General features: G+C 70.2%; 52 protein-coding genes. 31 read left to right on the top strand and 21 right to left on the bottom strand.

The features are described from left to right. Positions 1–64: 64 nt before the first annotated feature. The 6 genes from AB0C27_RS44030 to AB0C27_RS44055 all read left to right on the top strand — a co-directional run bounded on the left by AB0C27_RS44030 (position 65) and on the right by AB0C27_RS44055 (position 7,423). Positions 65–688: a metalloregulator ArsR/SmtB family transcription factor gene (locus AB0C27_RS44030; protein ID WP_346104652.1), complete on the top strand. Its 624-nt coding sequence runs from the start codon at positions 65–67 to the stop codon at positions 686–688. 1,121 nt (positions 689–1,809) lie between these two features. Continuing rightward, positions 1,810–2,781, top strand: a complete 972-nt coding sequence (rpsB, locus tag AB0C27_RS44035) for a 30S ribosomal protein S2 (RefSeq protein WP_357857937.1) — start codon at positions 1,810–1,812, stop codon at positions 2,779–2,781. A gap of 1,385 nt (positions 2,782–4,166) precedes the next feature. Next, complete coding sequence (gene tsf / locus AB0C27_RS44040) at positions 4,167–5,000, top strand: translation elongation factor Ts (protein ID WP_357857941.1); 834 nt, start codon at positions 4,167–4,169, stop codon at positions 4,998–5,000. A 145-nt stretch (positions 5,001–5,145) separates the two neighbouring features. Next, positions 5,146–5,844, top strand: a complete 699-nt coding sequence (gene pyrH, locus AB0C27_RS44045) for a UMP kinase (protein WP_357858112.1) — start codon at positions 5,146–5,148, stop codon at positions 5,842–5,844. Between the two features lie 43 nt (positions 5,845–5,887). Beyond that, complete coding sequence (gene frr, locus AB0C27_RS44050) at positions 5,888–6,445, top strand: ribosome recycling factor (RefSeq protein WP_357857944.1); 558 nt, start codon at positions 5,888–5,890, stop codon at positions 6,443–6,445. A 138-nt stretch (positions 6,446–6,583) separates the two neighbouring features. Further along, complete coding sequence (locus AB0C27_RS44055) at positions 6,584–7,423, top strand: phosphatidate cytidylyltransferase (protein ID WP_357857947.1); 840 nt, start codon at positions 6,584–6,586, stop codon at positions 7,421–7,423. A gap of 189 nt (positions 7,424–7,612) precedes the next feature. Here the strand turns inward: AB0C27_RS44055 and AB0C27_RS44060 are convergent, their stop codons facing one another. Further along, positions 7,613–8,632: a suppressor of fused domain protein gene (locus tag AB0C27_RS44060; protein ID WP_357857950.1), complete on the bottom strand. Its 1,020-nt coding sequence runs from the start codon at positions 8,630–8,632 to the stop codon at positions 7,613–7,615. A gap of 120 nt (positions 8,633–8,752) precedes the next feature. Here AB0C27_RS44060 and rlmN point away from each other — a divergent pair, with 120 nt between their 5' ends. Then, positions 8,753–9,853 carry a 23S rRNA (adenine(2503)-C(2))-methyltransferase RlmN gene (rlmN, locus tag AB0C27_RS44065; protein ID WP_357857953.1) on the top strand — a complete coding sequence of 367 codons (1,101 nt, stop codon included), beginning with the start codon at positions 8,753–8,755 and terminating at the stop codon, positions 9,851–9,853. A gap of 135 nt (positions 9,854–9,988) precedes the next feature. Here rlmN and AB0C27_RS44070 read toward each other — a convergent pair whose 3' ends face one another. Together AB0C27_RS44070 and AB0C27_RS44075 are read right to left on the bottom strand one after the other, a co-directional pair. Further along, complete coding sequence (locus AB0C27_RS44070) at positions 9,989–10,657, bottom strand: hypothetical protein (protein ID WP_357857956.1); 669 nt, start codon at positions 10,655–10,657, stop codon at positions 9,989–9,991. Further along, positions 10,654–11,382, bottom strand: a complete 729-nt coding sequence (locus AB0C27_RS44075) for an ATP-binding cassette domain-containing protein (protein WP_357857959.1) — start codon at positions 11,380–11,382, stop codon at positions 10,654–10,656. The genes AB0C27_RS44070 and AB0C27_RS44075 overlap by 4 nt, the downstream gene beginning before the upstream one ends. Positions 11,383–11,476: 94 nt before the next feature. Between AB0C27_RS44075 and AB0C27_RS44080 the strand changes: the two genes are divergently transcribed. Beyond that, positions 11,477–12,028, top strand: a complete 552-nt coding sequence (locus tag AB0C27_RS44080) for a DivIVA domain-containing protein (RefSeq protein ID WP_346115395.1) — start codon at positions 11,477–11,479, stop codon at positions 12,026–12,028. A gap of 88 nt (positions 12,029–12,116) precedes the next feature. On the opposite strand, the gene AB0C27_RS44085 is transcribed toward AB0C27_RS44080, so the two are convergent. From AB0C27_RS44085 to iolC, 6 genes are all read right to left on the bottom strand, one after another. Then, positions 12,117–12,773 carry an HAD family hydrolase gene (locus tag AB0C27_RS44085; protein ID WP_357857962.1) on the bottom strand — a complete coding sequence of 219 codons (657 nt, stop codon included), beginning with the start codon at positions 12,771–12,773 and terminating at the stop codon, positions 12,117–12,119. 17 nt (positions 12,774–12,790) lie between these two features. Continuing rightward, entirely contained in the window at positions 12,791–13,825 is a 1,035-nt protein-coding gene (locus tag AB0C27_RS44090) for an AI-2E family transporter (RefSeq protein WP_357857965.1), read from the bottom strand. Positions 13,826–13,886: 61 nt separating this feature from the next. Further along, positions 13,887–15,731 (bottom strand): 3D-(3,5/4)-trihydroxycyclohexane-1,2-dione acylhydrolase (decyclizing), encoded by a 1,845-nt coding sequence (gene iolD / locus AB0C27_RS44095; protein ID WP_357858115.1) that lies wholly within the window; start codon positions 15,729–15,731, stop codon positions 13,887–13,889. Next, positions 15,731–16,570 (bottom strand): 5-deoxy-glucuronate isomerase, encoded by an 840-nt coding sequence (iolB, locus tag AB0C27_RS44100; protein WP_357857968.1) that lies wholly within the window; start codon positions 16,568–16,570, stop codon positions 15,731–15,733. The genes iolD and iolB overlap by 1 nt, the downstream gene beginning before the upstream one ends. Continuing rightward, the gene (locus AB0C27_RS44105) at positions 16,567–17,475 is read right to left on the bottom strand and encodes a deoxyribose-phosphate aldolase (protein ID WP_357857971.1); all 909 of its coding nucleotides are present in this window, start codon (positions 17,473–17,475) and stop codon (positions 16,567–16,569) included. Before AB0C27_RS44105 ends, iolB begins: the two co-directional genes overlap by 4 nt. Before the next feature lie 5 nt (positions 17,476–17,480). Further along, positions 17,481–18,419 carry a 5-dehydro-2-deoxygluconokinase gene (gene iolC / locus AB0C27_RS44110; protein ID WP_357857974.1) on the bottom strand — a complete coding sequence of 313 codons (939 nt, stop codon included), beginning with the start codon at positions 18,417–18,419 and terminating at the stop codon, positions 17,481–17,483. Between the two features lie 186 nt (positions 18,420–18,605). Between iolC and AB0C27_RS44115 the strand changes: the two genes are divergently transcribed. From AB0C27_RS44115 to AB0C27_RS44160, 10 genes are all read left to right on the top strand, one after another. Beyond that, the gene (locus AB0C27_RS44115; protein WP_357857977.1) at positions 18,606–20,000 is read left to right on the top strand and encodes an extracellular solute-binding protein; all 1,395 of its coding nucleotides are present in this window, start codon (positions 18,606–18,608) and stop codon (positions 19,998–20,000) included. Beyond that, complete coding sequence (locus AB0C27_RS44120; RefSeq protein ID WP_357857980.1) at positions 19,975–20,907, top strand: sugar ABC transporter permease; 933 nt, start codon at positions 19,975–19,977, stop codon at positions 20,905–20,907. Before AB0C27_RS44115 ends, AB0C27_RS44120 begins: the two co-directional genes overlap by 26 nt. Next, positions 20,904–21,722, top strand: coding sequence for a carbohydrate ABC transporter permease (locus AB0C27_RS44125; RefSeq protein WP_346114413.1), 819 nt, complete (start codon positions 20,904–20,906; stop codon positions 21,720–21,722). The genes AB0C27_RS44120 and AB0C27_RS44125 overlap by 4 nt, the downstream gene beginning before the upstream one ends. After that, positions 21,722–22,786, top strand: a complete 1,065-nt coding sequence (locus tag AB0C27_RS44130) for an ABC transporter ATP-binding protein (protein WP_357857983.1) — start codon at positions 21,722–21,724, stop codon at positions 22,784–22,786. The genes AB0C27_RS44125 and AB0C27_RS44130 overlap by 1 nt, the downstream gene beginning before the upstream one ends. Further along, positions 22,783–23,961 (top strand): CehA/McbA family metallohydrolase, encoded by a 1,179-nt coding sequence (locus tag AB0C27_RS44135; RefSeq protein WP_357857986.1) that lies wholly within the window; start codon positions 22,783–22,785, stop codon positions 23,959–23,961. The genes AB0C27_RS44130 and AB0C27_RS44135 overlap by 4 nt, the downstream gene beginning before the upstream one ends. Continuing rightward, entirely contained in the window at positions 23,952–24,845 is an 894-nt protein-coding gene (locus AB0C27_RS44140; RefSeq protein WP_357857988.1) for a TIM barrel protein, read from the top strand. The genes AB0C27_RS44135 and AB0C27_RS44140 overlap by 10 nt, the downstream gene beginning before the upstream one ends. Continuing rightward, on the top strand, positions 24,842–25,921 hold the full coding sequence (locus AB0C27_RS44145; RefSeq protein WP_357857991.1) for a Gfo/Idh/MocA family oxidoreductase: 1,080 nt from the start codon (positions 24,842–24,844) through the stop codon (positions 25,919–25,921). Before AB0C27_RS44140 ends, AB0C27_RS44145 begins: the two co-directional genes overlap by 4 nt. Next, the gene (locus tag AB0C27_RS44150; RefSeq protein WP_357857994.1) at positions 25,918–28,662 is read left to right on the top strand and encodes a glycoside hydrolase family 38 C-terminal domain-containing protein; all 2,745 of its coding nucleotides are present in this window, start codon (positions 25,918–25,920) and stop codon (positions 28,660–28,662) included. The genes AB0C27_RS44145 and AB0C27_RS44150 overlap by 4 nt, the downstream gene beginning before the upstream one ends. 354 nt (positions 28,663–29,016) lie before the next feature. Continuing rightward, positions 29,017–29,463 (top strand): hypothetical protein, encoded by a 447-nt coding sequence (locus tag AB0C27_RS44155; protein ID WP_357857996.1) that lies wholly within the window; start codon positions 29,017–29,019, stop codon positions 29,461–29,463. Beyond that, entirely contained in the window at positions 29,460–29,738 is a 279-nt protein-coding gene (locus AB0C27_RS44160) for a hypothetical protein (protein WP_357857999.1), read from the top strand. Before AB0C27_RS44155 ends, AB0C27_RS44160 begins: the two co-directional genes overlap by 4 nt. 67 nt (positions 29,739–29,805) lie before the next feature. Here AB0C27_RS44160 and AB0C27_RS44165 read toward each other — a convergent pair whose 3' ends face one another. After that, the gene (locus tag AB0C27_RS44165) at positions 29,806–30,297 is read right to left on the bottom strand and encodes an Lrp/AsnC family transcriptional regulator (protein ID WP_106252021.1); all 492 of its coding nucleotides are present in this window, start codon (positions 30,295–30,297) and stop codon (positions 29,806–29,808) included. Between the two features lie 198 nt (positions 30,298–30,495). Between AB0C27_RS44165 and AB0C27_RS44170 the strand changes: the two genes are divergently transcribed. The 8 genes from AB0C27_RS44170 (at position 30,496) to AB0C27_RS44205 (ending at position 39,235) form a co-directional block, all read left to right on the top strand. Continuing rightward, the gene (locus AB0C27_RS44170) at positions 30,496–31,929 is read left to right on the top strand and encodes a gamma-aminobutyraldehyde dehydrogenase (protein ID WP_357858003.1); all 1,434 of its coding nucleotides are present in this window, start codon (positions 30,496–30,498) and stop codon (positions 31,927–31,929) included. A gap of 16 nt (positions 31,930–31,945) precedes the next feature. After that, a complete protein-coding gene (locus AB0C27_RS44175) occupies positions 31,946–33,013 on the top strand; it encodes an ABC transporter ATP-binding protein (protein ID WP_357858006.1) in 1,068 nt (355 codons plus the stop codon). A gap of 21 nt (positions 33,014–33,034) precedes the next feature. After that, complete coding sequence (locus AB0C27_RS44180; RefSeq protein ID WP_357858008.1) at positions 33,035–34,237, top strand: spermidine/putrescine ABC transporter substrate-binding protein; 1,203 nt, start codon at positions 33,035–33,037, stop codon at positions 34,235–34,237. A gap of 4 nt (positions 34,238–34,241) precedes the next feature. Further along, entirely contained in the window at positions 34,242–35,093 is an 852-nt protein-coding gene (locus AB0C27_RS44185) for an ABC transporter permease (RefSeq protein ID WP_357858011.1), read from the top strand. After that, positions 35,090–35,875 carry an ABC transporter permease gene (locus AB0C27_RS44190; protein WP_357858015.1) on the top strand — a complete coding sequence of 262 codons (786 nt, stop codon included), beginning with the start codon at positions 35,090–35,092 and terminating at the stop codon, positions 35,873–35,875. Before AB0C27_RS44185 ends, AB0C27_RS44190 begins: the two co-directional genes overlap by 4 nt. Positions 35,876–35,896: 21 nt before the next feature. Continuing rightward, positions 35,897–37,291: an FAD-dependent oxidoreductase gene (locus tag AB0C27_RS44195; RefSeq protein ID WP_357858018.1), complete on the top strand. Its 1,395-nt coding sequence runs from the start codon at positions 35,897–35,899 to the stop codon at positions 37,289–37,291. Positions 37,292–37,304: 13 nt separating this feature from the next. Continuing rightward, positions 37,305–38,177, top strand: coding sequence for an alpha/beta hydrolase (locus tag AB0C27_RS44200; RefSeq protein WP_357858021.1), 873 nt, complete (start codon positions 37,305–37,307; stop codon positions 38,175–38,177). A 263-nt stretch (positions 38,178–38,440) separates the two neighbouring features. After that, positions 38,441–39,235 carry a serine hydrolase gene (locus AB0C27_RS44205; protein WP_357858024.1) on the top strand — a complete coding sequence of 265 codons (795 nt, stop codon included), beginning with the start codon at positions 38,441–38,443 and terminating at the stop codon, positions 39,233–39,235. A 66-nt stretch (positions 39,236–39,301) separates the two neighbouring features. Here AB0C27_RS44205 and AB0C27_RS44210 read toward each other — a convergent pair whose 3' ends face one another. The 8 genes from AB0C27_RS44210 to AB0C27_RS44245 form a co-directional block, all read right to left on the bottom strand. Continuing rightward, positions 39,302–40,816, bottom strand: coding sequence for an MFS transporter (locus tag AB0C27_RS44210; protein WP_357858027.1), 1,515 nt, complete (start codon positions 40,814–40,816; stop codon positions 39,302–39,304). Between the two features lie 35 nt (positions 40,817–40,851). Beyond that, on the bottom strand, positions 40,852–43,755 hold the full coding sequence (locus tag AB0C27_RS44215) for a BTAD domain-containing putative transcriptional regulator (protein ID WP_357858030.1): 2,904 nt from the start codon (positions 43,753–43,755) through the stop codon (positions 40,852–40,854). A 7-nt stretch (positions 43,756–43,762) separates the two neighbouring features. After that, a complete protein-coding gene (locus AB0C27_RS44220) occupies positions 43,763–44,503 on the bottom strand; it encodes an isocitrate lyase/phosphoenolpyruvate mutase family protein (protein WP_357858033.1) in 741 nt (246 codons plus the stop codon). Further along, positions 44,500–45,216, bottom strand: coding sequence for a hypothetical protein (locus AB0C27_RS44225; RefSeq protein ID WP_357858036.1), 717 nt, complete (start codon positions 45,214–45,216; stop codon positions 44,500–44,502). The genes AB0C27_RS44220 and AB0C27_RS44225 overlap by 4 nt, the downstream gene beginning before the upstream one ends. Positions 45,217–45,351: 135 nt before the next feature. After that, on the bottom strand, positions 45,352–46,056 hold the full coding sequence (locus AB0C27_RS44230; RefSeq protein ID WP_357858038.1) for a DUF998 domain-containing protein: 705 nt from the start codon (positions 46,054–46,056) through the stop codon (positions 45,352–45,354). Continuing rightward, positions 46,053–47,258 (bottom strand): glycosyltransferase, encoded by a 1,206-nt coding sequence (locus AB0C27_RS44235; RefSeq protein WP_357858118.1) that lies wholly within the window; start codon positions 47,256–47,258, stop codon positions 46,053–46,055. The genes AB0C27_RS44230 and AB0C27_RS44235 overlap by 4 nt, the downstream gene beginning before the upstream one ends. A 62-nt stretch (positions 47,259–47,320) precedes the next feature. After that, positions 47,321–48,151: a DMT family transporter gene (locus AB0C27_RS44240; RefSeq protein WP_357858041.1), complete on the bottom strand. Its 831-nt coding sequence runs from the start codon at positions 48,149–48,151 to the stop codon at positions 47,321–47,323. A gap of 36 nt (positions 48,152–48,187) precedes the next feature. Further along, on the bottom strand, positions 48,188–48,808 hold the full coding sequence (locus AB0C27_RS44245; RefSeq protein ID WP_357858043.1) for a DedA family protein: 621 nt from the start codon (positions 48,806–48,808) through the stop codon (positions 48,188–48,190). A gap of 391 nt (positions 48,809–49,199) precedes the next feature. Between AB0C27_RS44245 and AB0C27_RS44250 the strand changes: the two genes are divergently transcribed. Both AB0C27_RS44250 and AB0C27_RS44255 read left to right on the top strand, forming a co-directional pair. Continuing rightward, positions 49,200–50,474, top strand: coding sequence for a histidine kinase (locus AB0C27_RS44250; RefSeq protein WP_357858046.1), 1,275 nt, complete (start codon positions 49,200–49,202; stop codon positions 50,472–50,474). A gap of 34 nt (positions 50,475–50,508) precedes the next feature. Further along, positions 50,509–51,567 (top strand): hypothetical protein, encoded by a 1,059-nt coding sequence (locus tag AB0C27_RS44255; protein ID WP_357858049.1) that lies wholly within the window; start codon positions 50,509–50,511, stop codon positions 51,565–51,567. Here the strand turns inward: AB0C27_RS44255 and AB0C27_RS44260 are convergent. Together AB0C27_RS44260 and leuE are read right to left on the bottom strand one after the other, a co-directional pair. Then, positions 51,475–52,116: a VC0807 family protein gene (locus AB0C27_RS44260; RefSeq protein WP_346115108.1), complete on the bottom strand. Its 642-nt coding sequence runs from the start codon at positions 52,114–52,116 to the stop codon at positions 51,475–51,477. The genes AB0C27_RS44255 and AB0C27_RS44260 overlap by 93 nt on opposite strands. Positions 52,117–52,329: 213 nt before the next feature. Then, the gene (gene leuE / locus AB0C27_RS44265) at positions 52,330–53,064 is read right to left on the bottom strand and encodes a leucine efflux protein LeuE (RefSeq protein WP_357858052.1); all 735 of its coding nucleotides are present in this window, start codon (positions 53,062–53,064) and stop codon (positions 52,330–52,332) included. Positions 53,065–53,173: 109 nt separating this feature from the next. Here leuE and AB0C27_RS44270 point away from each other — a divergent pair, with 109 nt between their 5' ends. After that, entirely contained in the window at positions 53,174–54,040 is an 867-nt protein-coding gene (locus tag AB0C27_RS44270) for a TIGR03619 family F420-dependent LLM class oxidoreductase (RefSeq protein ID WP_357858055.1), read from the top strand. 459 nt (positions 54,041–54,499) lie between these two features. Here AB0C27_RS44270 and AB0C27_RS44275 read toward each other — a convergent pair whose 3' ends face one another. Continuing rightward, the gene (locus AB0C27_RS44275; protein WP_357858058.1) at positions 54,500–55,366 is read right to left on the bottom strand and encodes a hypothetical protein; all 867 of its coding nucleotides are present in this window, start codon (positions 55,364–55,366) and stop codon (positions 54,500–54,502) included. Between the two features lie 150 nt (positions 55,367–55,516). Between AB0C27_RS44275 and AB0C27_RS44280 the strand changes: the two genes are divergently transcribed. Beyond that, positions 55,517–56,434 carry an AfsR/SARP family transcriptional regulator gene (locus AB0C27_RS44280; protein WP_357858061.1) on the top strand — a complete coding sequence of 306 codons (918 nt, stop codon included), beginning with the start codon at positions 55,517–55,519 and terminating at the stop codon, positions 56,432–56,434. A gap of 390 nt (positions 56,435–56,824) precedes the next feature. Beyond that, complete coding sequence (locus tag AB0C27_RS44285) at positions 56,825–57,220, top strand: hypothetical protein (protein WP_357858064.1); 396 nt, start codon at positions 56,825–56,827, stop codon at positions 57,218–57,220. The last annotated feature ends 36 nt before the right edge of the window (positions 57,221–57,256 follow it).

The raw sequence follows: 57,256 nt of genomic DNA on the forward strand, positions 1-57,256 counted from the left end.
TGAAGGTATCCTTTCATAGTTATGAAGGCAATGCTTCACGCCTGTGATTGAGTACCGTTGGCACATGACGCGGCACGGCGAAGGGCTCAGTGATCCCAAGGCGATGCGGGCGCTGGCCCATCCGGCGAGGTTGATGATCCTCAACAGGCTCAATGTGGAAGGCAGCGCCACCGCCACCGAAGTGGCGGAGATCGCGGGGATCACTCCCAGCGCTGCCAGTTATCACCTGCGGATGCTGGCCAAGTACGGGTTCGTGGAGGATGCGCCGCCCAGGGGAGATGGCAGGGAGCGACTGTGGAAGGCGGTGGGCAAGCCGGTCAGCGTGGGGGTGCTGCCTGATGATCAGCCCGACGTCCGGGAGGCCAAGGTCACGTTGATCACGGCGTTCCGCCGGGAGGCCAATGAGGAGGCCGAACGGGCGCTGGCGAATGTCGATCGGGAGCCCGAGGAGTGGCGGGATGCGACCCGGTTCGGTCGGTACCGGATCAGGGTCGATGCCGAGGAGCTTGCCCGGTTGAACCGGGAGATCGAGAAGTTGATCGAGCCGTTTGTGCTGCAGCGTCGAGGCGAAGGGGTCGCGCCGGAGGGGGCCAGGGTGGCTGAGGCTCAGATCAATCTGTTCCCGGTGGCGGCGAGGGCGGTTCCGGGGCTGCCTACCGAAGATCATGGTGTGGCTGAGCGTAAGTGAGGTATGCGGCCCTGCGGAGGTGTGTGCTTGGGATTCGGCAGGGATGTGGGGCTCAGGCGGTGCGGGGTGGGGGTGGGGCTGGGTTGGTTGGCGAGTTAGGTCGGGCAGGACGGGGGTTCGGCGGGGCGGAGTTGGGCAGGCCTGGTTCGGTGGAACCGGGGTTGGCTGACGTGGGACAGAAGGGCCGGGCAGGGGCGGGGCGGGGTTGAGTAGGGCATGGTCGGCAGGCGGGGGTTGGTGGGTTAGGTCAGGCAGGGAGGGGTTCGGCAGGGCGGGGGGTTGAATCGGTTAGGTCAGGCGGGGCTGGGGTTCGGCAGCGCTGGGTTGGGCGGGTTGGGTTGGGCGGGGCTGGGTCGGGCGGCGCTGGCGTTGGGCGGGCTGGATCGGGCGGTGCTCGGGTTGGGCGGATTGGGTTGGGCGGCGCTGGGGTTGGGTCGGGCGGGGCCAGCGTCGGGTGGGGGCTGGGTTTGGCGCCGGGGTCGGTGGGGCTGGGGTTGGGTGGGTGCGGGTTTGGCAGGGGGCGGCACATCGGCGAGAACGGCTACGAGCGGGCCACCCATCCGCGGCATCGCCGACACCGCCAGCGTCTCGCCGGGCCGTCGGGTGGAGCAGGAGGGCGGGGCTGAGTGTGGTCAAGGTGGTGTCGGCGACGGCCGGTGTTCACCCGTCGTCGACAGGTGGTTGCGGCGTGAGTGGGGTGGGGGTTATAGCGGGCTGGAAAAGAGGGCGGCTGGGTGGGGCGTAGGTGGTGATGGTTGAGGGGGTGCTTGAACGGCTTTGGTTTGGGTGGGGGGCTGGGCTTGTGAGCAGGGATGACTGTTCGTGCGGAGTACGGGGGCTTTGGGAGGGCGGTGTGGGGTTGGTGCGTGGTGGTGTGGCAGAGGGGTGGAATGTCTGGTTGACCGCAGACGGTCAGCCTGGGGCGGTGTGGGAGGTAGACTTTTCGGTGGCCTGTGACCACAGGCCGACTTCGCATGCCCCATTGCGGACCGCGCCATCGGTCCGGGCCATGTGCCCGGCGGGAGCGGGTTCGGGGCATCAGGGCGGCAGACAACGCGCTGCTGCGGCATAACCGAGAATCGCGCCCATCCGCAGGGCGCCCAGACCTGGAGGACCAGCACATGGCCCCCGTCGTCACCATGCGACAGCTGCTCGAGAGTGGCGTTCACTTCGGTCACCAGACCCGGCGCTGGAACCCGAAGATGAAGCGCTTCATCTTCACCGAGCGCAACGGCATTTACATCATCGACCTGCAGAAGTCTCTGTCGTACATCGACCGGGCCTACGACTTCGTGAAGGAGACCGTCGCCCACGGTGGCACGATCCTCTTCATCGGCACGAAGAAGCAGGCTCAGGAGGCCATCTCCGAGCAGGCCGCGCGGGTCGGCATGCCGTACGTCAACCAGCGCTGGCTGGGTGGCATGCTCACCAACTTCTCCACCGTGCACAAGAGGCTGCAGCGTCTGAAGGAGCTCGAGGAGCTCGACTTCGACAACGTCGCGGGCTCGGGGCTCACCAAGAAGGAGCTCCTCATGCGCCGTCGCGAGAAGGACAAGCTCGAGCGTACGCTCGGCGGCATCCGTGACATGGGTCGCGTGCCCAGCGCGGTGTGGATCGTCGACACCAAGAAGGAGCACATCGCGATCAGCGAGGCCAAGAAGCTTGGCATCCCTGTCGTCGCGATCCTCGACACCAACTGCGACCCCGACGAGGTCGACTACCCGATCCCGGGCAACGACGACGCCATCCGCGCCGTCGGCCTGCTGACCAGGGTCGTCGCCGACGGTGTCGCGGCCGGTCTGATGGCTCGCTCCGGCGCCGCTCGCGGTGACGAGAAGCCGGCCGCCGCCGAGCCGCTGGCCGAGTGGGAGCGTGAGCTCATCGAGCAGGGCACCCCGGAGCGTGCGGCTGACGAGGCCGCGCCGGCTGCTTCCGAGGCTGCCGCCGAGGAGGCTCCCGCTGCTGAAGCTGCCCCTGAGGCTGCTGCCCCTGAGGTCGCAGCTCCTGAGGCTGCTGCCCCTGAGGCTGCTCCGGCCGAGGAGGCTCCGGCTGAGGCCGCTGCCGCCGAGGGCGAGAACGACCAGCAGGCCTGACGCCTTGGTCAGGGCGGGGCACGGGTTCTGACGTCCCCGCCCTCTTCGGGGCACGCATGCGGGTTGGCGAGCTAGAGCTTCCGGACTGACTCGAGCTGGAGCTTCCAGACTGACTCTTAGGCGGTACTTCCGGACTCTTGGAAGGTACCGGTCAAAGGTCGGGTGCGCCGGGCTGAGGCTGGGCGTGCTGGTCTGGGGCTGGATACCGGCTGAGGTCTGAGGGTCGGGTTCGTGTCGGCTTGAGTCGGGCACCGGTCTAACGCCAGGCTCTGGCTCACGGGCTGGCACCGGCCCAAGGTCGGGTCCTGGCTCAGGGCGGGCACTCGCCCAAGGCCAGGTGTCGGACTAGGGCTGGTGCGCTGGCTCAGGATCGGACGCCGGCTCAAGGTCGGGTGTCGGCTTGGGGCCGGGGTGCCGGCTCAGGTCGGGTCCTGGCTCAGGGCGGATACTGGCTCAAGGCTGGGCCTGGCTGAGGGCGGACATCCGCCCGAAGGTCGGGTGTCGGCTCACGGTCGGGGCATCGGCTCAGGGTCAGGGCATCGGCTCAGGGCCGGAGCGCCGGCTTGAGGTCGGGTGCCTGCTCAGGGGCGGGCACTGGCTTTCAGGGTCGGTGCCGGTTCAGAGTTGGTGTCGGCACGAGGTCGGTTGGCTCTAGTTCTGCCGCTGGGTAGAGCCGGGTTGGCTGAGCTTGGCCGCGGCTGTCGAAGCCGAGGTTGGCTGAAGCTGAGGCTGGCCAGGGCTGAGGTTGACCGAAGTTGAGGTTGGCTGAAGCTGAGGTTGGCCAGAGTTGAGGTCGGCACGAGCTGGGCGACTGGCTGTGGTCGGTTCGCGCAGGGTCTGCGGCTTGCCGGAGTCGGTTGGCGCAGGCTGTGCGATCGGCTGAGGTTGGTCCGCGCGCAGGCTGTGCGATCGGCTGAGGTTGGTCCGCGTACGTTCTGCGTGATCGGCCGGGGTTGGTGGGTACACGTTTGTGGCTGATCGGGTCGGGTGGGGCGGAATCTCTGTCCCGCTGGATCGGTTGGCGCAGGCGGTGCCTGGCCGAGGCCGGTTGGCGCAGGTCGTGCGAGTGGCCGGGCTGGTTCGCTCGGATGAGCGTGATCGGCCGGGCTGGTTCGCTCGGATGAGCGTGGTCGGCCAGGTCGGTTCGTTCGGCTTGCCGGCCTTCTGATCGGTTCGTGCGGCGGTGCTGAGCTGAGGTGGTAACCGAGGCGAGGCTGGGCAGTATGCCGAGCGAAGCAGCAGCGAGGCCGGGCCGATCCGGGCCCCGAGTAAGGCAAGGCTCTCGTACGGCACACGCCTGCCGTACGAACAGAGGGTGGGAGGCCGGATCCCGGCGCCTGCCCCATCCACGATGACGACGACGAAATCCCACAAGGAAAAAGAGCATGGCTTCCGTGAACATGGCCGACGTCAAGCGGCTTCGCGAGATCACCGCCGCCGGCATGATGGCCTGCAAGAAGGCGCTGGAGGAGTCCGATGGCGACTTCGACCGCGCTATCGAGCTGCTGCGCCTGAAGGGCGCCAAGGACGTGGGCAAGCGTGAGGCCCGTACCGCGTCCAACGGCCTCGTGGCGCTCAAGCAGGACGGCGACTCCTCCGCAGCGCTTCTCGAGCTCAACTGCGAGACGGACTTCGTGGCCAAGGGCGAGCGCTTCCAGGAGCTGGCCGCCCAGGTCGTCGCGCACGTCCTGGAGAGCAGGCCCGCTGACGTGGCGGCGCTGCTCGAGTCCTCCTTCGACGGCAAGACCGTCAAGGAGCACCTCGACACCGCCAACGCCGCGCTGGGCGAGAAGATCGAGATCCGGCGCTTCGCGGTGCTGGAGGGCGGCTACATCGGCGCGTACATGCACAGGACCGACCCGGCGCTGCCGCCGGCGGTCGGAGTGCTCGTCCAGCTGGACAAGCCGAACGCCGAGGTCGCCAAGGACGTCGCGCAGCACGCCGCCGCGATGGCTCCGCAGTACCTGAAGGCCGACTCCGTGCCCGCCGAGGTCGTCGAGAAGGAGCGCAAGCTCTTCGAGGAGATGACCCGTGAGGAGGGCAAGCCCGAGGCCGCCATCGGCAAGATCGTCGAGGGTCGCGTGAACGGCTGGTACAAGGACTTCACGCTGCTGCAGCAGGCCTTCGTCAAGGACAACAAGAAGAGCGTGGGCAAGTACGCCGAGGAGAATGGCGTCGAGGTGCTGGGCTTTGTCCGATTCAAGGTCGGTCAGGCTTAGGCTTAGGCAAGCTCACAGCTCAACGATCCGCCGAATGAAGGAGGCCGCCGCCGTGCAGGACCACCGGGAGTCAGCCCACGAATCCACACGGACGGCGGCTTCCCCATCTCCGAACCCGCAGGGTCCACTCAGGTGGAAGCGGGTGATGCTGAAGCTGTCAGGAGAGGCGTTCGCCGGCGGCGAGCCGCTCGGCATCGATCCGGTGATCGTCGATCATCTGGCCGACTCGATCGCCGAGGCGGTCAAGGAGGGCGTGCAGGTCGCGGTCGTGGTCGGCGGTGGCAACATGTTCCGCGGCGCCACCCTGTCCCAGGGCGGCATCGACCGGGCCAGGGCCGACTACATGGGCATGCTCGGCACGGTCATCAACTGCCTGGCGCTGCAGGACTTCCTGGAGCGGCGGGGTGTGGAGACGCGCGTGCAGACCGCCATCACCATGCAGCAGGTGGCCGAGCCGTTCCTGCCGCGCCGCGCGATCAGGCACCTTGAGAAGGGGCGCGTGGTCATCTTCGGCGCCGGGCTCGGCTCGCCCTACTTCTCCACCGACACCGCGGCGTCCCAGCGGGCCCTGGAGATCGGCGCGGAGGCGCTGCTCAAGGGCACGCAGGTGGACGGGATCTACGACTCCGATCCCCGCAAGAACCCCGACGCGGTCAGGTTCGACCATCTCGACTACGGCGAGGTGCTGCTGCGCGACCTCGCGGTCATGGACGCCACCGCGATCAGCCTGTGCAAGGACAACGACCTGCCGATCGTGGTCTTCGACCTCATGGGCGAAGGCAACATCCTGCGAGCGGTGCGCGGTGAGAAAATCGGCACGCTGGTTAGTCCCGCAGGCAAATGACGGAGCGAGCCCGAGACCGCCAGCTAGAAGACAGGGAGCCGCTGTGATCGACGAAACCCTCCTCGAGGCCGAGGAGAAGATGGACAAGGCCGTTTCGGTCGCGAAGGAGGACTTCGCGAGCATCCGTACGGGCCGGGTCACCCCCTCGATGTTCAACAAGATCAACGCCGAGTACTACGGCACGCCGACGCCGATCCAGCAGTTGGCGTCGTTCCACGTGCCCGAGGCGCGCATGATCATCATTCAGCCGTACGACAAGGGCTCGATGAGCGCGATCGAGCGAGCCATCCGCGACTCCGACCTCGGGGTCAACCCCACCGACGACGGTCAGGTGATCCGGGTGACGTTCCCCGAGTTGTCCGAGGAGCGCCGCAAGGAGTACATCAAGGTCGCCAGGACCAAGGGCGAGCACGCCAAGGTGTCGCTACGCAACATCCGCCGCTCCGCCAAGGAAATCCTCGACAAGATGATCAAGGACGGCGAGGCGGGCGAGGACGAGGTCCGGCGGGCCGAGAAGGAGCTCGACGACCTCACCCAGAAGCACGTCGCCAAGATCGACGAGCTGCTCAAGCACAAGGAAACCGAGCTGCTCGAAGTCTGAGCGGCGCGTCGCAGGGCGGACCGCGCTCACGACGGGCCGCCACGGGGCGGACCGCGTTCGACGGGCCGCCGCAGCGTAGCGGGTCTGCACTACGGCCCTCGCTTCGACGGCGGGGGCCGTGGGCTCTTGGAGAACTCAGTGGAAGAACGTACGGCTGGCACCAGCTCGAGCGGCGGCAGCCGTACCGGAAGAAACCTGCCCGCGGCCATCGCCGTCGGTGTGGTGCTGGGCGCGTTGGTCATCGGCACCGTCTACACGATCAAGGAGCTGTTTCTCCTGGTGGTGGCGGGCGCTGTCGGTGTGGGCGTGCTGGAGCTGGTCAAGGCCTTCGCCACCCGTGACATCAAGGTTCCTGCCGTGCCGGTGCTGGCGGGCATGGTGGCGATGCACGCGGGGGCGTACTGGGGCGGGCCCGTCTGGTTGCTGGCCGCGTTCGCGGTGTCCGCGCTGGTGCTGCTGATCTGGCGGATGTTCAGCGACGGTACGGATGGTTACGTACGCGACGCGTCGGCCTCGGTGCTCACGCTCTTCTACCCCGCGATGCTGGCCGCTTTCGTCGCGCTGCTGCTGAAGGAGGGCGACGGCGACCACCGCGTGGTGATCTTCATCGCGGTGACCGTGGCCAGCGACATCGGGGGCTACATCGCGGGTGTGCTGTTCGGCAAGCACCAGCTGACGGTGATCAGCCCGAAGAAGACCTGGGAGGGGCTGGCCGGGTCGATCGTCGCGTGTACGGCGGTGGGCGCCTGGCTGGTGACCTGGCTGCTCGGCGGCGACATCTGGCAGGGGGCGCTGATCGGCGCGCTGGCGGCGGTGCTGGCGACCGTGGGCGACCTGATCGAGTCGATGATCAAGCGGGATCTCGGCATCAAGGACCTGGGGACGATCCTGCCAGGGCACGGTGGGTTGATGGATCGGCTGGACTCGCTGGTGACGACGCTGGTGCCGGTCTGGGCGTTGATGGCCATCTTCTTCTGACGGCGCCACATGGCACATGTCGGTGTTGTTCTGACGGCGGCGGATCTCGGCCGTCTTCTGTGATGGGGCCGGATCTCAGGTGTTCGCTGCTGACGGCGGCGTGCCTCAGCCGCCTCCCTGACGGTGGTGTGCCTCAGCCGCCTCCCTGATGGTGGCGGGGCTCAGTCGCCTTCCTGACGGTGGTGGGGCTCAGTGTTGCGGGGCTTCTGTGGGTGTGGTGGTGGGGGAGAGCCAGAGCCACCGTACGGCCTCGCCGCCGAATGCGAATCCTGACATGTCAGGCATGTGGGGTGGGTTGGCCTGCATCAAAACGCCCGAGTACTGCGGCCCGAGGGGGAACGTCGCAGGCTCGTGGTACCACTTGGCCGTGTGCCCGTGGCCCAGCCACGTGACCGAGTGCCACGGATACTGCGACAGCCAGACCAGCAGCAGCGCCGCGTCCCGAGGGTCCTCGCGGGTGGCCACGGCCAGCTCGATCCTGGCGTACGCGCCCGGCTTGTCGATCCACTGCTCCACCGTCGGCATGCGCTGGCAGCTCATCCCGACCGTGGACAGCACGGTGAAGGCGCGGTCGGCCACCGGAGGGCGTTCGGTGATGCCGACGGTCGGCAGCCGGTCACCACTGGCGTCCCAGTAGCGGCCCGCCGGCCCCAGCACCCGGTCCAGATGCCCCATCACGAACTCCTGGAACGACGGCCACGACCCCTCGCTGTGCCGCCAGCGCCAGTAGGACCTGGCGTTGGAGATCCGGGGACGCAGCCCTTCGAGCGCCTCCGACAGCGCCCACGCGAACGGTGACTCGCCCACCGCGTCGCGGGCGTATCCCGGCATGCCCCTGCTCATGTCGGCCCAGCCCGGGATGACCGCGAGCAGGTCGTCGTCCTCGTAGAGGGCCACGCCGTCACCCTCCTCGAACCACAGGGGGCTCAGCTGCCCGAGCGGGCGGCGACCTTCGGGGTGCAGGGTGTTGGGCCTGGGCATCAGCGGCGGCAGGCCGGCGTTGATCCGCGCCAGATCGACGACGGCCGGCGCGGGGCGGTGGTTGGCCAGCCAGACGGCGCCGTGGACCACACCGTCCGGAGAGCACAGGTAAGCTACCGAGGAGTCCTCGTCCCGCTCGACCACGAGCGTCCGGCTCCCGTACGGGTTGCCGGCGGCGAGCACGACCTCGGTGCCACCCTCGCCAGATGCCGACCGAAAAATCGCCATACGAGATGACTGTAGATCGGGCGGTGACCAAGACGCGAGCCATGACGTGACCAGGAATGCCACCTCCGATCCGAACGTTCATTACCCTGGTCGACAACCCCTCAAAGCAAAGGCAGCAACGTGTCCCAGCCTCCAGGCCAGCTCACCTTCGTCGCGCCGCGCCGGGCCAAGCCCGCGCGGCATCTGGCCGACCTGTCGATGGCCGACCGGCGGGCCGCGGTCACCGAGCTGGGCGAGAAGGCCTTCCGCGCCGACCAGCTCTCGCGCCACTACTTCGAGCGGTTGACCACCGACGTGGACGCGATGACCGACCTGCCCGCCGCGGCCAGGGAGCGGTTGTCGGCGCTGCTGCCCGACCTGCTCACGCCGGTCAGGGAGATGACCACCGACGGGGGCACCACGCGTAAGACGCTGTGGCGGCTGTTCGACGGGGCGCTGGTCGAGTCGGTGCTCATGCGCTATCCCGACCGGGTCACGATGTGCGTGTCGTCGCAGGCCGGATGCGGCATGAACTGTCCGTTCTGCGCCACGGGGCAGGCCGGGCTGACCCGGAACATGTCGACCGCCGAGATCGTCGAGCAGGTCGTCTCCGGGGCGCGGGCGCTGGCCGCCGGCGAGGTGCCCGGCGGGCCCGGGCGGGTCAGCAACGTCGTGTTCATGGGCATGGGCGAGCCGCTGGCCAACTACAAGCAGGTGATCGGCGCGGTCCGCCGCCTGGTGGAGCCGTCCCCGCACGGGCTCGGCATCTCGGCGCGCGGGGTGACCGTGTCCACGGTCGGGCTGGTGCCGGCGATCGGCAAGCTCGCCGACGAGGGGCTGCCGGTCACGCTGGCGCTGTCGCTGCACGCGCCCGACGACGAGCTGCGCGACACGCTGGTGCCGATCAACACGCGGTGGAAGGTGGCCGAGGTCCTCGACGCCGCCTGGGCGTACGCGGTCAGGACCAAGCGGCGGGTCTCGATCGAGTACGCGCTCATCAAGGACATCAACGACCAGGAATGGCGGGCCGACCTGCTCGGCAAGCTGGTCAAGAACAAACTGGTGCACGTCAACCTGATCCCGCTCAACCCGACCCCCGGGTCGAAGTGGACGGCCTCGCGGCCGGAGGACGAGCGGGCGTTCGTGCGGCGGCTGGAGTTCCACGGGGTTCCGGTGACGGTCAGGGACACGCGGGGGCGCGAGATCGACGGCGCCTGCGGACAGCTCGCCGCCGCCGAGTAACCACCGTGTGACGGGCAAGTTAGAGGCGCGCCGGTTTCAGACGCGCCGGTTTCGGGCGGGCTGGTTTCGGGCGGGCCGATCTGGGGTGGGCCGGTCTAAGGCGACCGGCCGAAGGGCATCGCCGGTGCGGGTGGGTCAGGTTCTGCGGCGCAGCCACGCGTACGTGCCGAGCCCGATCACACACCAGACCACCGAGATCGAGCCGAGCACAGGCAGCCGGCCGACGAGCTCGCCGGTGTTCGCGGCCTTCATCCACGAGATGAGCGGCACCGTGAGCCAATAGAGCGAAGTCGCGCTGAGCAGCAGCATCGCCAGGAAGCCGAGCACCAGGGTCATGATCGAGAAGGCCGGCGACGGCAGGATCGCCCGGCTGGTGAGGGCGCCGAGCGCGGTGCCGGTGACGGCCGACAGCGCGTACAGCAGCAGAGACGCGGTCAGCAGGCCGGGCGACGGCGGGCCGGTGATGCCGAGCAGCAGCGCCCAGACCATGGCCAGCGCCGAGAAGAAGGCGGTCGCGGCGAACGCGGCGAGCAGCCCGGCGGTCACTTCCTTGCCCCGCCCGCCGGCCTGCACCGCCGACATCTCGCGCTGCCGGTCGGGCTCGGTATCGAGCAGGCTCCTGGCCGCCCAGGCCAGGATGGGGATGACGAGTACGGCGCCGTCCGTGAGAACGGACGCCTCCTCGCCTCTCGGCGCCCGGTTGCCGTGCACGATCGCCAGCATGGCCAGCATGAGGAGCAGCGCCTGGTACACCCGGTGCGAGCGCACATAGGCCGACAGCCGGAAGACGGCCAGGGGGATCATCGGATCTCCTCGATCTCACGGGCCGGATAGCCCTGCTCGCGCAGACCGGCCAGGAACCGCGGCAGCTCGTCGAGGGGCACGGTGACGGCCACCGTCGTCTGGACGCGTTCCACGGGCTCCGAGGGAGCCTCCACGCTCTCCTTGACCTGGCCGTCCAGCACGGACCAGTGACGCAGCCCGTGCAGGCCGCGCAGCCCGCCCTGGTGATCGCTGGCGATGACGATGCCGCCGCGGGCCGCCACCTCGGTCGCGATCGAGGGCAGGGCCGAGCGCGTGCCGGCGTCCAGGCCGGCGAACGGCTCGTCCAGGATCAGCAGGCTCGGCTCGGCCATCAGCGCCTGGACCAGGCCCACCTTGTGCGCGCTGCCCTTCGACAGGTCGGGGAGCCGGGTGTCGAGCAGCATGCCCATGTTCAGGCGCTCGGCCCAGGGCTCCCAGCGGGCGCGGCCGCGTACGCGGGACATGTGCCGCAGATACTGGGTGACCGTGAACGGCTGGTCGGTGGGGAACCGGTCGGGGGCGAAGCCGACGACCGCAGGGCGGCCGGAAACGGTGCCTTTCGTGGGCCTGGCCAGGCCCGCCAGCAGGCGGAGCAGGGTGGACTTGCCCGCTCCGTTCACGCCGGTCAGCTCGATCAGGTCGCCGGGGGCGAGGTCGGCGTCGACGTCTTCGATGACGAAAGGTTCACGCCTTCGGTAACGGAAAGAGACCCGGGATAGACGCATGATCCTGTAACGGTATAGGTCGGGTCGCAGGGCCGGGATAAAGGTCCGACAATAGAGGCGGCACCCCAGCATCACGTCTCAAGAGGAGAGAGGCTTGAACCGCTTTCCACGCGTCATCGGCATGCGTTCAGGCTATGACCCCGTCGAGGTGGACGCCCTGATCGGGCGGATCGAGTCGACCTTGGGCAGAGGCTCGCACGCTTTGGAGCCCGTCACCGCCGACGAGGTGCGCGGCGCGACGTTCCGCGCCAAGCGAGGCGGCTACCAGGAGACCGCGGTCGACTTCGCCCTTGAGGCGTTCGTGGTGGCCCTGGAGACCCAGGCCAAGCGGCCCGTACGGCTGGCCATGGCCGAGCCCACCGGCGAGATGCTCCGCGAGGAGTGGTTCGAGACGCAGGCCGCGCGGGTCGAGCGCGTGGCCTTCCGGGCCGGTCGCATGGGCACCGGCTACAACGAGGACGAGATCGACGCCTTCCTCGACCGGATCGTGGCCACGCTGCGCGGCACGACCGACTTCCCGGTGACGGCCAAGGAGGTGCGGGCGGCGAAGTTCTCGACCGTGCTGTTCAGGTCGGGCTACCTCATCGCGGACGTCGACTCCTTCCTCGCGGGCATCGCCGACGTCCTGGAACAGCGCCGCACCTGAGCCGTCCCGGCGGCGTGAGCACGCGCTTTCGACCAGCTCCGGGGCGTGGCGGGTTCGCGCGCTTTCGACCGGTTCAGGCGCGGCGGGTTCAGGTGCTTTCCAGCGCTTCGACCGCTTCGAGGAGGCCGCGCAGGTCGGGCTGGGCGCGCTGGATGATCGTCTCGTCGTCCGGCCGCTGCCCCTGCCGGTTGATCCAGACGCGCGGCAGCCCCAGCCGATGCGCGGGCACCATGTCGTGGAAGTAGCTCTGCGCCACGTGCACCCAGACCTCCGGCTCGTACGCGCTCCCGAACGCCTCGAAGTGCGCCGTGGCCGGCTTGTAGGCCCCCACGTCCTCGGCCGTCACCGCCGCCTCGACCGGCACCGGCAGCCGCCGCCGCGTCTCGGCGATCAGGTCGCGGTCGCAGTTGGTGAGCAGCCCCAGCCGCCACCCGGCCGCGCGCAGCGCCGACAGCTCGGCCCCGGTCTCGGGGAACACCGGCCAGTACGGCAGCGTCGCGGCCAGCACGGAGGCGTCGTCCGCGGCCAGTTCGACCTTCTCCTCCGCGCACGCCCGGCGCAGCGCCTCGGCCGTCAGCAGGCGGTAACGCATCGCGGGCGACTCGCTCTGGACGTCGCGTTCGTGCCTGATGTACGCCTCCAGCACCTCCGCCCCCTTACCGGGAGCGACCAGCTCGACGCTGGTATGGATGCCGTGCCGCCAGTCGACCAGTGTTCCGAAGACGTCGAACGTTACCCATCGCATGAATCCCATCATGACGGTCACGACGGCCCCTGTGGCGAGCCACGCGGACGTACGAGGACGGAAGGAGCCGGTACGGCCCGGGTGCGGTGGACGAGGGCGACGGCGACGGAGGTCACTGGAGCGGCCAGGAACGCGCCCGTGATGCCGGCGACCACGCTGCCCACCGCGATCGCCACCAGGATGACCGCGCCCGGCAGGTCGAGCGCCTTGCCGTAGATCTGCGGCGCCAGCACGTGCCCCTCGATCTGCTGCACCGCCACGGTCACGGCCACCACGATCAGCGCCACCAGCACGCCCTTGGCCACGAGCGCCACCACGGCGGCCAGCAGCCCGGCCAGGAACGCCCCCACCACCGGCAGGAACGCGCCCACGAACGTCAGCACCGCCAGCGGCAGCGCGAGCGGCACCCCGAGGATCCACAGCGCGATCCCGATGAAGAATCCGTCCACGGCCCCCACGACGGCGATGCCGCGGATGTAGCGGCCGATCACCGAGTAGATCAGGTGGCCGGTCTCGGCCAGGCGCGGCCTGGCGGCGGCGGGGGCGAGCTGGAGCAGCCAGTGGAAGAGCCGGTCGCCGCCGTGCACGAAGTAGATGGACAGGATCACCGCCAGCACGGCCCCGATGACGATCTCGCCCGCCGTCTTCACCCCGGCCAGGGCGCCGCTGGTGACCTGGCGGCCCTGCGCGGCCAGGTAGTCGCGCGCCTGGCCGAGCAGTTGCCGGTCGTCGAGCCCGAGCCTGACGGACAGGCGGTGCAGGTCGTCGAGCACCCTGCCGAGGCTGTCACCCAGCTCCGACAGGCTGTCGATCGTGGGCGGCCCCAGCAGCGCGCCCAGGCCGCCCGCCAGCAGCAGGCCGCCGGCGAAGACGATCGTGGTGGCGAGGGCTCCGCCCAGGCCGCGGGAGCGGAGCCAGCGGGCGGGCGGGCGGAGCAGGGCGGTGAGGAAGACGCCGATGACGATCGAGATGGCCACCGTGCGCACGTGGTAGAGGCAGAAGAGGACCACCGCGATGACCGCGAACCAACCGAGCAGCCGCCACGGCCCCATCCCCTGCCCCCCATCGTGCCTGGTCAGAGGAGTTCCCCCAGGTCAACGGGGGCAATCCTGCTCAGCCGGGCGGGGCCAGGTGCGAGCGCTGGGACTGCTTGCTGGCCTCGTACGTCTCCCGCGCCGCGTAGGTGGCGCTGGTCGTGCCCACCTGTGCCACGGGTACGTCCCACCACGCTTCGGAGGAGGGCACGTCGTCGGCCATCCGGTCGGTGCGGACGTAGACGACCGTAGTCTCCGTGGCCGAACGTGCGTCGTCGAGCGCCTTGCGCAGGTCGGCGACCGACTCGGGACGCAGCACGGTGGCGCCGAGGCTGGCCGCGTTGGCCGCCAGGTCCACCGGCAGCGGGGCGCCGTCGTGCCGCTGGTAGGCGGTGCCGAGCCGCTCGGCGCCCACGCTCTCCGACAGACGCCCGATGGAGGCGAAGCCGGAGTTGTCGACCAGGACCACGACGAGCTTGACGCCCTCGGAGACGGCGGTGACGAGCTCCTGGGCCATCATCAGGTAGGAGCCGTCGCCCACCAGCACGAACACCTCGCGCTCCGGCCTGGCCATCTTCACGCCGAGGCCGCCGGCGATCTCGTAGCCCATGCAGGAGTACCCGTATTCGACGTGGTAGGCGCCCGGGCCGCTGGGCCGCCAGAGTTTGTGCAGGTCGCCCGGCATCGAGCCGGCCGCGCACACCACCACGCCGTCGTCGCCCGCCGCCGCGTTGACCGCACCGATCACGGCGGACTGCGGGATGGGGGTGCCCTCCAGCGCGTACGCCCGGTCCACGGCGGAGTCCCAGACCCGGGTCAGCTCGGTGGCCCGCCCCCGGTAGGCCGCCGGCGTGCTCCAGCCCGCGCACGCCTCGGCCAGGTCGGCCAGCCCCTCGCGGGCGTCGGCGACCAGTTGCAGGCCTGACAGCTTGGCGGCGTCGAAACCGGTGATGTTGAGGTTCACGAACCGGGCGGAAGGGGCGAAGATCGTCCGGGAGGCGGTGGTGAAGTCGCTGTAGCGGGTGCCGACGCCGATGATCACGTCGGCCTCGCGGGCCAGCGCGTTGGCGGCCGTGGTGCCCGTCGCGCCGACGGCGCCCAGCGCGAGCGGATGACCGTGGGGCAGCGCGCCCTTGCCGGCCTGCGTCTCGGCCACGGGGACGCCGTACGCCTCGGCGAAGGCGCGCAGCTCGTCGGTGGCCTCGCTGTAGATGACCCCGCCCCCGGCCACGATGACCGGCCGCTCGGCCGTCTTGATCAGCTCGGCGGCCCGTGCCAGCGCCGCGCGCTCGGGGCGCGGCCTGGGGATGTGCCAGACGCGGTCGGCGAACAGCTCGTCGGGCCAGTCCCACGCCTCGGCCTGCACGTCCTGCGGCAGCGCCAGCGTCACCGCGCCGGTCTCGGCCGGGTCGGTGAGCACCCGCATGGCGGCCAGCAGCGCGGACGGCAGCTGCTCGGGGCGGTTGATCCGATCCCAGAAGCGGGAGACCGGCTTGAAGCAGTCGTTGACCGAGATGTCGTAGGAGCGCTGGTCCTCCAGCTCCTGCAGCACCGGACTGGCGACGCGGGTGGAGAAGATGTCGCCGGGCAGCAGCAGCACGGGCAGGCGGTTGATGGTCGCCCCGGCCGCGCCGGTGATCATGTTGGTGGCGCCGGGGCCGATGGAGGTGGTGCAGGCCAGGGTGGCCAGCCGGTTGCTCGCGCGGGCGTAGGCGGCGGCGGTGTGGACCATCGCCTGCTCGTTGCGGCTGAGGTGGTAGGGCAGGTCCTCGGTGGAGGTGGCCAGCGCCTGGCCGAGGCCGGCCACGTTGCCGTGGCCGAAGATGCCGACGCAGCCGCCGAAGAACCGGTGCTCCACGCCGTCGCGCTCGCTCCACTGGTGGGCCAGGAAGCGCACGACGGCCTGCGCGACGGTCAGCCGGATCACGATGTCCTCCCGAAGGGCAGCCTGGGATCGATGGGCTGAGCCTCCCAGGACGAGCGGATCCAGGCGTGGCGGGGATCGTCGCAGAACGCCATCGAACGCTGCTCCCCTGGGCCCGCCAGGACGTTGAGGTAGTAGAGGTCGTAGCCGGGCGCGGCCATGGAGGGGCCGTGGTAGCCGTACGGGACGAGCACCACGTCACCGGAGGAGACCTCGGCGAGGGTGTCGATCTGGCCGCGCTCGGAGGCGTAGACGCGCTGGTAGCCGATGCCCTGGTCGCCGACCTCGAAGTAGTAGATCTCCTCCAGCACGGCCTCGCCGGGGTTGGGGGTGTCGTGCTTGTGCGGCGGATAGGAGGACCAGTTGCCGTCGGGGGTGAGCACCTCGACGGCCATGAGCTTGTCGCAGTCGAAGGCGTCGGGGCTGCAGAAGTTGTTGACCTGGCGGCTGGCCCGGCCCGCGCCCCTGAACTCGACGGAGACCTCGGCGGCGGCCACGTAGCGAGGGGGCAGCGCCCGGGTGGCGCGGGCGGAGGGGAACGCGATGCGTCCCGCCCCCTGCACGGTCACTTCCGTAGAAATCGGGATATAGGCGAAATCGGAGGGGCCGTCGAAGACCGAGGCGCGGCCCGTCAGCACGAACGTGTCGTCCGGCAGGGTGACCGTGCACGAGCCGGACAGCGGCAGGACGAGCATCTCCTCCTCGCCGGTGTCGAACGTGACCGGGGCCTCGCTCAGATCCGCGACCCGCAGCCCCGAGTAGGTCCAGCCCGCCAGCGACGGGGTGATCTCCACCGACCAGGGACCGTCGGCGGTCTTGCCGTAGGGAAGATAGGTCATGCGCCAGCCTCTCGCACCAGGGTCGCGGCGCCGTCCACCGCGGTCGCCACGTCGTCGTCCGGAGGGTAGAGCAGGGCCCGCCCCACGACGAGGCCGCGCACGCCGGGCAGGCTCAGCGCCCGGTGCCAGTCGGCGTAGGCGGCGTCGATGTCGGGCGGGTCGCCGCCGAGGAGCAGCGCGGGCAGCGTGGTCGCGGCCATCACCCGCTCCATCTCGGCCACGGCGGGGATCTTCAGCCAGGTGTAGGCGGAGGTCACGCCGAGGGCCTGGGCGATGCTGATGGCCCGGATCACGGCCTCGGGAGACAGGTCGTTGCGTACGACGCCGGACTCCGTGCGCAGCGACCAGAACGGCTCCACCATGGCCACCAGCCGCCTGCGGGCCAGGCCGGTGACCGCCTTGGCGCACGACTCCAGGGTGGCCACGGTCGCGTGGTCGGAGGGGTCGATGCGGCACAACATCTTGCCGCCGTCGAGCCGCATGGTGTCGATCGAGTCGGCGTCGAAGCCGGTGAACCGGTCGTCCATCTCGAACACCGAGCCCTGCAGGCCGCCCCGGTTCATGGAGCCGAAGGCCAGCTTGCCCTCCAGCGCGCCGAGCAGCAGCAGGTCTTCGAGGACGTCGGGGGAGGCCAGGATGCCGTCGACCCCCGGCCTGGACAGCGCCAGCCGCAGGCGGTCGAGCAGGTCGGTGCGGCTGGCCATGGCCAGCGGCCGGTCGCGCACGCCGAGCGCGCCGCGGGCCGGATGGTCGGCGGCGATGATCAGCAGCCGCTCGCCCTCGGCCGGCAGGCCGCGCCGCTCGCGGCGGGCCGCGGCCGCGGCGATCTCACCCGGCCGGGTGGCGCGGATATGGGTCAGCCGCTCGTAATCTGTCGGCCCCGCGGCGGTCACGGACAACGTCATGTCGCTCAAGATCCGGCCCCGTTCAGCAGATCCTCCACCTCGGCGGTCGTCGGCATGGCGTCGGCGCAGGCCAGGCGGGCCGCGACGAAGGCGCCGGCCGCGTTGGCGAAGCGCAGGGTGCGCTCCAGCGGCCAGCCGCGCAGCAGCCCGAGGCAGATGGCTCCGCCGAACGCGTCTCCCGCGCCGATCCCGTTGACCACCTTCACCTCCATGGGCTCCACCAGTGCGCTCTCCTCAGAGGTACGCGCGAAAACCCCTTCGGGGCCCATTTTCACGATCGCGACGCGTACGCCGGCGTCCAGCAGCGCCTGCGCGGCCGCCTCAGGATCGCGGACGCCGACCGCGACCTCGACCTCTTCCAGATTGCCCACCGCCACGTTGACCTGCGGCAGCACCCGGCGCGCCGCCTCGTGGGCGGCCTCACGCGACTCCCACAGCGTGGCCCGGTAGTCGAGGTCGAACACCGTCCATCCGGACGTGCGCGCCGACAGCGCGGCGGCGTGGGCGGCGGCGCTCGGCTCCTGGCTCAGCCCGGTCAGCGAGAACCAGAACAGCTCGGTCGCGCGGATCGCGTCGAGGTCGAGCATGTCAGGGGAGATCTGCAGGTCGGGCGGATGCTCGCCGCGATAGAAGTAGATGGGGAAGTGGTCGGGCGGGAAGATCTCGCAGAACGTCACGGGCGTCGGACGGCCTTCGACGGTGTGCACGAAGGCGTCGTCCACGCCGAAGCCGCGGATGGCCCGGCGCACGTAGTCTCCGAACGGATCCGCTCCGACTCCGGTGATCACCGCCGGTCTGAGCCCGTGGCGGGCCGCGGCGACGGCCACGTTGGTGGGGCTGCCGCCGAGGAACTTCCCGAAGGTCTCGACGTCGGCGAGGCCGACGCCGGTCTGGAGCGGATAGACGTCGACGCCGCTGCGCCCGAACGTGATCAAGTCGTACAACGCACCTCCAGAGGGGCCGAGCTGTGAGGGGCCACTATGGCATATTGTCATGACATTCGGATGTCCGCTATGTTGCCTGGTGTCCCCAGCCTGGGGGCTTAATGGGTAGGTCTTTACGTCATATGTATGTCATGACATATTTGACCTTCTGGCTTCCTCCCCAAAAGCACACGTCGGAGGGTTTGCATGGCTCTGCGGAAACGGTCGGTAGGTGTGGTCGCGGTCATCGCCGCAGCCGGTCTGGGGCTCGCCGCCTGCGGCCAGTCGTCGTCGTCCGGGGGAGGCGGTGACACGATCGAGCTGTCGATCGCCCAGAACGCCATCCAGGGCGGCAAGAACGAGGCGGCGGCGAAGTTCATCGCCGACTGGGTCATCCCCAAGTTCCAAGAGGCCCAGAAGGCCAAGGGCAAGGACGTCACGGTCAAGTTCGTTCCCAGCGGCGTCGACGACGAGCAGTACAAGACCAAGCTCTCCCTGGACCTCAAGTCCGGCAAGGGCGCGGACGTGATCGACATCGACAGCATCTGGGCCGGCGAGTTCGCCGAGGCCGGCTACATCAAGCCGCTGTCGGACGTGGCAGGGGCCGAGGCCGACAGCTGGGACGGCTGGTCGCAGATCCCCGAGGCGGTACAGGGGATGGCCCAGTTCAACGGCAAGCGGTACGCCCTGCCCGTCGGCACCGACGGCCGCGTCCTCTACTTCAACAAGACCCTGTTCGCCAAGGCAGGATTGCCCGCCGACTGGCAGCCGAAGAGCTGGCAGGAGGTCCTCGACGCCGGCACGAAGCTCAAGTCGTCCGGCGTGCCCGTGCCGATCCAGATCAACGCCGGCACCGCCATGGGCGAGGCCACCTCCATGCAGGGCGTGCTGCCGCTGCTCGCCGGCGCGGGCGGACAGGTGCAGCAGGACGGTAAGTGGAGCGGCGCCTCCCAGCCGCTCAAGGACGCGCTCGGCCTCTACCAGAAGATCTACGGCGGCGGCCTCGGCGACCCCAAGCTCCAGCAGGAGGCCAAGGGCCGCGACAAGTCGTTCCAGCAGTTCGCCGACGGCAAGATCGGCATCCTGATGGAGGGCGACTACTTCTGGCGCGGCGTGGTCAACCCCAAGACGGGCGTGGCCAAGATGGCCGACCGCGACCAGGTCGTCGGATACGCCATGATCCCGGCCATGGAGCCCGGCAAGGGCATCCGCGGCCAGGACTTCGTCAGCATGTCCGGTGGCGCGCTGCGTACGGTCAACCCCAACACCAAGCACCCGAAGGAGGCCTTCGAGCTGCTGACCTTCATGCTCTCGCCGGAGGCGCTGAAGGAGGAGACCAAGGACGGCAACGTGCGCATCACGCCGCGCACCGACGTCAACAAGGAGATCCTCGCCGGTGAGCCGCTGCTGACGTTCATCTCGGAGAAGGTGCTGCCGCTGACGGCCTACCGGCCGCCGGTCGCCGCCTACCCGCAGGTGTCGGTGGCGCTGCAGGAGGCGACCGCCGCGGTCGTCGGCGGAACCGCCCCCGACCAGGCGGCGGCCGACTACCAGAAGAAGCTCGAAGGAATCGTCGGTGGCGCAGGCAACATCGCCTCCTGAGACGCGGCCGGAGGACGAGGCCCAGGCCCCCCGCTACAGCTCTGACGCGGCGGGCCTGGGCAAGGCGCGGGCCGGCATCTTCGCGGCGCCGGCCCTGCTGCTCATCGCGGTCTTCCTCGTCTTCCCCGCTCTCTGGGTGCTCTATCTCGGACTGACCAACTACCGCCTGACCGGCACCGCGGCCGCCGAGCCGCAGTTCGTCGGCCTGGACAATCTGCTCGACGCGGTCTCCAACCCCACGTTCTGGAGCTCTACCTGGCTGACCGTGCAGTTCGTGCTCGGCTCGGCCGTCATCGGGCAGGTCGGACTCGGCTTCGCCATCGCCTGGCTGCTGCGCGACCGGCGTGGCCCGCTCAAGCGCGTGGTGGAGGGCCTGGTCATCCTGGCCTGGATCCTGCCCAGCGCGATCGTGTCGTTCCTGTGGGTGGCGCTGCTCGACCGCGACGGCGGCACGCTCAACGCGCTGCTCGGGCTGCCCGGCTTCGCCTGGCTGCTCGACCATCCGATGCTGTCGATCATCGTGTTCAACACGTGGCGCGGCACGGCCTTCTCGATGATGTTGTACGGCGCCGCCCTCGGCAACGTGCCCCCCTCCCACCTGGAGAGCGCCCGCCTGGCCGGCGCCTCCGGCTGGCAGCAGCTCAGGGACGTGGTCTTCCCGCACATCAGGGGCCACATCCTGACCAACCTGCTGCTGATCAGCCTGTGGACGTTCAACGACTTCACCCCGTTCCTGCTCACCGCGGGCGGCCCCGACGGCAAGTCCGAGGTGCTGGCCGTGCACGTGTACAAGGTGGCGCTGCAGAGCGGCGAACTCGGCTACGGCGCCGCCGTCTCCACGATCATCCTGCTGATCAACCTGGTCGTGGCGGTGTTCTACCTGCGGCTGCTGCGGAGCAAGAAATGACGCGTTTCGTCCTGGGCCGGATCGGGTTCTACACGCTGATCGCGGTGCTGCTGGCCTTCTTCACCGTGCCGCTGCTGTGGCTGGTGACGGCGCCGTTCACCTCGGACCCCACGTACGAGGTGCGGGTGCCGGACTTCACCTGGGACAACTTCACCGCGGTGCTGGAGCACCCGTACGCGCTGCCGTCGCTGTGGAACTCGGTCGTCCTGTCGGCCGGCACCGCCGTGCTCGTCGTGATCTTCGCGGCGCTGGCCGCGTACGCGCTCAGCCGGGTGCGGCTGCCGGGCCGCGACGCGCTGCTGTACGCGTTGCTGCTGCTGTCGTCGATCATCACCGGGACGGCGGCGATGGTGCCGCTGTTCCAGCTCGCGGTGGAGCTGAACCTGATCGACTCCCAGTTCGGGCTGATCCTCATCCTCACCGGCGGGCTGCTGCCGGCGGCGATCTTCATGCTCAAGGACTTCATGGACTCCACGCCGAAGTCGTACGAGGAGTCGGCCCGGGTGTTCGGGGCCTCGCCGCTGCAGATCGTGCGGGACGTGGTGGTGCCGCTGGTGCGGCCCGGCCTCGCGACCATCGCCGTCTGGGCCGTGGCCAACGTGTGGGGCAACTTCCTGATGCCGTACCTGCTGCTGAGCGACGTGGAGAAGCAGCCGGCCGCGGTGATCACGTACACGCTCTACACCGAGGGCGGGCAGGCCAACCTCAGCATGCTGTCCACCTTCGGGCTGCTCTACTCGATCCCGGTGGTGCTCATGTACCTGTTCGTCAGCAAGAAGTACGGCTTCCGCTTCCACGGAGGGATCAAGCGTTAATGGCCGCCATCGAACTACGCGGGCTGACCAAGGTCTACCCCGGCGGGGTCAGAGCGCTCGACGCGCTCGACCTGGCCATCCCCGACGGCGAGTTCTTCGCCCTGCTCGGCCCCTCCGGCTGCGGCAAGACCACGCTGCTGCGCACGATCGCGGGCCTGGAGACCGCCACCGGCGGCGCCGTGGTCATCGGCGACCGGGACGTGACGGGGGTGCAGCCGGGCGCCAGGGACGTGGCCATGGTGTTCCAGGACTACGCGCTCTTCCCGCACATGGACGTCACGGACAACATCGCCTACCCGCTGCGGATCAAGAAGGTCTCCAAGAACGACCGCCGCGACAAGGCCGCCGAGGTGGGAGCGCGACTCGGGCTCGAACACCTCATGGACCGGCGCCCCGGGCAACTGTCCGGCGGCCAGCAGCAGCGGGTCGCGCTGGCCCGGGTGATGGCCACGCAGGCGCAGGCGTTCCTGTTCGACGAGCCGCTGTCCAACCTGGACGCGCGGCTGCGGCTGGAGGCACGCACGTTTCTCAAGAAACTGCAGCGGGAGCTGGGCGTCACCACCGTCTTCGTCACCCACGACCAGGCCGAGGCCCTGGCCATGGCCGACCGGATGGCGGTCATGGAATCGGGGCACATCCGGCAGATCGGCACGCCGGCCGAGGTGTTCCAGCGGCCGGCCAACACCTTCGTGGCGAGCTTCATCGGCTCCACGCCGATGAACCTCCTGGACGGCGTCGTACGAGGTGACACGCTGGAGGTGGCGGGCTGCAAGGTCGCGGTCCCGGCCGCGGCGGAGGGACGGCTGTCCGACGGAGGGAAGATCGTGTACGGCGTGCGTCCCGAGTACATGACGTACTCGGCCGAGCCCGCTGACGGGGCGTTCGGCGGGAAGGTGGCCATCGTGGAGAACCTGGGCGCCTCCCACCTGGTGACCCTCGACGTCAACGACGTGAACGTGCAGGCCGTCGTCCCTGAGGGCAGCGAGCCCGCCGTGGGCGACGACGGCTACGCGGTGCCCAGGCGCGACCGCGCCCTCGTCTACCTGGACGGAGAACTGGTGTGAGAGGCCACTGGACACTGGACGACCGGCTGGAGCGCATCCTGCGCGAGGTGCCGTTCGAGGTGCCGGCCGGGACCGCCTCCGTGCACGTGAAGCTGTCGTACGACAGGTCGCAAGGCGTGCTCGACCTCGGCTGCGACGCGCCGGACGGCTATCGCGGCTGGTCGGGCGGCGCCCGCGACGAGTACACGATCACCCGCGACTGGGCCACCCCCGGCTACCTGCCGGGCGAGCCCGAGGCGGGCACGTGGCACGTCTGGCTGCGCCTGCACCGGATCCCGCCGCAGGGGCTGGACTACACGCTGGAGATCACGACCGAGCGCGTCGCCCCGCCCGAGCCCGTGGCCGAGGAGCCGCCGCACGGCGAGCGCCCGCCCCGCAGGGACATCCCCGCCGTGGACGGCCTGCGCTGGTACGCCGGCGACTTCCACGCCCACACCCTGCACAGCGACGGCAGCCTGACCATCCCCGAGCTGGCCGAACTGGCCCACGGGCGCGGCCTCGACTTCCTGGCCGTCACCGACCACAACACGGTCAGCCACCACCCCTGGCTGGCCAAGACCGGCCGCGACATCACGCTCATCCCCGGCCAGGAGGTCACCACCGACCGCGGCCACGCCAACGTGTTCGGCGACGTCGGCTGGGTCGACTTCAGAAAGGCCCCCGACTCCTGGCTCGACCACGCCGAGCGCGCGGGCGGCCTCATGTCGATCAACCATCCGCTCGGCGGCGACTGCGCCTGGCTGCAGCCGCTAGAGCGCCGCCCCCCGATCGCCGAGGTGTGGCACTCCGGCTGGTGGGACCGCCGCTGGGGCGCCCCGCTGGCCTGGGCCGACGCCTGGCGCGACGACCTGATCGTGATCGGCGGCAGCGACTTCCACAAGCACGGCAACGACGGGCTGCCCGGCGCGCCCACGACCTGGGTGCTGGCCGAGGACACCGGCGCCGTGCTCGACGGCGTACGGGCCGGGCGCACCGCCGTCTCCGCCGGCCCCGACGCGCCGCTGCTGCTCAGGCTGGGCGACGAACTGCTCGCGCTCGACGCCGACGGCCTGGTGCTGGTGCGCCCCGACGGCACCCGCCAGGTGGTGCGCGGCGACCGCGCGCTGCTGCCGGCGACCGGCGGACGGCACCGGCTGGAAACCTACGAGAACGAGGTGATCGCCCTATGCGCGTGAGGAAAATCGCCAACGCCCCCGTGAGCTTCGGCGTCTTCGAGCTGAGCGACGCCCCGCCGCCGCTCACCCCCGACGAGATGGTCCGCGCGCTGGCCGACGCCGGCTACGAGGGCATCGACTCGGGCCCCATCGGCTACCTGGGCACCGGCTCCGAGCTGACCGACCGGCTGGCCGGTGCCGGGCTGCTGCTGGCCGGCGGCTGGGTGGACCTGCGTTACGAGGACGAGGACGCGTACGCGAGCGGGCTGCCCGCGCTGGAGGCGGCGCTCGACGTGTTCGCCGCCGCCCCGGCAGGAGACCTGCCGCCGCGGCCCACGCTGGCCTGCTCCAGCTCCGCCGAGCGCTTCGCCCGCCCCGGCGGGAGCGTTCCAGGACTGCCCGCCTCCGACTGGCCCGGCTACGCCGCCCGCATCCAGGAGGCCACCGACCGGTGCAGGGAGCGCGGCTTCGAGCCCGCCTTCCATCACCACCTCGGCACGTACGTCGAGACGCCGCAGGACGTCGAACGCCTGCTGGAGCTGACCGACGTGCACCTGTGCCTCGACACCGGCCACCTGCTGCTGGCCGGGGGCGACCCGGTCGAGTGCCTGCGCGCCTGGGCGGGCCGGGTCGATCATGTGCACATCAAGGACGGCGACACGAAGATCCTGGCCCAGGCCCTGGCCGACGGCGTGGACCTGCGCGAGCTCATGGGCCGCGGCGGGTTCGCCCGGCTCGGCGAGGGCGAGCTGGACCTGCCCGCCGTGGTGCGGACGCTGGACGAGATCGACTACGAGGGCTGGATCATCATCGAGCAGGACACCCTGCCCGGCCGCCGCTCGGTCGCCCAGAACATCGCCGACCAGGCGGCCAACCGTCAGATGCTGAAGGACTTGGGACTTTGAGAATCGCGCTTGTGGGGTGCGGGGCCGTCACCCAGGCGGTCTACGTACCGTTGCTGTCGCGGCGGCGTGACCTGTTCGAGGTGACCGCCGTCTGCGACCTGTCACGCACGCTCGCCGACGCCGTGGGCGACCGGCTGGGCGCCGCCGGACGATACACGTCGGTGGACGACCTGCTCGCCGCCGGCGGCTTCGAGGCCGTCGTCGTGCTGGCCTCCGGCTCGCACGGCGAGACCGTCAGGAAGGCGCTGGCCGCCGGCTACGCCGTGCTCTGCGAGAAGCCGCTCGCGCTGACCAGGGCCGAGGTGGCCGCGCTGCCCGAAGGGCGGTTGATGGTCGGCTACATGAAGCAGTACGACCCCGCCGTACGCCGGGCCGAGGAGGCGCTGGCCGCGCTCGGCGGCCCCGAGGCGATCCGCGCGGTCGAGGTCACCGTGCTGCACCCGAGCGGGGAGTCGCAGCTCGCCTTCGCGAACCTGGCCCAGGCCCGCGACGTCGACCCCGGACTGCTCGCCTCCCTGCGGGCGGCCGAGCACGATCTGGTGTCGAAGGCGCTCGGCGAGGCGGCCCCCGAATCGGTCAGGAACCTGTACGGGGTGGCGCTCGGCTCCATCTGCCACGATCTGTCGCTCCTGCGCCGGTTCACCGGCTCGCCCCAGGAGATCTCGTACGTCGAGACGTGGGGCGCCGCCCCCGGCTCCATCGAGATCTCGGGGCCGCTGCCGGTCCGGGGCAGGTTCTCCCTGCGCTGGCACTACCTGGAGGACTATCCCGCCTACCGCGAGACCGTGGCGATCCATCACGATCGCGGCTCGCTCGAACTGGTCTTCCCCTCGCCGTACCTGATGAACGCGCCGACCACGCTGACCGTGGTGTCCGACGCGGAGAGCCGGGCACATTGGCGCGAAGTGACTGAGGCGTTCGAAGTACAGCTCGCGGCCTTTCATGCTTACGTGAACGATGGCAAGCCGCCCCTCACCGACGCGGGCGGCGGGCTCGAGGACATCGTCACGGCGCAGCGGATCGCGGCCCGCTACGCCCTGCAGCATGATCTGCCCATTGGAGGGGAGGCAGCGTGAGCAAGGAGATCGTCGTCGTACCGCACACGCACTGGGACCGGGAGTGGTACGAACCCTTCCAGCGCTTCCGGCTGCGCCTGGTCGCGCTGCTGGACGAGGTGCTCGACACGATGGAACGCGAGCCCGCCTACCACTTCACCCTCGACGGGCAGCTCGCCTGCGTGGACGACTACCTGGAGGTGCGCCCGGAGAACCGCGACCGCCTGGCCGCCCTGGTCGAGTCGGGGCGGCTGGCCGTGGGGCCGTGGCAGATCCTGCTCGACGAGTTCCTGTGCTCGGGCGAGAACATCATCCGCAACCTGGAGCTGGGCATGGCCAGGGCGGACAAGCTCGGCGGCGCCATGCCGGTCGGCTACCTGCCGGACATGTTCGGCCACACCGCCCAGATGCCGCAGATCCTGCGCAAGGCCGGGCTGCTGCACGCCTGCGTCTACCGCGGCGTCCCGTCCTCCGTCACCACCGACGCCTTCGCCTGGGTCGCCCCCGACGGCACCGCGCTGCGCACCCAGTACCTTCCCGCGGGCGGCTACGGCAACGGCGCCCACCTGTTCTCCGACACCGAGGGGCTGAAGGAGCGGGCGGCGTCCTTCGTCACGACCATGCGCGAATGGCACGGTCCCGAGGGCTCGCTGCTCGCCATGTACGGCACCGACCACTCCGCCCCCGTACGCGGGCTGCCGGACATGGTCACCGCCATCGACGCCCGCATGGACACCCTGTCCGGCTACATCGGCGCGTACAGCGGTGACGTCGAGGGCCTGCCCGAGGTGCACGGCGAGCTGCGCTCCCACGCCAGGGCCAACATCCTGCCCGGCGTCATCTCCATCCGCGCCCACGTCAAGCAGGCCATGGGCCGGGCCGAGCGGATGGTCGAGCGCTACGCCGAGCCGCTGGCCGCCCTCTGGGGCGAGGAGTGGCCAGGCCGCTTCCTCGACATGGCGTGGTGGCGGCTGGTGGACGCCAGCGGCCACGACTCCGTGACCGGCTGCGGCGTCGACGAGACCGCCCAGCAGGTCGCCGCCCGCATCGCCGAGGCCGAGCACCTCGGCCAGGCCGTGCGCGACATGGTGACCGCCCGGCTCGCGCGCTCCGTCCCGTCCGACGCGGCGCTCGTCGTCAACCCGACGCCGGCCGCCCGGCAGGGCGTCGTCGTCGTGGACGTGGCGGGCACCGACCCGCTGATCGACCCGGCCGGCCGGCCCGTGCCCACGCAGCCGCTGGAGTACGCCGCCACGCTGCTGCTCGACGAGACCATGGACCCCGCCACGGCGCTGACCTTCGTCCACGGCACCGAGCTGTACGGGCAGCAGATCACCCGCTGGTCGGTCAAGGACGGGACGCTCACGTTCACGGTGGCGCGGGAGACGTCCGAGCTCGTCGACATGGACGAACTGCGCCGCTCCATCGACGGCGTGACCCGCGTCCGCATCGAGGCCGAGCCCCGGCGCACGGTCGCGGCCCTGGTCGGGGTCCCCCCGCTCGGCCACACGAGCGTCCGCCCCGCTCCCCGCGACCAGGTCTACGGCCCGCCCAGCGACCCCGAGGGCCGCAGCCTGCGCGAGCACCACCCGGCCTGCTGGCTCAGCTCCGACTCCGCGCCCCTGCCGGTGCGCGGCGACGAGGAGGTGCTGGACAACGGCCTGCTCCGGGTCATGATCGCCCGCGACGGCACGCTGACCCTGGTCGGCGAGGACGGCACCACCGTCACCGGCGCCGGACGCATCGTCAACCGCGGCGACGTGGGCGACACCTACAACTACGCGCCACCGCTGGCCGACCAGGAGGTGACGGAGGCGGAGCTGGTCGAGATCGAGTCGATCATCGCCGGGCCGCTGATCGCCGCGGTCAACGTCAAGCGCGTCTACAACTGGCCCGCCTCGGCGGAGAAGTCGCAGGAAAGCCCGGAGATCCCCGCCATCACGCGCAGCTCCAGGCTTGAGGAGATCGTCGTCAACACCCGCGTCGAACTGCGCGCCGGCGAGCCGTTCGTGCGCCTGCGGGTCGAGTTCGACAACCGCTGCGACGACCACCGCGTACGCCTGCACATCCCCCTGCCGGAGAAGGCGGCCGAGTCGCACGCCGAAGGGCAGTTCGCGGTCGTCACCCGTGGCCTCACCTCCGAGGGCGGCTGCGGCGAGGAGCCGCTGCCCACCTTCCCCGCCTCCTCCTGGGTGGCCGCGGGCGGCGTGGCCGCGCTGCTGGAGCACGTGACCGAGTACGAGGTGATCGACGGGGGCACGGAGCTGGCCCTGACGCTGCTCCGCTCGGTCGGCTACCTGTCCCGCAACCGCAACGTCCTGCGCCCCGAGCCGGCCGGGCCCCAGCTGCCGACCCCCGCCGCCCAGTCCCGCGGGCTGCGCACGGTGGAGCTGGCGCTGATGCCGTACGGACGCTCGTGGGAGGAGGTCGTGCCCGCGGCCGAGTCCTTCCGGCACGACCTGCTGGTGGTGCCCGGCCAGGGCGAGCCGTTCCTGCCGCTGCCCGAGATGGGGACCGGGGTCTCGGTGACGGGCCACGGTGTGGCGATGACCTCGCTGCGCGAGCGCGACGGCTGGCACGAGCTCCGCGTCGTCGCCCTCACCCCGAACCCCACCGAGGCCGTCATCTGCGGCGACCTGGTGGCCGCCCGGCACGCGGACCTGCGCGGCCGCCCCGGCGACCCGATCGAGATCACGGAAGGCGCGGTGCGCCTGCCTCTGGACGCCTGGGAGATCGTGACGATCCAGTTCCGCAAACTCTGAGTAATGAATCGAACGCACGTAGTAATGTAACCGTCGGGCGCGGCACGCCTCGCCTCGCCCGACCTCTCGGAGGCAGACCCCGGCGTCTGCCGCGCCGACGGCGCCATCCTGTACGGGGAGGAGAAGGAAGACAAGCTCGGCGTCATCGTCGAGACGCAGCGCGCGGAGGACGAGACCAAGCGCTATGCGTGGCTGGAATACATCGCGAACCTGCGGGCGCGCGAGAGATGCCCGGCCTGCCTGGTCGTCATCTGCCCCAAGGGCAAGATCGCGAAGTGGGCGGGCGGCGACATCCCCACCGGCCATCCAGGGCTCGTCCTGAAGCCCCTGGTCATCCATGAAGGCAACACGCCGGTGATCACGGATGCCCGCCAGGCGGCGGAGAACATCGGGCTGGCGGTCGTCTCGGTCGTCACGCAGAGCGAGCATCCGCGATTCGGTGAAATCACCGCTGCGGTACAAGCGGCGCTGGACACCATCGATCGAGAGACCGCCTATCGGTATGCTCGATACATCACCCTGTCACTGGAAGGTGACGCTCAGGAAGAATGGGGCCGAGGTATGAACACGAAGACCTATCCCTACCAGGGCGTATACGCCGAAAGCCTCAAGGCCGAGGGCAAGGTCGAAGGCAAGGCCGCGGGTAAGGCGGAGTTGGTGCTCAAGCTCCTCGACTCGCAGGGACAGGCGGTACCCGAGGATGTGCGCGAGCGCGTCATGGACTGTCGGGACGAGGCGACTCTGGACAACTGGTTCGAGCGGGCCCTCAAGGGCTCCTCGGTCGAGGAGCTCTTCCTTTGAGCGATACAAAGGTAGATCCCGAATTCAGTGCGATGGCCTATGCGTACCAAGGCGAATGGGCCGAATGCCTCCTCGCGCAGGGCAGGGCCGAGGGAATGCTCAAGGTCATAGCCGCGGATATGGCGTCGTCGGTGCTCAGGGTCCTGGGCGTGCGAGGGATCGCCGTGCCCGAAGAGGTGTACAAGCGCGTCCAGACGTGTCGCGATGTGGTGATCCTGAAGGGCTGGTTCAGGCGAGCCATGGATGCTAAATCGATGGAAGACGTTTTCGGTTAGCCGAGTCGGCTGACAGCACACCCGGATGGAGGGCGGAGAAGGGGCCGTCCTCCAGTCGAACTCGCTTCTAGCGGGTGCCCCACGAATACGTCTGCTTGCGTAGTTTCAGGTACACGAACGACTCGGTGGCGCGTACCGCCGGGATGGCGCGGATCTTGCTGAGGATCTCCAGCAGGTGGCCGTCGCCCTCGCACACCACCTCGACGATCACGTCGAAGGACCCGGCGGTGAGCACCACGTAGTCGATCTCGTCGATGGCCGACAGCTCGTCCGCCACCGACTCCAGGTCGCCCTCGCAGTTGACGCCGATCATGGCCTGGCGGGGGAAGCCCAGGGTGAGCGGGTCGGTGACGGCCACGATCTGCATCACGCCGGCGTCCTGCAGTCGCTGGACGCGCTGGCGGACGGCGGCCTCCGACAGGCCCACCGCCTTTCCGATCGCCGCGTACGGCATCCGCCCGTCGTTCTGCAGCTGCTCGATGATCTGCTTGGACAGGTCGTCGAGCACGACGGTGCCGGTGCTGGCGCTGTTTCTGCGTACGCGCGGCGGCGTCGTCATCGAGAGGATTCCTCCTACTGGTCCGGCGTTACGCGGGCGTTCCCGCTGGGTTGCCGTCCTGGTGCGACATGTTGTCAGTTCTCGGTGGTCTGTCAAGCGAATTCGTAGCAATTTGATATCTTCGCCACGAAATCCCTTGTCCGGATGCTGTCGCTCTGTCAGAGTCGCGGCATCTCAGCCACCTCATCAGGAGGGCGCATGACACCCCGTCTGCAGAACTTCATCAACGGTGAGTTCGTGGACGCCAAGAGCGGCCGGTTCTCCGACATCATCGATCCGTGCACGGGGGAGGCCTACGTCCAGGCTCCTGTCTCCGGGCCCGAGGACATCGACAGCGCCTACGCCGCCGCGGCGGCCGCGTTCGTGGCGTGGGGCGGGACCACCCCGGGTGAGCGGGCCAACCTGCTGCTCAAGGTGGCCGACGCGATCGACGCGCGAGCCGATGAGATCAACGAGGCCGAGTGCCGTAACACCGGCAAGCCACGCGCTCGCATGGCCGAGGACGAGACTCCGATCGCCGCCGACCACTTCCGCTTCTTCGCGGGCGCGGCGCGTACGCTGGAGGGCCCCACGGCGGGCGAGTTCCTGGCCGAGCACACCAGCGTGATCAGGCACGAGCCGATCGGCGTCATCGGCCAGGTCACGCCGTGGAACTACCCGATGATGATGGCGGTCTGGAAGATCGCCCCCGCGCTGGCGGCGGGCAACACGATCGTGCTCAAGCCGTCCGACACCACGCCCGTCTCCACGCTGAAGCTGGCCGAGATCATCGGCGAGGTGCTGCCGGCGGGCGTGTTCAACGTCGTCACCGGCGACCGCGAGACCGGCGCCCTGGTCGTGAGCCACCCGACGGCCGCGATGGTGGCCATCACGGGCTCGGTCGGCGCGGGCATGTCGGTCGCCAAGAGCGCCGCCGACGACCTCAAGCGGGTGCACCTGGAGCTCGGCGGCAAGGCGCCGGTCGTGGTGTTCGAGGACGTCAAGGACCTGGGCCGGGCCGCCGCCGACATCGCCACCGCCGGCCTCTACAACGCCGGCCAGGACTGCACGGCCGCCTGCCGGGTGCTCGTGCAGGAGAGCGTGCACGACGAGTTCGTGGCCGCGCTCACCGAGGCCGCGGCCGGTACGGTCACCGGCGGCCTGGACGACGAGGACGCGCTCTACGGCCCGCTCAACAACGAGAGCCAGCTCGCCAAGGTGCAGGGCTTCATCGAGCGGGTCCCCGCGCACGCCAAGGTCCTCACCGGCGGTCACCGCGTGGGCGACAAGGGCTACTTCTTCGCCCCGACCATCGTCGACGGCCTGCGCCAGGACGACGAGATGGTGCAGAACGAGGTCTTCGGCCCCGTGATCACCGTCCAGACGTTCACCGACGAGGCCGACGCGCTGGCCAAGGCCAACGACGTGAAGTACGGCCTGAGCGGCTCGGTGTGGACCTCCGACCACGGCCGCGCGATGCGCATGTCGAACCGGCTCGAATTCGGCGTGGTGTGGGTCAACACCCACATCCCGTTCGTCTCGGAGATGCCGCACGGCGGCTTCAAGCACTCCGGGTACGGCAAGGACCTGTCGGTGTTCGGCCTGCACGACTACATCCGGGTGAAGCACGTCATGCACTACATCGGCGAGTAAAAGGAAAAATCCTGGGATGACCGAGCTGAGTGCGATCGAGCTTGAAGACGTCGTCAAGGAGTACCACTCGCATGGCGAGGTCGTCCAGGCGGTCAAGGGCGTGAGCCTGGACATCCCCGAGGGGGAGTTCTTCTCCCTCCTCGGGCCGTCCGGTTGCGGCAAGACCACGACCATGCGGATGATCGCCGGTTTCGAGGCGCCGTCGAAGGGCCTGATCCGCCTGCTCGGCCAGGACGTCACGAACGTCCCGCCGAACAAGCGCGACGTCAACATGGTCTTCCAGTCCTACGCGCTCTTCCCGCACATGAGCGTCTGGGACAACGTCGCCTTCGGGCTCAAGCAGCGTAAGACGTCACAGGAGGAGGTCAAGCGGAGGGTCGGCGAGATGCTGGAGATCGTCGACCTGGCCGGCCGGGAGAAGCGCATGCCGCGTCAGATGTCCGGCGGCCAGCAGCAGCGCGTGGCCCTGGCCAGGGCGCTGGTCAACCGGCCGCGGGCGCTGCTGCTCGACGAGCCGCTCGGGGCGCTCGACCTCAAGCTGCGCCAGGCCATGCAGATCGAGCTCAAGCGCATCCAGCGCGAGGTCGGCATCACCTTCGTCTACGTCACGCACGACCAGAGCGAGGCGCTGACCATGAGCGACCGGATCGCCGTCATGAACGACGGCCTGGTCGAGCAGCTGGGCGGGCCGCACGAGATCTACGAGCGGCCCGCGACCGCCTTCGTGGCCGGCTTCATCGGCACCTCCAACCTGCTCACCGGCGCCGCGACCGCCGGTGAGCTGAAGATCGCGGGCGGCCGGGTGCTGGTGCCCGGTCACGACGGCGACGTGACGGTGACCGTACGGCCGGAGAAGATCACCATCGGCACCGAGGAGCCCGCGCGCGGATCGAGCGCCGTGCGCGGAACGGTGGCCGAAGTCGTCTATCTGGGCACCTACAACAGCTACGCCGTGCGTCTCGCCGACGGGGCCGAGATGACGGTTTTCCAGCAGAACGCGCATGACGCGACGGCGACGGCGGAGCGGGGCGACTCCGTGTGGCTGTCGTGGCAGGCGCAGCACTCGTACGTGATTGGAAGTTGACACCCCCTCATGAACCCCTTCATGCGTGGAATGACGCAGCCCCGCACCCGTCGTGACGTCTTCAGGCTGGCCGGCTTCTCCGCCGCCGGTCTCGCCCTGGCCGCCTGTGGCGTGCAGGGGCAGAAGGTGGCGCCGCCCAAGGCCGACGCCGTGGCGGACTACTGGTCCAAGCAGACCAAGAACGGCAAGGTCGTCTTCGCCAACTGGCCCGAGTACATGCCGGAGGACAAGGGACCGCTGGAGCGGTTCAAGAAGGACACCGGCATCTCCTACGAGTACAAAGAGGTCATCCAGGAGAACGCCGAGTTCTTCGGCAAGGCCGATCCCGTGCTGCGGGCCGGGCAGTCGCTGGGCTACGACATCGTGGTCATGACCAACGGCATCCAGCTCCAGCACATGATCGAGCTGGGCTACGTGGTGGCGCTCGATCAGTCGAAGCTGCCGAACTTCCAGGCCAACGCCGGGCAGAAGTACAAGGAGCGGGCCTACGACCCCGGGAACAAGTACACGGTTCCGTACACGTCGGGGGTGACCGGGATCGCGTACAACACCGAGTACGTCAAAGAGGACATCACCAGCATCGAGTCGCTGTTCGACGCCAAGTACAAGGGGCGGGTCGGGATGATGTCCGACGCGCAGGAGATCGGCAACTTCGGCATGATCGCGCTGGGCATCGATCCGGAGAAGTCGACCGAGGCCGACTGGAAGAAGGCCGGCGAGAAGCTCAAGGCGCAACGCGACGCCGGAATTGTCCGGAAATATTATGATCAGTCGTATATCGATGCGGTGTCCAAGGGCGACATCTGGCTGAGCATGGCCTGGTCGGGCGACGTCTTCCAGCGCCAGCTCGCCGGCGAACCGGTCAAGTTCATCGTCCCGGAAGAGGGCGGCACGATCTGGACCGACAACATGCTGATCCCCAAGGGCGCGGCCAACCCGGTGGACGCCCTCATGCTGATGGACTACCTCTACCAGCCGGCCGTGGCCGCCGAGCTCGACGAGTTCATCCAGTTCGTCACGCCCGTCCCGGCCGTGCAGGACCTGCTGCGGGAGAAGGCGAAGACGGCCAAGGGCGCGGACAAGAAGGCCCTGGAGGACATGGTGGACAGCCCGCTCATGTTCCCCACCGAGGCCGACTACGCCAAGCTGCGCTCCTACACCCAGCTCACCACCCAGCAGGAGCAGGTGTTCAACCCGATCTTCCAGTCCATCACCCAGGCCTAGCGCGATGCGGCGGCTCACCCCCTACCTGCTCGCGCTGCCGAGCTGGATGTGGCTGGCGATCTTCCTGGTCGTGCCCATGGCCGCGATGGCGTCGGTGTCGCTGCAGACCGGCAACGCCATCGACGGCTTCGCCATGACCTTCAGCTTCTCCAACTACGCCGACGCGATCGGCACCTACAGCCCCCAGCTGCTGCGCTCGCTGCTCTACGGCGGGCTGGCCACGGTGGCCATGCTGGTCATCGGGTATCCGGTGGCGTACTGGATCGCGTTCAAGGCGGGTCACCGCAAGTCCGTCTACCTCTTCCTGCTCCTGCTGCCGTTCTTCGTCTCGTTCGTACTGCGCACGATCTCGTGGAACTTCCTGCTGTCGGACAACGGCATCCTGTTCGGCACGCTGAAGGACTGGGGGCTGCTGCCGGCCGACTTCCACGTGCTGGCCACCACGTTCGCCGTGGTCGGCGGGCTGACGTACAACTTCCTGCCGTTCATGATCCTGCCGATCTACGTGGCGCTCGAACGGGTGGACCCGCGGGTCGTGGAGGCGGCGCAGGACCTGTACGCGACCCGGGCGGCGGCCTTCCGCCGGGTGGTGCTGCCGCTGTCGCTGCCGGGCGTGTTCGCCGGGGTACTGATGACGTTCGTGCCCGCGACGGCCGACCCGATCAACGCGGCCATCCTCGGCGGCACCTCCAACACGATGATCGGCAACATCATCCAGACCGAGTACCTGACCAACCTCGACTACCCGACCGCCTCGGCGCTGTCGTTCACGCTCATGGCGGTGCTGCTGGTCGGCATCTTCGTCTATGCGCGGGCGCTCGGCACCGAGAACGTCCTTGAGGCGGCGGCCCGATGAGGGGCGCGAGGTTCGGCGACCGCCTGCTGCACCTCTACACGTGGATGGTCATCCTCTGGCTGTCGTCGCCGATCGCCGTGATGATCCTGTTCGGGTTCAACGACAAGCGGAGCAAGTCCAACACCACCTGGCAGGGCTTCACCCTGCGCTGGTACGGCGAGCTGTTCGACATCCCCGACCTGACCGTGGCGCTGCGCAACACCCTGGTCATCGCCCTGGTCAGCACGGTCATCACGGTCGTGATCGGCACCATGCTGGGCCTGGCGCTCGGCCGGCACCGCTTCCGCGGCAAGGGCGTGACGAACTTCCTCGTCTTCGCCGCCATCTCCACGCCCGAGCTGGTCATGGGCGCCTCCCTGCTGTCGCTGTTCGTCTCCGGCAACGTGCCGCGCGACGGCAACACGATCATCGTCTCCCACGTGCTGTTCTCGCTGTCGTTCGTGGTCGTCACCGTACGGGCCAGGGTCGTCACGCTGGACCCGTCGCTGGAGGAGGCGGCCAGGGACCTGGGGGCGACGGCTTGGGGCACGTTCCGGCAGGTGACGCTGCCGGCGATCATGCCTGGCGTGCTGGCGGGCGCGATGTTGTCGTTCGCGCTGTCCGTGGACGACTACGTGGTGACCAGCTTCGTCAACGGCTCGACCGTGACGTTCCCGCTGTGGATCGTCGGCGCGGTCAAGACCGGCATCCCGGCGCAGGTCAACGTCATGGGTACGCTGATCTTCGGCATCGGTGTGCTGATCGCGATCGCCAACGCGGTCGCCGCCCGCCGCCGCACCTGACAACGAGGGAAGTGGGATTTCGTGGATCCGCTGAAGGCGCTGGCTGACGCGGAGCGCAAGCCGTACTGGCTGGACAGCCCGGCCAGACCCGAGCCCAGGCCGCGGCTCATCGGCGGCACCACCGCCGACCTGGTCGTGGTCGGCGGCGGCTTCTCCGGGCTGTGGACCGCCCTGATGGCCAAGGAACGCGACCCCTCGCTCGACGTCGTCCTGCTCGAAGGCCGCAGGATCGGCTGGGCCGCCACCGGCCGCAACGGCGGGTTCTGCATGGCGACGCTCACCCACGGCCTGGCCAACGGGCTGGAGCGGTGGCCGGAGGAGATCGACCGGCTCGAACGCATGGGCGTGGAGAACCTCGACGAGATCGAGCGCACGCTTGAGCGCTACGGCGTGGACTGCTCGTTCGAGCGCACCGGCGAGTTGCACGTGGCCACCGAGCCGTGGCAGGTCGAGAGCCTGAACGAGCACCTCGACCTGATCTCCGAGCTGGGGCTCGACTACGTGCCCATGGACCGCGAGCAGGTGCGGGCCGAGGTGAACTCGCCCACCTATCTGGCCGGGCTCTGGGAGCGCAGCGGCTGCGCCATGCTCGACCCGGCCCGGCTGGCCTGGGGCCTGCGCGCGGCGTGCCTGCGCCTCGGCGTACGCGTCCACGAGCGCACCCCCGTCCGCTCGATGCGCGACGACGGCGCCACGATCAGCCTGCGCACGCCGTACGGGGTGGTGACCGCCCGCCAGGTGGCGCTGGGCACCGGCGTGTTCCCGCCGCTGCTGCGCCGGCTGCGCCACTTCGTCGTGCCGGTGTACGACTACGCGCTGATGACCGAGCCGCTGACCGCCGCCCAGCTCGCCTCGGTGGGCTGGCACAACCGGCAGGGCGTCGGCGACTCGGGCAACCGGTTCCACTACTACCGGCTGAGCGACGACAACCGCATCCTGTGGGGCGGCTACGACGCCGTCTACTACAACGGCGGCCTGGTCAAGGCCGAGTACGAGCAGCGCGACGAGACGTTCGTCAAGCTCGCCGGCCACTTCTACGACACCTTCCCGCAGCTCGCCGACGTGCGCTTCACCCACAGGTGGGGCGGCGTGATCGACACCTGCAGCCGGTTCAGCGCCTTCTACGGGCAGGCGCACGGCGGCCGGCTCGTCTACGCCGCCGGCTACACGGGCATGGGCGTGGGGGCCACCCGGTTCGGCGCGAACGTCATGCTCGACCTGCTGTCGGGCGAGCCCACGGAGCGGACGGAGTTGCGGATGGTGCGGGAGAAGCCGATCCCGTTCCCGCCCGAGCCGGTGCGCTCGGGGGTCATCCAGTTCACCCGCTGGTCGATCGCCCAGGCCGACCAGCACGAGGGCAGGCGCAACCTGTGGCTGCGCGCGCTCGACCGCATGGGCCTCGGGTTCGACTCGTAGCACACTTGTGCGCATGAGAGTTGAGTTCAACGCCGACGGCCTCACACTGGCCGGGGACCTGCGGGTGCCCGGCGGGCAGGGGCCGTGGCCGGGGCTGGTGTTCACGGGGCCGTTCACCGGGGTGCGCGACCAGGTGACCGGGCTTTACGCTGCCAGGCTCGCCGAGCGCGGCTACGCCACGCTGTCCTTCGACCACCGCAACTGGGGCGAGTCGGACGGGCTGCCGCGCCGGCACGAGGACCCCCAGGGCAAGCTGCACGACCTGCGGGCGGCGGTGTCGTTCCTGCGCTCGCGGCCCGAGGTGGACGCCGGGCGGATCGGGGTGGTCGGCATCTGTCTGGGCGGCGGCTACGCGCTCAAGTTCGCCGCCTTCGATCCTCGCGTACGGGTCTTCGCCGGGATCGCCGGGGCGTACAACAACCCGTACGCGATGCGGTCCGGCATGGACTACCAGGCGGCGCTGGTGTCCCTGACCGAAGTGCTTGAGGGGCAGGATCGCGGCGGGCCGGTCGAGTACGTGCCCGCCGTGGCCGAGCAGGGGGAGGCCGCGATGCCGGGCGACGAGCCGTACGCGTACTACGGCAGCGAGCGCGGCGCCTCGCCGCTCTGGGCGAACGAGGTGACCAGGGCCAGCGTGCTGGAGTTGCTCACGATGGACAACATGATGGGCGGTGACTTCCTGTCGCCGAAGCCGGCGCTGATCGTGCACGGGGTGGTGGACCGGTTCTGTTCGCCGGAGGGGGCCGAGGAGGTGTTCAAGCGGCTCGACCAGCCGAAGCGGATCGTCTGGGTGGACGCCCAGCGGCACATCGACCTTTATGACCGTGAGCCGTACGTCGGGCAGGCTGTCGACGCGACCGCGAGCTTCCTGGACGAGCACCTCTGAGCCTGCGGTCGGCAAGGCCGGGCTGAACATCTGACCAGGAAAGCGCCTGGTCGGATAGGGCCGGCCGCCTGGCCGGGCATCATCCGGGTGACCCCCGTCGAGATCACGGGGGTTCGCGCGTGCGTAGGAAGTGGCTGTGGCTCGGGCCAGGCCCGGTGATTGGGCTGTTGGTGGCTTCCGCGCTGGTGACGGCGGGGTGTGGGCAGGAGCGGGCGCCGGTGGTGCCCGTCGCGGTGCGGGCACCGGTCAAGGTCGCCCGATGCTTGCTGAAGTTTCGTGATGAACGGGCCGGGGTGGTGGCGCGCGCCCGGCTCGAACGCGACATCGCCCGATACATGAGCAGCCGCCCGGGGCGGATCGTCTACGGCGCCCTCGACCTGGTGAGCGGGGTCAGAGTGGGCCAGGGCGAGCACGAGCACGACCTGATCACCGCCAGCGGCGCCAAGGTCGACATTCTCGCGGCCCTGCTGTCGCGCAAGGCCGGCCGGCTCGGTGAGGGGGAGCGCGACCTGGCCACCCGCATGATCACGGAGAGCGACAACAGCGCCGCCGACGCGCTCTGGTCGCGGGTGGGCGCGGGCGGCGGGATGAGCGAGTTCTACCGCAGGATCGGGCTCAGGGAGACCACGCCGGGGCCGAGCAAGTTCTGGGGCGGCACCACCACCAGCCCCGCCGACCGCATCCGCCTGCTGAAGGTGCTGATCAAGGGAGGCAGGGGGCTGACGGCCGCCGACAGTCGGACGGTGCTCGGGCTGATGGAACGGGTGCAGCGGGACCAGGCGTGGGGGGTCAGCGCCGCCGCCAGGGCGGGGGACCGGGTGGCGCTGAAGAACGGGTGGACGCCGCGGCCGTTCATCCACAACACGTGGGCCGTGACGAGTTACGGGCGGGTGGCGGGGCCGGGGCGGGACCTGCTGCTGTCGGTGCAGACGGATCGGCAGCCGGGGGAGGGGACGGGGATCCAGACCATCGAGGGCATCGCCCGCCGCATCGGCGCCCGCCTCGACGACCTCTCCCCGACGATCACCCGCCCCTGCCCGACCAACCCCACCGCCTGACCTCACCGTCCGCCGCGGCCCCTGCCCGCCGCCTGGGCCTGCCGGTTGATCCCGACTTGGTGGGGCTCATCGGTGCCCGCCGGCCAGCACCTCCTCGGGGATCACCTTCGGCACGCCGCGCAGCCCGGCCAGCGCCAGCACCGCCACCACGGCCAGCAGCGCCGCCGTCACGTACGACGTCAGGTGCATGCCCTCGATGAAGGCCGCCTGAGCCGCCCGGACGAGCTGTTCGCCCTGCTCGGCCGGCAGTGCGGCGGCGGCACCCACCGCGCCGGCGATGGACTCGGCGGCGGCCTCGCCGCCCGGCGCCCCGGCCGGCAGGTCGAGGCCGGCCCGGTAGGCGCTGGTCAGCACCGTGCCCAGGATCGCGATGCCGAGGGCCCCGCCCAGCTCGAACGCCGTCTCCGACACCGCGGCCGCCGCTCCCGCGCGCTGCCTCGGCGCGGTGGCCAGGACGTTGTCGTTGTTGACGGTGAAGGCGAACCCGACCCCCATGCCCCCGATGATCCAGATCGGCAGCAGCGTGAGGTAGTTCAGCTCGGTGCCCAGCGTCGTGTAGTAGAGGAACGAGCCCGCGTTCATGGCCAGCCCCAGCGCCACCACGCCGTTCCTGCCGAGCGGCTGGATGAGCTTGGCGGCCAGGATGCCGCCCGCCGCGCCGCTCAGGCCGCCGGGCAGCTGCGCCAGCCCCGCCAGCAGCGGCGACCAGCCGAGCACGAGCTGCAGGTACCAGGCGAACATCAGCATCATGGCCGACATGGCGAAGATCGCCAGCAGGTTCGTCAGGATCGAGACGCTGAACGCCCTGCGCGCGAACAGCCGTACGTCGATCAGCGGCTCGGCCAGCCGCGTCTGCCGCCAGACGAACAGCGCCAGCAGCCCGATCCCGGCCGCGCCCGCGCCGAGCACGTCGGCGTGCTCCAGCCCCTTGTGCGCGGCCTCCTTGATCGCGTAGACGGTGCTCACCACGCCGGTGAACGACAGGGCCACGCTGGCCAGGTCGATCCGGCCCGCGTCCGGGTTGCGCGACTCGGGCAGCACCACGATGCCGCCGACCAGGACCAGCGCCATGATGGGCACGTTGATCAGGAAGACCGAGCCCCACCAGAAGTGGTCGAGCAGCAGTCCGCCCACGACCGGTCCGACGGCGAAGCCGGCGGCGCTCATCCCGCTCCAGATGCCGACCGCCGCCGTCCGCTCGCCGGGATCGGTGAACACGTTGCGCACGATCGACAGGGTCGAGGGCATGATCGTGGCTCCGGCCACACCCAGCAGTGCCCTGGCGGCGATCAGCAGCTCGGGGGTGGGCGCGTACGCGGTGACGGCGGAGGCGGCCCCGAACGCGGCCGTGCCGATGAGCAGCAGGCGCTTGCGGCCGATGCGGTCGCCGAGATTGCCCATGGTGACGAGCAGGCCGGCCAGCGCGAAGCCGTACATGTCGCCGATCCACAGCAGTTGCGTGGAGCTCGCGCCGAGATCCGTCACCAGGCGGGGCAGCGCCAGGTGCAGGACCGTGAGGTCGAGCGAGAGCAGCAGCGTGGCCAGGCAGGCGATCGCCAGGCTGGCCCCTTTGTTCTTCATGCCGCCCACTGTCGGGGCGGCGGCTGACGGCGGGCCTACCGTTCGCTGACCGCCCGGCTGATCGCCGCCAGCCCGGCGGCGATGCGCTCGCGGGTGTCCTCGGTGCTGAACCAGCCGTCCGGGCACACCTCGCGCGCCTGGAGCAGCAGCGTACGGGCCCGATCGAGGTCGCCGCGCGCCAGCGCCACCTCGCCCTGGCCCAGCCAGGCCCAGGCCAGGGTCTCCATGGAGCCGTTCCTGCGCGACAGCTCGGCCGCCCGTACGTAGTCGTCCCACGCCCTGCCGGGGTCGTCCAGGTGGACCAGCGCGTCGGCCCGGCGGCACAGGCTCTCGGCGATCTCCGTGTTCGCGTCCAGTTCGAGCGCCGTGCTGAGCGCCTCGTCGGCCAGCGCGTACGCGGCGCGGTAGTCGCCCTGCGCCTGGCGCAGCGCACCGAGCCCGGACACCACCAGCACCGTGCCCCAACGCTCCCCGAGCGCCTTGAACGCGGCCAGGCTCCGCTCGAACCTGGCCAGCGACTCGTCCGTACGGCCGAGCACCTGAAGAACGAACGCCTGGCCGCTGAAGGACAGTGCCTCCTGCCAGGGCGGCAGCGGCTCGGTCCTGCCCTCCTCCAGCAGACGGTAGATCGTCTCGAAATCCTCGGGCGGGCCGGTGAACATCGACAGCAGCATCATCAGGAACTCCACCCGCATCGGCAGGTGGGTGATCGGCAGCAGGCGGCGCGCCTCGTCCAAGCGCGCCCGCAGCGTCTCGTTCCTGGCTCCCGACCAGGCGGTGATGAGCACGCACATGACGTACTCCTCCTCGCGGCCGGGAAAGCGTGTCTCGCCCAGCGCGGCCAGCAGCCCCAAGGCCAGGTCCGCGCTGGTGCGGCGGTGGCCGCGCATCCACCAGTAGCAGGCGCCGTGCGCCATGAGCCGCAGTGCCAGCTCCAGCCGCCCGGTCTCGGTGCTCCAGCGCACGGCCGCGTCGAGGTCGGCGCTCTCCTCGTCGAGGCGGGCCAGCCACTCCATCTGCTCCGACGTGCGCAGCCGGGGGTCGGCCTCCATCATCAGGTCCAGGTAGTAGCCGGCGTGCGCGTCGCGGATCGCCTCCTGCTCGCCCGACTCCGCCAGCCGTTCGGCGCAGAACGCCCTGATCGTCTCCAGCATCCGGAACCGGCCGTCCGCGAACTCCACCAGCGACTTCTCCGCCAGCGAGAACAGCACCTCCTCCGGCAGCCCGCACACCCGCTCCGCCGCCTCCGGCCGCGCGCCGCCCACGAACACGCTCAGCCGCCTGGCCATCCGCTGCTCGTCCTCGTCCAGCAGGTCCCAGCTCCACGCGACGACCGCGCGCAGGGTCTGGTGGCGGGGCAGCGCCGTACGGCTGCCGCGGGTCAGCAGCCGGAACCGGTCGTCGAGCCGGGCCGCGACGTCGGAGACCGACAGCGTACGGAGGCGGGCCGCGGCCAGCTCGATGGCCAGCGGCAGCCCGTCGAGCGCCCGGCAGATGTGCGCCACCTGCGCGGCGTTGCCCGCGTCCACGGCGAAGCCCGGCCGCACGGCCGCCGCCCGGTCGGCGAACAACCGCACGGCCGCGTAGTCCAGCGGGTTGCCCGTCTCCGGCGGCGGCAGGCCGAGCGGCGAGACGGGCAGGATCGATTCGCCCGTGATGCCCAGAGCCTCCCGCCCGGTCGCCAGCACGCGCAGGCCGGGGCAGGCGGCCAGCAGCTGATCGGCCAGCTCGGCCGTGGCCGCCACGAGGTGTTCGCAGTTGTCGAGGACGATCAGCAGCTCGCGATCGGCCAGCGCGGCGAGCAGCCTGGACAGGGGGTCCACGGCGGGCCGGTCGGGGTGGTGCAGCAGCGCGTCGCGGATGTCGAGGGCGGCCAGCACGGCGCTCGCCACGCCGTCGGCCCCAGAGGCGGGCGCAGAGGCGGGCGCAGAGGCGGGCGCAGAGGCGGGCGCAGAGGCGGGCGCAGAGACGGGCGCGAGCGGCACGAAGCACACGTCGCCGCTCTCCTGGGCGGCGGCCTCGATCGCCAGCCGCGTCTTGCCCGCACCGCCGGGGCCGATCAGCGTGACCAGGCGTCCCGCTCGCAGCCTGGCGCTCACCTGGCCGAGCTCCTCGGACCGGCCGACGAAGCTGGTGAGCTGTGCCCGCAGCCCCTGCCTGCCCCGCGCCCGCCCCGCCGACGGCTCCACCCGCGACGCCGTCGTCTTGCTCAGCGCCGGGTCGGCGCGCAGGACGGCCAGGTGGGCGGCGGCGAGTTCGGCGCCCGGCTCGACGCCCAGCTCCTCGTCCAGCAGCTTCCTGGCGTCCGTGTAGACGGCCAGCGCCTCCGCCTGGCGGCCGCTGCCGTACAGGGCGCGCATGAGCTGGGCGCGCAGCCGCTCGCGCAGCGGGTGGGCGGCGGCCAGCTGGCTCAGCTCGGCCACCAGCTCGCGGTGCCGGCCCAGGTCGAGGTCCGCCTGCACCCGGTCCTCGGTGGCGGTCAGGCGCAGCTCCTCCAGGGCCGCGGCGGCGGCACCTGCGTGCGGGGCGTCGGCGAGCGGCGCGCCCCGCCACAGCTCCAGGGCCTCGCGCAGCAGCGCCGCCGCCCGCTCCGCGTCCCCGCCGGCCAGCGCCTGCCTGCCGGCGGACGCCAGCAGCTCGAACCTGCGCGCGTCCACCTCCTGCGGATCGGTCACCAGCCGGTAACCGGCGGGGTGGAACTCCACCAGGTCCTTGCCCAGCGACCGGCGCAGCCGGGACACCTGCGACTGCAGCGCGTTCGCCACGCCCTCAGGGGGCCTGGGGCCGTACAGGCCCGCCACGAGCTGCTCCGCGCCGACGATGCGGCCGGCGTGCAGGGCCAGCAGCGCCAGCAGGGCGCGGACGCGGGGACCGCCGAGCGCGACCGGCTCGCCGTCCTCGTCCAGCACGGTTGTGGGCCCGAGGATCTGGAAGCGCATCTCTCGATTATCGCGGCAACAGCTCCGCGATCTCCGCATATGTCGGCATGTGCGGGGCCGGCTCGCCGCGTACGTCCAGCACAGCCACGAGCCCCGCCCGCAGCGCGGCGCGATAGAGCAGCGACCCGGTGCTCACCCTGGCCACGCCGGCCTCCGCGAGCCGGGCCAGGCCGGGACCGTCCGGCTGGTAGAGCACGTTCAACGGCAGCGGCGTGCTCGCCGCGATCTCGGCGATCTCCTTGAGGTCGCTCAGCCCCGGCACGAAGATCCCGTCGGCGTGCCCATAGGCGCGGACGCGCTCCAGCGTGTCACCGGTACGCAGCCAGCACGTGTCCGTACGGGCGTTGACGAACACGCCGTGCCCCTTGGCCGCCTCGATGATGCTCTGGTGCAGCTCGACGGGCCGCAGCGTGCCGTCGGGACGGCCGTCCTCCAGGTTGACGCCCGCGACCCCGAGCGCCGCCAGGGACGCGACCAGGCCGGCGACCTCCGCCGGATCGTCGCTGAACCCACCCTCGATGTCCACGGTGACCAGGACCCCCAGGCCGCTGATCGCCTCGGCCAGCTCGATCGTCTCGGCCTTGGTACGTCCGGCCGCATCCGGTTTGCCGTGCACGGCGGCCACGCCGAGACTGGTCGTGCCGATCGCCAGGAACCCCTGCGCGGCCAGGTAGGCGGCGGAGCCGTAGTCCCAGGCGTTGGGCAGCAGCAGCGGGTCGCCGGGGCGGTGCAGGTCGTGGAAGTTCATGAGAGCACTCCTTCCAGGACGCCCGCCGCCAGGGCGAGCGCGTGCGCGGGCGCGGGGCAGGGGCGCACGCCGTGGCCGAAGGTCAGGTGGTCGTCCGGAGCCTCGCGGTTGGCGGCCACCAGGTCGATCGTCACCTCGTCGCCGGTGAGCGTGTCCAGCCTGCGAGTGACCGTGAGCGGTGGGTGCCAGGCCAGCGTCTCCCGTAGCAGCGCGTCGACGTCGTCGCCGGGCCGGGCCCGCTCCAGGGCGTTCGCGGTGAGGCCCTCCGTAGCGGCGTACCCCTGCAGCAGCAGCGTGATCGCGGGGAGGCCGGCCTGCTTCAGCAGTTCGGCGACGGCGGCGTCGGCCTGGGGGCTCTCCTCGCCCGACAGGTATCCGGCCGCGGCGGCCGGCACGGCGCTGGTGTCGGCGACCCCGAGCGCGCTTCCGAGCACCTGCGTGGGCACGCCGCGCCAGTCTCCGCGCCGCTGCTCGGTCATGGATCTGGCCCGCTCGCGCAGTTCGGCCGGGTCCAGCCCGTCCAGCAGGTCGGTCAGGGCGCGGCGGCGTTCGGCGTGCGGCTCGCCGGTGCTGAACCGCGACACGTGGGCGCGCAGCCAGGCCAGCGTCCCCTCCTCGCTGTTCTGGCGTACGGGAGGCGGCACGTACCTGATGTCGGCGAGCACCGCCTCGGCTTCGGCATGACGGGTGATGAGCGTGGCCTCGATGTGCATGGCCTCACGCTATGACCTGGTCCTTTCGACGGCGGTCGAAGTATGCCGAGCGGTGACGTCCGCGGGACGCGGGCCGTCCCGTCATCGGCGGCGTGCCGCTCGCAGGAGGGGTGAGTTTGCCGGCGGCGTGCGCTGTCAGGCGGCGAGCCGTTCCTGGCCCTCCGGCCGCTCCGGGTTCTCCGGCCGGTCCTGCTCGGCCGCCGTGGTCGCCGTGGGCGCGACCGCGTTCCGCGCGGCGCCCCTGCCGCCGCCGATCGCCAGCGCCATGGCCATGAGCAGCGCCATCTCGGCCAGCACCATGCCGCGCTCCAGCAGCCCGTAGTAGGCGCCGCCGTTGATCAGCGCCGAGGTGATCGTGGCGGGGTGGGCCGCCAGGTAGATCGCCAGCGTCACCCCGGAGGCCACGCTCATGGCCCGCACCGCGTTCCACCTCGGGGCGGCCGACCGGCCACGGGCCAGGACCCAGCCGGCGACCGGCAGCGAGGTGAACACGATCGCCGACGACCAGCGGTGGATCTCGCCGGACAGCGAGCCCACCTGCGAGGTGCCGGGGTCGGTGGGGAATATGCCGCTCATCATCAGGCCGAAGGCCCCGGCCAGCAGCAGCACGCGGGTGGCCGCGGTGCGTGCGGGGTCCACGATCGCCAGCCCGTACGCCAGGCTCAGGCACGCTCCCGCGAGTGCCAGCATCCCGATCAGTACGGGCGCCAGCCCGCCGGAGAGCAGCGCGTAGTCACTGAGCAGCGTCTGGTCGGGCAGCGCCACGTGCGCGTACGCCAGCGCGCCCGCCGACGCCGTCGTGCCGATCAGCGTCCCCCAGACGCTGCGTGCGATCGTCATCGCGTCACCTCATCGTAGATCCGCTCGAACCGGGCGAGCGAGGACTGGTCGTCGTGGGCCAGGGCCAGTTCCCTGCTGGCCTTGCCGAGCCGGGCGCGCAGGCCGTCGTCGGCGAGGACGGCGGTCAGGTGCCTGGCCAGCCCGACCACGTCGCCGGGCTGGAACAGATAGCCGTTCTCCTCCACCAGGTGCGGCAGCGCCATCGCGTCGGCGGCGACCACGGGCAGCCCCGAGGCCATGGCCTCCAGCGTGGCGATGCTCTGCAACTCGGCGACGCCCGGCATGGCGAACACGTCGGCGGCGGAGAACGCCTGCGGCATGTTCTCGTCGGGGACGAAGCCGAGGAAGAAGACCCGGTCGCTCACTCCGATGCGCCGGGCCAGCCGCTCCAGCACGTCGCGCTGGTTGCCCTTGCCGACCAGCGCCACCTGCGCGTCGGTCTCGTTGAGCACCAGCGGCAGCGCGCGGACCAGCTCGTCCAGCCGCTTCTCCTCGTCAAGCCGGCCGACGAACAGCACCGTGGGCCGGTCGGGCAGGTTGAACATCCGGCGCGCCCACGACTTCGGCTCGGCGCGCGGGTGGAACCTGGTCAGGTCGATCCCGCAGGACACCGGCTCGACCTCGCGCCCGAAGCCCTGGTCGGACAGGAGTTTCGCGGCCAGCGGGGTGGGCGTGGTGATGTGGTCGGCCCGGCTGAAGATTCGGCTGAAGTCGCGCCACGCCAGCCGGCCCGCCTTGATCCTGAGCCGTTCGGGGATGTGGGCGAACTGGAAGAGGTTGTCGGGCATGAAGTGGTTCGTCGCCACGATCGGCACGCCGGCCCGGCGGGCGGCGGCGATGGCGGCCCGGCCGACCACGAAGTGGCCCTGGGTGTGCAGCACGTCCGGCTTGATGTCGGCGACCAGCCGGTCGAGCCGGGTCGGCACGGTGACGCGCATGGTCGGGTGGACCAGTAGCGGCGCCGAGCGCAGCCGGTGCACCACGACGCCGTCCACGACGTCGGCGCTGGCCGGGCCGGCCTCCGACTGGCAGACCACGTGCACGTCGTTGCCGCGCGCGGCCAGGCCCGTGGCCAGGCGATGGGTGAAGTAGGCGGCGCCGTTCACGTCCGGGGGATAGGTGTCGGTGGAGATCAGGATCCGGCGGGGGCGCTCGGGAGCAGGGGAGAGCGCGGCGACGTCGGAAACGGTGTGAAGGGGCATGGCCATGGTCGTTTACTCCGGTCTTGCGGTCGTGGCTTGGGGACAGCCGAGGGGGATGTTGATCAGGGGGTCGGGACGAGTGGTTCGCGGTCTCGGTGGGTCTCCAGCGGGCTGGTCCTGGCCAGGGCCACGGTGCCCGCGGCGGTCAGGAGGGCGGCCACGACCGGCAGGATCCCGGTCGGCAGCGGCTCGCCCAGCAGCAGCGCGCCGAACGCCACCGCGGTCAGGGGGTCGGTGATCTGCAGTGAGGCGAAGGAGACGCCGAAGTGCCCGACGGCGTAGGCCCGCTGGAGCATGACCAGCGCCAGCAGGGCGGGCACCGGCAGCGCCAGCAGGTACCACCAGTTCCAGCCGCCGTCCACCAGCACGCGCACGAGGGTGGCGGTGGCGCCGTACAGGACGCCGGAGCTGGTGGCCAGCAGCGCCGCCCGGCCCGCCGGCGAGGCGGCCTTCGAGCCGGCCCACAGCAGCACCGCCGCGATGCCGGCCACGGCGAGCAGCGTGAGCACGCCGTCCGGGCTGAGTCGGGTGGGGCCTTCCGACTCCGGCACCAGCAGCACCAGGCCGATCAGCCCGATCGCCACCACACCGGCCGCGGCCAGTTCGTTGCGGGCCGGCCTGCGGCCGTGCAGCGCGGCGGCCAGGGGCAGGGCGAACAGCAGGCTGGCCACGCCCATGGGCTGGACGACGGTCAGCGGGCCCAGCCCGAGCGCGACGATGTGCAGGCCGCCACCCGCCAGGATGGACGCGCCGCCCAGCAGCCAGCGTGGCCTCCTGAGCAGGGCGAGCAGTCCGGGCTCGGCGGTGCCGGCCGCCTCGAACTGCTGCAGCGCGGCCCCGAGCGCGAAGAACAGCGAACCGACCAGGGCTATTACCGCGGCCAGCACAGTCATGCGCACTCCTTTCAGACGGATGGTTGCCAGGCAGGGTCAAACGGACGTGTCCGCAGGAAGGCGTTCCGGGGAAACCTGGATGGCGGCACGTCGTTTCCGCGTCCAGCGCACGATCTCCACCACGGCGGTGATGGACAGCGCGATCCCGAGGCCGAGCAGCAGCCCCTTGATCGGGTCGTTCTCGAACGCCATCCCGCCGAAGAAGCCGATCAGCCCGGAGTACACCGCCCACGAGCTCGCCGCGATCGCGTCGAAGAAGGTGAACGAGCGCAGCGGATGCCGTACCGCGCCCATGGTGAGCGTGGTCGCGGTACGTCCGCCGGGGATGTATCTGGCCACGACCAGGACGAGCCCGCCCCGCTCCGCCAGTGCGCCGCGCGCCCAGATGAACGCCTTCTTGTCCCGCAGCCGGCCGGCCGACCTGTTGCCGATCAGGTACGAGACATGGTCACCGGCGAACGCGCCGAGCCCCGCGACCACGATGACCAGGGCCAGGTTGGTCTCGCCCGTGGCGGCGAACACCCCGGCCGTGATCACCGAGGTCTCGGCGGGCACGATGGGGAAGAACCCGTCGAGCAGCGCCAGGGCGAACAGCGCGACGTACAACCACGGTGACGACATCACCTGCTCGACCAGGTCGAGGATGGCGTGCGACATGAGCGTGTACTCCGATCGTTTAGGGCACCCACACAGCGTCTCGGTGCGGGCGGTTCGGGAACATCGGGGATGCCCCCGGTCGAACGCGGCCCTTTCCCTTACTGAGGTCAGGGCCGGTACCCCATGAAGGTAGAAACTCCGCAGGTCACGGCACATCGGACGATCGGCACGCGCCACCCCCTACTTTCGTCAGGGGCGGGCCCGCGACCTCCGGATGACACCACCGATCAAACCCGTTTCCGCAGGCGGAAACAGGAGTGGAGGTAGGCGGTTTCCGGGTGGGGTTATCCCTACCTCGGCGGTGGTCCGCACCCCACCCTGACTTTCGTCAGGGGTGGCACCCGACTTCCGGCGGCTCCGCCTGGCCGGGCGCGCGGATAACGTCGGTCGCGTGAAGCGTCCGTACGTCCTCCGCCGCGAGAGCCGCCGGCAGGTGATCTATGACCTGCTGCTCTTCGTCCTGCTGAGCGTCCTCGTGATCGCGATGGGGCCCGATCCCGTCTACCGCGACGCGGCGGCGTTCCTCAGGGTGACCGTGCCCCGGCTGGGGCTGGCGGCGCTGGCCGTCTACGTCGGCCGGCGCTATCCGCTGGCCGCGCTGGTGCTGCTGCTGCCGATGGGACCGTGGCGGTTCACCGAGGGGTTCGCGACGGTCGATCTGAGCTGGCTGCTGCCCCGGCGCGACGTGAAGATCTTCCCGGTGCTGCCGTCGTCCATGGTCGTCGTCTGGTACGCGTACCTGACCGGGCGGCGCCTGGCCCGGGTGCGGTCCGCCCTGGTGGCGTTCTGCGTCATCTCCCTGGTCGGGGTGGCCGTCGTGCTGAGCCAGGGCGGCGACCTGGCGCTGTGGGTGTCCATGGTCACCGGGCTGGCCGGCACCTACCTCGTCCCCTACCTGCTGGGCCTGCTCCGCCGCAGGCTGCTGGACCAGCGGCGGCAGGCCACACTGGCCGGCGAGGCGCAGGCCAGGCTGCGCGAGCGGGCCAGGATCGCGCGCGACATGCACGACTCGCTCGGCCACGACCTGGCCCTGATCGCGGTCAGGGCCGCCGGTCTCGAACTCGCTCCCGGCCTCGCGCCCGCCCAGGTCAAGGCCGCGGGGGAGCTGCGCGTCGCGGCGGCGGACGCGACGGAGCGGCTGCGCCAGATCATCGGGCTGCTGCGCGACGACGCGGACGCCGCGCCGCTCTCGCCCGTGGGGGAGGACGTCTCGGAGCTGGTACGCCGTGCGGCGGACTCCGGCATGTCGATCACCTTGCGCCTGTCCGAGGACGAGCCCGAGGGCCCGCCCACCGGCCCGTCCGCGAGCCCGTCCATGGGCCCGTCCATTGGCCCGCCCGCGGTTCCGTCCGCCGGCCCTGCGTCTGCCCTGGCCCGCGCCGTCGTCCAGGAGGGGCTGACCAACGCGGCCAAGCACGCCCCGGGGGCCGCCGTCGAGGTCACGGTCTCGCCGCACCGGGTCCGCGTACGCAACGGGCCGCCGCGCTCCAGACCTGTGGCACGCTCCGGCGGGCTGGGGCTGGCGGGGTTGCGCGAGCGCGTACGGCTGTCCGGCGGCACGCTCACCGCCGGCCCGTCCGGCGACGGCTTCGAACTGACCGTCACCCTCCCGCACGAGCCCGGGACCCTCCCCCATGAGAGGGAGGAGGATCCCCACCGGTCGTGAGGGAACCGGCCGCCGCGAACGCGAGGCTCGGACCATGAACAACAGGGCCACGAACAACAGGGCCACGAACAACAGGGCCATGAACAACGGGGTCATGAACAACGGGGCCATGCACAACAGGACGATGAACAACGCCCATGGACCGGGCATCGGCCGCCTCACCGCCGCCGTCGTGGCGGTCGCCGCCATGCTGCCCTACCTCACGCTCAAGATCCTCTGGCTCACCGGCAGCGACCTCGGCCTGAGCGAGCCGGGCCTGATGAACGACCCGGCCATGATCGGGATGAACGCGATGACCTTCGGCATGGACGTCGTGGCCCTGCTGCTGGCGCTGTCGTTCACCATGCGCTGGGGCCTGCGGTTGCCCGCCTGGCTGGTGCTGCTGCCGCTGTGGGTGGGCATCGGCCTGCTGTCGGTGGTGGCCGTGGCCGCGCCCGTCATCGCGGTGATCTCCGGCTCTGAGGTCCTCGGTGACGGGCCCATCACGCCGTGGATCTACCTGATGGTGTACGGCGGGTTCGTGGGTCAGGCCGTCGGCCTCATGATCGCCTTCGTCCTCTACGCGCGCGACCGCTGGCCCGGCGTCTTCACCACTGCCGTGAACCACCCCTTCCCCAGCCCAACCCGGCCGCTGCAGGCGGTCATCGCCTGGGGCGCGCTGCCGGTGGCCGTGGCGATCGGCGGGACGAAGCTCGTGGGGGCGTTCGGCGCGGACGCCGCGGTGCTCGTACAGGAAGGGCTGAAGGGGGTGCTCGCCATCGCCGGAGCCGTCGCGCTCGTGGCGGTCGTACGGCGGCGCGGCGGCGGCCCGTTCTGGCGGCCGCTCGTGCTCGTCTGGCTGGGCTCGGGCACGCTGTTCGGCTGGAGCCTCTATCTGATGATCGTCCGGTCCGTCGGCGGGCCGCTCTCGGCGGGCGGCGCCGGGGGCCTGGTGGACCTGTTCGGCCTGCTGACCGGGCTGATCATGGGGATGTGCGGGGCGTTCCTGCTGGTGGAACGGTCAGGCGTGCGAGACGTGCAGCCGGTGCAGCAGCCGCTTGAAGGCCAGTACGGAGAACGTGATCGCCGCACCGCTGATCACGGCCACCGCTGACGTACGCATGATCATGAAGCCGGCCAGCGAGCCGCCCAGCGACTCGTACACCGCGAGAAAGATGCTCAGCGTCGAGTTCATCAGCAGCACGAACGCCCACAGCAGCGTGATCCGAGCGAAGAACCTGCGCACGCGCTCGTGCTTGAGCACCGCGGACGGCAGATGGATGTAGTCGAGCGTCAGCTTCTGCACCAGCGGCCGGTTCAGCCGCACGGAGGCGAGGAAGGCCATGCTGATGCAGATCGTGCCCATCTCCGGCTGGATGAAGAACCACATCCAGGTGCCGGTCCAGAACGCCACGATCGCCCTGATGGTGATCGCGAACGCGGCCAGGTACATCGTGGCGGGCACCTTGACCCGCCTGACCAGCCGCCAGGCCACTCCGAGGTAGACCCAGGCGACGGTGAGGGCGAGCGCCCACTTGAAGCCGAGGACGACCATGGCGAGGTAGAACACGGCGAGGGGGGCCACCACGCCTTCCAGCAGCCGGGGAGCGGCCTGCCGGGCGAGCGCGGTGAGGCGTGGAAGAGTGACCTGTGGATGGTTCAAGGTTGCTCCGCAGATAGGCCGACGATCGACGTCTACCCGGGCTTCGGGGGACCAGGCTTTCCAGATGGATGGCTGGATGTCACCGAGGCGTCATCGCCGTTGTCCCGGGAAGCACGCCGGTGGCCTACCGTACCCGAGGCAAGAAGGTGGGACTGCCTCTTTTGACTCGTTCCATCTGTATCCACGAGAACAGAGGCGCCTTGAATGCGTCTTTCATCCGAGTGAAGTCGTGGCGAGTTTCGCGCCGAATCCCAGGAAGACGACGCCCACTCCGGACGTGAGGCCGGCGCTGAGCCGGCTGTGGCGGCGGAACTGCCGGGCCAGGTAGGTGCCGCCGAAGATGAGCGCCGTCAGGTAGAGGAAGCTGAAGATCTGGATGACCGCGCCCAGGATGAGGAACGACAGCGCCGGGCTGCTGTAGGCCGGGTCCACGAACTGGACGAAGAACGAGATGAAGAAGAGGATCGCCTTGGGGTTCAGCAGGCTGATCGTCAGCGCCTTACGGAACGGCCGCGCCCTGAGCTCCGCCTCCGTCGCCGCGGCCTGTACCTGATCCGCTGCCGCTGTCGAGGCCTGCACCGGATCCGCACCCGCTGTCGTAGCTTGTGCCTGGTCCTGCGCGGGGTTCGTCGTCGGCCGCTGTGCCCGCCAGGCACTCCAGGCGCCGCGGATCATCTGGAACCCGATCCAGGCCAGGTAGGCGGCGCCCGCGTACTTGACGATCGCGAACAACGGCGGGTTGGTGCGCAGAAGGGACGCGGCCCCCGCAGCGGACAGGACCATCAGCACGGTGTCGCCGACGAAGACGCCCGCCGCGGCCCGGTATCCCTGACGGACCCCGTGCCGGGCGGCCAGGGACAGGACATACAGGGAGTTGGGGCCGGGCAGCAGGATGATCAGGAAAGCGCCGACCACGTAGGTCCAGAAGTCCATGATGCCGAAGAACATGCCGCTTGCTCCAGGAGAAGAACTGGTGACGAATCACGTTAGCGCGTGAGCAGCGATGACTTTTCTGCCGCCCTCCGGTCTACAAGCACACACAGCAAAGGAGCACCCCATGGATCTCGGAATGGGTCTCCCCGTCACCGGGAGAGACGCCGACCCTGAGCACATCGCCCGCGTGGCGCAGACGGCCGAGCAGGCGGGCCTCGGCGCGGTATGGACCTTCGAACGGCTGCTGCGCCCTGCCCAGGCACGGATGATCGGCATGGACCAGCCCGTGCCGCTGCCCGACGCCTACGGCAGCGTCCTCGACCCGCTGGAGACGCTGGCGTACGTGGCGGCCAGGACCAGCACCATCCGCCTCGGCACCAGCGTCGTCGACGCGCTCTTCCACAACCCCGTCGTCCTGGCCAAGCGACTGGCCACCCTCGACCGGCTCAGCGGTGGCCGAGCCATGATCGGGCTGGGGCAGGGCTGGATGGAGCAGGAGTTCGAGGCCGCTGGTGTGCCCGTCAAGCGGCGCGGAGCCGGTTTCGCGGAGCACGTCCAGGCCATGCAGGCGTGCTGGGGGCCCGACCCGGTGAGCTTCTCCGGCCGCTTCTACTCGATCCCGGAGGCGGACATCGGCCCGAAGCCGTCACCGTCCGGCCTCAAGCTGCTGGCCGGCGCCACGACCCCGGCGGCGATCGAACGGGCGGCGGCGCTCGGGATGGGGATCCTGGTGGTGGTGTTCGACTGGGACCAGGCCAGGCAGGCCGTGGAGGCGTACGGCAAGGGCCCCGGCCCGCTGGTCCTCCAGGTGAACGGCCCCGTCACGGCCCGCCCCCTGACCGATCGCATGCCGCTGACCGGCTCACCGGAGCAGGTGGCGGGTGACCTGGCCCGGGCCCAGGAACTGGGCGCCGACCACGTGCTCTGGCAACCAATGGAGACTGGCGCGGACGAACTGGTCGAACGCCTCGCGGAGGTCCTTGCTTCGTGACCTAGGGGGAGGAAATGCCGGCTGGCGCCTCCTCTTCGAAGACCTCTTCGAGGGTGATGGCGTGGACAGTACGCGTGAGCCAAACTTCGAGTAGGGCGAGGTCGGTGGTCCCCATGATCTTGTCGCGGACGGGCTTAGCGGTCGGGATACGCCGCTTCTCAAGAGCTTGCAGCACGAATTCCGCATAACCCGCCGCATAGCCCTCTGCGTAGGCCCTTGCATAGCCCTCCGGAAAAACCTTGTATAGCCCCTCGCATAGCCTCTAGCAGCGGCGCTTGCGAAGACATCGGCGAGGTACACCTGTCCGGACTCAGATCTGAACAGGCGGGCACCTGGGTGCACGACGTTCCTCCAGGTCTGTCTTGTGTGTTGGTGTTTGATGAGGCCTGGATCAATGGGAGGGGCGTGGTGGGGCCCTGGTGGCAGGCGCGGTTGGGGCGTTGATCCAGGCCGGTGGTGCTACTCGAAGATTTCTTCGGCGGTGGTGACGTGGACGGAACGCCTCAGCCAGTGTCTGAGTAGGGCGACGTCAGTGGTTGTCATGACCTTGTTGCGGAAGGCCGGGTCCGTCGGGATGCCCCGTTCGTCGAGGACGTCCAGTATGGAGTTCGCCGCGGTATCGGCTTTGACTTCGGCGATGTACTCTTGTCCGGACTCTGACCTGAATCGGTAGGCGCTTGCTTGCATGAAGGTCCTCCAGATCTGTTTGGCTTTGGTCTCTCCAAGGCCTATTTCTGTCTGTGTGGCGAGCTCTTCGGCTGTCTCCCGGTCGATCTTGTGCAGGGCGTGGTTCAGGGCTTCCAGTATGTCATTCACCTCCGGCGACTCTACGTGGCAGAAGGCGGAGAACATGGTCAGCAGCACATTTTCGGTCGCCTCCTCCGGGTCGGTGATCGCCTTGACGTTGTCGGGGCCGAACACGATCGGACTGACGACCAGGGACGGGTGACCTTTGAGTCCGATGGGGTGTGCCTTACGAGCCCAGGTCGCCGTTTTGGTGTCCGCGCAGGTCACCATGAGTGTCACCGGACACCCGTACTTGCTGTGCGCGTAGCTGATGTAGTGGGCCCAGGAGGATACCTTTTTCTCGCTTTCGCGTAGTTGTGCCTCGGTGATGATGATGTGTTTCTTCTCCTGTTTGAGCAGGAACATCACCACCGTGTCGGCTTTCCGCTCGATGGGGAGAATTTCCGTCATGTCCGTATCTATGACGGCAATCTCCTGCGGAACAGGCAGTTTGATATCGATCATCTCGAAGGCACGGGTGTATAGCTCCGGATTGTCGCGGAATATGCGATGGAGCCCTTCGTGCTGTGCTGTGGGCATGCGGGGACGTTATCGCGATTCGGCGCGGGCGTTTGACGAATTCTTGTCGTTCTCATTTTCGCCAGCAGGGTTAAGTAGAAGGATTTTTCAACCGAGTGTAAGAAAAGGTTGCGTGCCAGGTGGTGTGAATCGCACGGCAGAATGTGACATGTGCGGATATCCATCTTGGGCCCGCTGGAGGTCGAAGGCGACGAGGGGCCGATCGCCGTCAAAGGCTTGCGGTTGCGGGCGGCGTTGCGGCCGTACGACGTGGTGGAGAGCAGGCCGGGCGGATACGCGCTGAGCGTGCGGGCCGAGGACGTGGACGCGCTGCTGTTCCGGCGTACGGCCGGGACCGGGGAGGGGCTGGAGCTGTGGCGGGGGCCCGCGCTGGCCGATCTGCTCGCGGTGCCCCGGCTGGCGAACGCGGCCGCCCGGCTGGAGGAGGAGCGGCTGGCCGCCGTCGAGACGCGGGCCGTGGCGCGGCTGGCCGCCGGGCTGCCAGTCGATCTGCCGGTCGATCCGCCGCTCGATCTGAGCGTGGAGGTGGCGGCTCATCCGCTGCGTGAGCGGCTGTGCGCGCTGGCCATGCGGGCGCTAGCCGCGTCCGGACGGCAGGCCGAAGCGCTGGAGCTGTTCGAGCGGGCCCGGCGGAGGTTGGCCGATGAGCTCGGGGTCGATCCGGGTGATGAGTTGCGTGCCGCTCATCTCGCCGCCGTGTCCGGAGCTGTTGTCGGGTCGTTCGGCGTTAGCGGGTTGAGGGCCGTTCCGGCAAGGGCCGGCTGGGCGCGCTGGCGGACAAGTCGCTGGTCCAGGTCTCGCCCGAGGGCCGCTACGCGATGCTGGAGACGATCAGGGCGTACGCCGTCGAACGGCTGGAGGAGTCGGACGAGGCGGGCGCCTACCGGCGGCGGCACGCCGCGTACCTCCGTGATCTGGTCGAGCGCGCCACCCCTGAGCTGCAGACATCCGCGCAGATCGGCTGGATCGAGCGGCTGGCCGCCGAGCGCGACGACTTCGCCGCGGCGCTGCGCTGGGTGCTCGACGAGCGGGACGCCGAGCTGGCGCTGCGGCTGTGCACGAAGCTGAACTGGTACTGGTGGATGCGCGGCTATCGCAGGGAGAGCGCGTCGTGGGCCGCCCAGGTGCTGGAGCTGGCGGGTGACCTGCCGCCGCCCGGTCTGGCCGGCGCGTACGCGGCCGGCGACGATCTCTGGCTGGCCAGCTCCGCGCTCATGATCGGCGGCCCGGGCCGTTCGGAGGAGAAGCTGGAGCGGGCGGTGGCCGGGTTCAGGAAGCTCGGCGACCGGTGGGGCCTGAACGAGGCGCTGCTGAACCTGGCCTCGCTGCGGGCGGCCCGGGGCGCTCCGACCGACGACCTGATCGCCGGTACGTGGTCGCTGACCGGCGCGTGCCCTGCACGCCTGCCGCCGCGGCGATCTGGACCAGGCGCTCGAACGCTACCGGAGCCTGTTCGCGGTGCTGCCCGAGGTGGTGCCGGTCGTGCCGTTCACCGTCATGCTGCACACCTCGTACGGCCGGGCGCTGGCGCTGAGCGGCGACGTGGACGCGGCCATGGAGCAGCACCGCGTCGCCCTGGACGGGCTCGGCCGGCGGAACCAGGACCGGCCGCTGCTGTCGATGGTGCTGGCGGGGTTCGGGCTGGCCGAGCAGGCACGGGGCGACCAGGAGCGGGCGGCGGTGCTGTTCGGAGCCTCGGCGGCGGTCGAGCCGCCCGACGACCTGCCCGAGACCGTGGAGGTGCGGGGTTCCGGTTCGGCGGCCGGGGCCTGGGGTTTTGCGGTCGGGATGCGGGGTTTTCCGGTCAGGACGGGGGATCTCCGGTCGAGGTTCGGGACTCTCCGGTCAGGGTGAGGAAGACGTCGTCCAGGGACGGCAGGCGCAGGGCGT

This window comes from Nonomuraea sp. NPDC048882 (assembly GCF_040649755.1).
In the GTDB taxonomy this organism is placed as follows: Bacteria; Actinomycetota; Actinomycetes; order Streptosporangiales; family Streptosporangiaceae; genus Nonomuraea; species Nonomuraea maheshkhaliensis.

Coding starts and splice junctions, on each gene's coding strand:
- AB0C27_RS44130 (WP_357857983.1), top strand. CDS start 21,722: ATGGCCGCCATCGAACTACGCGGGCTGACCAAGGTCTACCCCGGCGGG.
- AB0C27_RS44075 (WP_357857959.1), bottom strand. CDS start 11,382: ATGCGTCTATCCCGGGTCTCTTTCCGTTACCGAAGGCGTGAACCTTTC.
- AB0C27_RS44235 (WP_357858118.1), bottom strand. CDS start 47,258: ATGCCCCTTCACACCGTTTCCGACGTCGCCGCGCTCTCCCCTGCTCCC.
- rpsB (WP_357857937.1), top strand. CDS start 1,810: ATGGCCCCCGTCGTCACCATGCGACAGCTGCTCGAGAGTGGCGTTCAC.
- AB0C27_RS44190 (WP_357858015.1), top strand. CDS start 35,090: ATGAGGGGCGCGAGGTTCGGCGACCGCCTGCTGCACCTCTACACGTGG.
- AB0C27_RS44085 (WP_357857962.1), bottom strand. CDS start 12,773: ATGCGATGGGTAACGTTCGACGTCTTCGGAACACTGGTCGACTGGCGG.
- AB0C27_RS44215 (WP_357858030.1), bottom strand. CDS start 43,755: ATGCGCTTCCAGATCCTCGGGCCCACAACCGTGCTGGACGAGGACGGC.
- AB0C27_RS44210 (WP_357858027.1), bottom strand. CDS start 40,816: ATGAAGAACAAAGGGGCCAGCCTGGCGATCGCCTGCCTGGCCACGCTG.
- AB0C27_RS44220 (WP_357858033.1), bottom strand. CDS start 44,503: ATGAACTTCCACGACCTGCACCGCCCCGGCGACCCGCTGCTGCTGCCC.
- AB0C27_RS44060 (WP_357857950.1), bottom strand. CDS start 8,632: ATGGCGATTTTTCGGTCGGCATCTGGCGAGGGTGGCACCGAGGTCGTG.
- AB0C27_RS44270 (WP_357858055.1), top strand. CDS start 53,174: ATGGATCTCGGAATGGGTCTCCCCGTCACCGGGAGAGACGCCGACCCT.
- AB0C27_RS44225 (WP_357858036.1), bottom strand. CDS start 45,216: ATGCACATCGAGGCCACGCTCATCACCCGTCATGCCGAAGCCGAGGCG.
- AB0C27_RS44255 (WP_357858049.1), top strand. CDS start 50,509: ATGAACAACAGGGCCACGAACAACAGGGCCACGAACAACAGGGCCATG.
- AB0C27_RS44070 (WP_357857956.1), bottom strand. CDS start 10,657: ATGATCCCCCTGGCCGTCTTCCGGCTGTCGGCCTATGTGCGCTCGCAC.
- AB0C27_RS44200 (WP_357858021.1), top strand. CDS start 37,305: ATGAGAGTTGAGTTCAACGCCGACGGCCTCACACTGGCCGGGGACCTG.
- leuE (WP_357858052.1), bottom strand. CDS start 53,064: ATGTTCTTCGGCATCATGGACTTCTGGACCTACGTGGTCGGCGCTTTC.
- AB0C27_RS44090 (WP_357857965.1), bottom strand. CDS start 13,825: ATGGGGCCGTGGCGGCTGCTCGGTTGGTTCGCGGTCATCGCGGTGGTC.
- AB0C27_RS44170 (WP_357858003.1), top strand. CDS start 30,496: ATGACACCCCGTCTGCAGAACTTCATCAACGGTGAGTTCGTGGACGCC.
- AB0C27_RS44185 (WP_357858011.1), top strand. CDS start 34,242: ATGCGGCGGCTCACCCCCTACCTGCTCGCGCTGCCGAGCTGGATGTGG.
- tsf (WP_357857941.1), top strand. CDS start 4,167: ATGGCTTCCGTGAACATGGCCGACGTCAAGCGGCTTCGCGAGATCACC.
- AB0C27_RS44240 (WP_357858041.1), bottom strand. CDS start 48,151: ATGACTGTGCTGGCCGCGGTAATAGCCCTGGTCGGTTCGCTGTTCTTC.
- AB0C27_RS44245 (WP_357858043.1), bottom strand. CDS start 48,808: ATGTCGCACGCCATCCTCGACCTGGTCGAGCAGGTGATGTCGTCACCG.
- AB0C27_RS44175 (WP_357858006.1), top strand. CDS start 31,946: ATGACCGAGCTGAGTGCGATCGAGCTTGAAGACGTCGTCAAGGAGTAC.
- AB0C27_RS44140 (WP_357857988.1), top strand. CDS start 23,952: ATGCGCGTGAGGAAAATCGCCAACGCCCCCGTGAGCTTCGGCGTCTTC.
- AB0C27_RS44165 (WP_106252021.1), bottom strand. CDS start 30,297: ATGACGACGCCGCCGCGCGTACGCAGAAACAGCGCCAGCACCGGCACC.
- AB0C27_RS44275 (WP_357858058.1), bottom strand. CDS start 55,366: ATGCCCACAGCACAGCACGAAGGGCTCCATCGCATATTCCGCGACAAT.
- AB0C27_RS44230 (WP_357858038.1), bottom strand. CDS start 46,056: ATGACGATCGCACGCAGCGTCTGGGGGACGCTGATCGGCACGACGGCG.
- AB0C27_RS44105 (WP_357857971.1), bottom strand. CDS start 17,475: ATGACGTTGTCCGTGACCGCCGCGGGGCCGACAGATTACGAGCGGCTG.
- AB0C27_RS44115 (WP_357857977.1), top strand. CDS start 18,606: ATGGCTCTGCGGAAACGGTCGGTAGGTGTGGTCGCGGTCATCGCCGCA.
- AB0C27_RS44180 (WP_357858008.1), top strand. CDS start 33,035: ATGCGTGGAATGACGCAGCCCCGCACCCGTCGTGACGTCTTCAGGCTG.
- iolB (WP_357857968.1), bottom strand. CDS start 16,570: ATGACCTATCTTCCCTACGGCAAGACCGCCGACGGTCCCTGGTCGGTG.
- AB0C27_RS44125 (WP_346114413.1), top strand. CDS start 20,904: ATGACGCGTTTCGTCCTGGGCCGGATCGGGTTCTACACGCTGATCGCG.
- AB0C27_RS44030 (WP_346104652.1), top strand. CDS start 65: ATGACGCGGCACGGCGAAGGGCTCAGTGATCCCAAGGCGATGCGGGCG.
- pyrH (WP_357858112.1), top strand. CDS start 5,146: ATGCTGAAGCTGTCAGGAGAGGCGTTCGCCGGCGGCGAGCCGCTCGGC.